61 protein-coding genes and 1 tRNA gene (1 of these 62 running past the window's edge) are annotated in these 54,783 nt (G+C 63.5%); 22 read left to right on the top strand and 40 right to left on the bottom strand.

The genetic code is table 11. From position 1 onward, the window contains the following. The first annotated feature begins 165 nt into the window (after positions 1-165). The gene (locus M2336_RS14190) at positions 166-1,620 is read left to right on the top strand and encodes a leucyl aminopeptidase (protein ID WP_264572995.1); all 1,455 of its coding nucleotides are present in this window, start codon (positions 166-168) and stop codon (positions 1,618-1,620) included. 61 nt (positions 1,621-1,681) lie between these two features. After that, entirely contained in the window at positions 1,682-2,119 is a 438-nt protein-coding gene (locus M2336_RS14185; protein ID WP_264572994.1) for a DNA polymerase III subunit chi, read from the top strand. A 25-nt stretch (positions 2,120-2,144) separates the two neighbouring features. On the opposite strand, the gene M2336_RS14180 is transcribed toward M2336_RS14185, so the two are convergent. Beyond that, positions 2,145-2,885, bottom strand: coding sequence for a hypothetical protein (locus M2336_RS14180; RefSeq protein WP_264593155.1), 741 nt, complete (start codon positions 2,883-2,885; stop codon positions 2,145-2,147). A 170-nt stretch (positions 2,886-3,055) separates the two neighbouring features. On the opposite strand from M2336_RS14180, the gene ndk reads away from it, so the two are divergent. Then, the gene (gene ndk, locus M2336_RS14175; protein WP_181559849.1) at positions 3,056-3,478 is read left to right on the top strand and encodes a nucleoside-diphosphate kinase; all 423 of its coding nucleotides are present in this window, start codon (positions 3,056-3,058) and stop codon (positions 3,476-3,478) included. A 74-nt stretch (positions 3,479-3,552) separates the two neighbouring features. Here ndk and M2336_RS14170 read toward each other — a convergent pair whose 3' ends face one another. Further along, positions 3,553-4,770, bottom strand: coding sequence for a glycosyltransferase family 4 protein (locus tag M2336_RS14170; protein ID WP_264593154.1), 1,218 nt, complete (start codon positions 4,768-4,770; stop codon positions 3,553-3,555). 186 nt (positions 4,771-4,956) lie between these two features. On the opposite strand from M2336_RS14170, the gene M2336_RS14165 reads away from it, so the two are divergent. From M2336_RS14165 to M2336_RS14155, 3 genes are all read left to right on the top strand, one after another. Further along, complete coding sequence (locus tag M2336_RS14165; RefSeq protein ID WP_264593153.1) at positions 4,957-6,282, top strand: tyrosine-type recombinase/integrase; 1,326 nt, start codon at positions 4,957-4,959, stop codon at positions 6,280-6,282. Positions 6,283-6,304: 22 nt separating this feature from the next. Next, positions 6,305-7,006: a hypothetical protein gene (locus M2336_RS14160; protein WP_264593152.1), complete on the top strand. Its 702-nt coding sequence runs from the start codon at positions 6,305-6,307 to the stop codon at positions 7,004-7,006. 566 nt (positions 7,007-7,572) lie between these two features. After that, positions 7,573-8,499, top strand: coding sequence for a hypothetical protein (locus M2336_RS14155; RefSeq protein ID WP_264593151.1), 927 nt, complete (start codon positions 7,573-7,575; stop codon positions 8,497-8,499). Positions 8,500-8,688: 189 nt separating this feature from the next. On the opposite strand, the gene M2336_RS18015 is transcribed toward M2336_RS14155, so the two are convergent. Further along, a complete protein-coding gene (locus M2336_RS18015) occupies positions 8,689-9,852 on the bottom strand; it encodes a tyrosine-type recombinase/integrase (RefSeq protein ID WP_319801644.1) in 1,164 nt (387 codons plus the stop codon). Between the two features lie 28 nt (positions 9,853-9,880). On the opposite strand from M2336_RS18015, the gene M2336_RS14140 reads away from it, so the two are divergent. Further along, entirely contained in the window at positions 9,881-10,108 is a 228-nt protein-coding gene (locus M2336_RS14140) for a hypothetical protein (RefSeq protein WP_264593150.1), read from the top strand. A 427-nt stretch (positions 10,109-10,535) separates the two neighbouring features. Beyond that, positions 10,536-11,150 carry an SOS response-associated peptidase gene (locus M2336_RS14135; protein WP_264593149.1) on the top strand — a complete coding sequence of 205 codons (615 nt, stop codon included), beginning with the start codon at positions 10,536-10,538 and terminating at the stop codon, positions 11,148-11,150. Between the two features lie 140 nt (positions 11,151-11,290). On the opposite strand, the gene M2336_RS14130 is transcribed toward M2336_RS14135, so the two are convergent. The 23 genes from M2336_RS14130 to M2336_RS14020 all read right to left on the bottom strand — a co-directional run bounded on the left by M2336_RS14130 (position 11,291) and on the right by M2336_RS14020 (position 35,038). Next, positions 11,291-11,731 carry a hypothetical protein gene (locus M2336_RS14130; RefSeq protein WP_264593148.1) on the bottom strand — a complete coding sequence of 147 codons (441 nt, stop codon included), beginning with the start codon at positions 11,729-11,731 and terminating at the stop codon, positions 11,291-11,293. 2 nt (positions 11,732-11,733) lie between these two features. Further along, positions 11,734-12,240 carry a glycoside hydrolase family protein gene (locus M2336_RS14125; RefSeq protein ID WP_264593147.1) on the bottom strand — a complete coding sequence of 169 codons (507 nt, stop codon included), beginning with the start codon at positions 12,238-12,240 and terminating at the stop codon, positions 11,734-11,736. Further along, positions 12,241-12,465, bottom strand: a complete 225-nt coding sequence (locus M2336_RS14120; RefSeq protein WP_264593146.1) for a hypothetical protein — start codon at positions 12,463-12,465, stop codon at positions 12,241-12,243. Further along, the gene (locus M2336_RS14115) at positions 12,462-16,007 is read right to left on the bottom strand and encodes a fibronectin type III domain-containing protein (RefSeq protein ID WP_264593145.1); all 3,546 of its coding nucleotides are present in this window, start codon (positions 16,005-16,007) and stop codon (positions 12,462-12,464) included. Before M2336_RS14115 ends, M2336_RS14120 begins: the two co-directional genes overlap by 4 nt. Before the next feature lie 111 nt (positions 16,008-16,118). Further along, positions 16,119-16,664 carry a hypothetical protein gene (locus M2336_RS14110; RefSeq protein WP_264593144.1) on the bottom strand — a complete coding sequence of 182 codons (546 nt, stop codon included), beginning with the start codon at positions 16,662-16,664 and terminating at the stop codon, positions 16,119-16,121. Further along, positions 16,661-19,153, bottom strand: coding sequence for a hypothetical protein (locus tag M2336_RS14105; protein ID WP_264593143.1), 2,493 nt, complete (start codon positions 19,151-19,153; stop codon positions 16,661-16,663). Before M2336_RS14105 ends, M2336_RS14110 begins: the two co-directional genes overlap by 4 nt. Further along, positions 19,150-19,515 (bottom strand): hypothetical protein, encoded by a 366-nt coding sequence (locus tag M2336_RS14100; protein ID WP_264593142.1) that lies wholly within the window; start codon positions 19,513-19,515, stop codon positions 19,150-19,152. The genes M2336_RS14105 and M2336_RS14100 overlap by 4 nt, the downstream gene beginning before the upstream one ends. Before the next feature lie 9 nt (positions 19,516-19,524). Beyond that, positions 19,525-22,842: a hypothetical protein gene (locus M2336_RS14095; RefSeq protein ID WP_264593141.1), complete on the bottom strand. Its 3,318-nt coding sequence runs from the start codon at positions 22,840-22,842 to the stop codon at positions 19,525-19,527. 12 nt (positions 22,843-22,854) lie between these two features. Further along, positions 22,855-23,553 carry a DUF6441 family protein gene (locus M2336_RS14090; protein WP_264593140.1) on the bottom strand — a complete coding sequence of 233 codons (699 nt, stop codon included), beginning with the start codon at positions 23,551-23,553 and terminating at the stop codon, positions 22,855-22,857. 189 nt (positions 23,554-23,742) lie between these two features. Next, complete coding sequence (locus M2336_RS14085; RefSeq protein WP_264593139.1) at positions 23,743-24,414, bottom strand: hypothetical protein; 672 nt, start codon at positions 24,412-24,414, stop codon at positions 23,743-23,745. A gap of 4 nt (positions 24,415-24,418) precedes the next feature. Continuing rightward, positions 24,419-25,645, bottom strand: a complete 1,227-nt coding sequence (locus M2336_RS14080; protein ID WP_264593138.1) for a hypothetical protein — start codon at positions 25,643-25,645, stop codon at positions 24,419-24,421. Between the two features lie 27 nt (positions 25,646-25,672). Beyond that, positions 25,673-26,098, bottom strand: a complete 426-nt coding sequence (locus tag M2336_RS14075) for a hypothetical protein (RefSeq protein ID WP_264593137.1) — start codon at positions 26,096-26,098, stop codon at positions 25,673-25,675. After that, the gene (locus tag M2336_RS14070; RefSeq protein WP_264593136.1) at positions 26,095-26,397 is read right to left on the bottom strand and encodes a hypothetical protein; all 303 of its coding nucleotides are present in this window, start codon (positions 26,395-26,397) and stop codon (positions 26,095-26,097) included. The genes M2336_RS14075 and M2336_RS14070 overlap by 4 nt, the downstream gene beginning before the upstream one ends. A gap of 71 nt (positions 26,398-26,468) precedes the next feature. Continuing rightward, positions 26,469-26,801, bottom strand: coding sequence for a DUF2190 family protein (locus M2336_RS14065; protein WP_264593135.1), 333 nt, complete (start codon positions 26,799-26,801; stop codon positions 26,469-26,471). 77 nt (positions 26,802-26,878) lie between these two features. Continuing rightward, on the bottom strand, positions 26,879-28,942 hold the full coding sequence (locus tag M2336_RS14060; protein WP_264593134.1) for a prohead protease/major capsid protein fusion protein: 2,064 nt from the start codon (positions 28,940-28,942) through the stop codon (positions 26,879-26,881). Positions 28,943-28,960: 18 nt separating this feature from the next. After that, positions 28,961-30,472, bottom strand: coding sequence for a phage portal protein (locus M2336_RS14055; protein WP_264593133.1), 1,512 nt, complete (start codon positions 30,470-30,472; stop codon positions 28,961-28,963). A 1-nt stretch (position 30,473) separates the two neighbouring features. After that, positions 30,474-30,677: a phage head-tail joining protein gene (locus M2336_RS14050; protein ID WP_264593132.1), complete on the bottom strand. Its 204-nt coding sequence runs from the start codon at positions 30,675-30,677 to the stop codon at positions 30,474-30,476. A gap of 9 nt (positions 30,678-30,686) precedes the next feature. Next, complete coding sequence (locus M2336_RS14045) at positions 30,687-32,648, bottom strand: phage terminase large subunit family protein (RefSeq protein ID WP_264593131.1); 1,962 nt, start codon at positions 32,646-32,648, stop codon at positions 30,687-30,689. After that, complete coding sequence (locus tag M2336_RS14040; protein WP_264593130.1) at positions 32,530-33,138, bottom strand: hypothetical protein; 609 nt, start codon at positions 33,136-33,138, stop codon at positions 32,530-32,532. Before M2336_RS14040 ends, M2336_RS14045 begins: the two co-directional genes overlap by 119 nt. A gap of 137 nt (positions 33,139-33,275) precedes the next feature. Further along, positions 33,276-33,911 carry a DUF3164 family protein gene (locus M2336_RS14035; protein ID WP_264593129.1) on the bottom strand — a complete coding sequence of 212 codons (636 nt, stop codon included), beginning with the start codon at positions 33,909-33,911 and terminating at the stop codon, positions 33,276-33,278. Beyond that, positions 33,908-34,072 carry a hypothetical protein gene (locus M2336_RS14030; RefSeq protein ID WP_181559819.1) on the bottom strand — a complete coding sequence of 55 codons (165 nt, stop codon included), beginning with the start codon at positions 34,070-34,072 and terminating at the stop codon, positions 33,908-33,910. The genes M2336_RS14035 and M2336_RS14030 overlap by 4 nt, the downstream gene beginning before the upstream one ends. Before the next feature lie 26 nt (positions 34,073-34,098). Then, positions 34,099-34,347 (bottom strand): hypothetical protein, encoded by a 249-nt coding sequence (locus M2336_RS14025; protein ID WP_264593128.1) that lies wholly within the window; start codon positions 34,345-34,347, stop codon positions 34,099-34,101. A 196-nt stretch (positions 34,348-34,543) separates the two neighbouring features. Beyond that, positions 34,544-35,038 (bottom strand): hypothetical protein, encoded by a 495-nt coding sequence (locus M2336_RS14020; RefSeq protein ID WP_264593127.1) that lies wholly within the window; start codon positions 35,036-35,038, stop codon positions 34,544-34,546. Between the two features lie 134 nt (positions 35,039-35,172). Between M2336_RS14020 and M2336_RS14015 the strand changes: the two genes are divergently transcribed. The 3 genes from M2336_RS14015 (at position 35,173) to M2336_RS14005 (ending at position 36,895) form a co-directional block, all read left to right on the top strand. Continuing rightward, entirely contained in the window at positions 35,173-35,883 is a 711-nt protein-coding gene (locus M2336_RS14015; protein WP_264593126.1) for a hypothetical protein, read from the top strand. A gap of 21 nt (positions 35,884-35,904) precedes the next feature. Then, positions 35,905-36,216, top strand: a complete 312-nt coding sequence (locus M2336_RS14010) for an addiction module antidote protein (RefSeq protein ID WP_264593125.1) — start codon at positions 35,905-35,907, stop codon at positions 36,214-36,216. A 121-nt stretch (positions 36,217-36,337) separates the two neighbouring features. Further along, entirely contained in the window at positions 36,338-36,895 is a 558-nt protein-coding gene (locus tag M2336_RS14005) for a hypothetical protein (RefSeq protein ID WP_264593124.1), read from the top strand. Positions 36,896-36,907: 12 nt separating this feature from the next. On the opposite strand, the gene M2336_RS14000 is transcribed toward M2336_RS14005, so the two are convergent. Genes M2336_RS14000 through M2336_RS13990 form a run of 3 tightly spaced genes read right to left on the bottom strand, consistent with a single transcriptional unit; the run spans position 36,908 to position 38,227 of the window. Further along, complete coding sequence (locus tag M2336_RS14000) at positions 36,908-37,225, bottom strand: hypothetical protein (protein WP_264593123.1); 318 nt, start codon at positions 37,223-37,225, stop codon at positions 36,908-36,910. After that, positions 37,222-37,899 (bottom strand): hypothetical protein, encoded by a 678-nt coding sequence (locus M2336_RS13995; protein ID WP_264593122.1) that lies wholly within the window; start codon positions 37,897-37,899, stop codon positions 37,222-37,224. The genes M2336_RS14000 and M2336_RS13995 overlap by 4 nt, the downstream gene beginning before the upstream one ends. Continuing rightward, positions 37,844-38,227, bottom strand: coding sequence for a LexA family protein (locus M2336_RS13990; protein WP_264593121.1), 384 nt, complete (start codon positions 38,225-38,227; stop codon positions 37,844-37,846). Before M2336_RS13990 ends, M2336_RS13995 begins: the two co-directional genes overlap by 56 nt. A 117-nt stretch (positions 38,228-38,344) precedes the next feature. Here M2336_RS13990 and M2336_RS13985 point away from each other — a divergent pair, with 117 nt between their 5' ends. Beyond that, positions 38,345-39,523, top strand: coding sequence for a DUF5677 domain-containing protein (locus tag M2336_RS13985; protein WP_264593120.1), 1,179 nt, complete (start codon positions 38,345-38,347; stop codon positions 39,521-39,523). A gap of 31 nt (positions 39,524-39,554) precedes the next feature. On the opposite strand, the gene M2336_RS13980 is transcribed toward M2336_RS13985, so the two are convergent. From M2336_RS13980 to M2336_RS13950, 7 genes are all read right to left on the bottom strand, one after another. Beyond that, positions 39,555-40,856 carry a Y-family DNA polymerase gene (locus M2336_RS13980; RefSeq protein WP_264593119.1) on the bottom strand — a complete coding sequence of 434 codons (1,302 nt, stop codon included), beginning with the start codon at positions 40,854-40,856 and terminating at the stop codon, positions 39,555-39,557. After that, a complete protein-coding gene (locus tag M2336_RS13975; protein ID WP_264572955.1) occupies positions 40,814-41,251 on the bottom strand; it encodes a LexA family protein in 438 nt (145 codons plus the stop codon). Before M2336_RS13975 ends, M2336_RS13980 begins: the two co-directional genes overlap by 43 nt. Before the next feature lie 104 nt (positions 41,252-41,355). After that, positions 41,356-41,616 carry a hypothetical protein gene (locus tag M2336_RS13970; RefSeq protein WP_264572954.1) on the bottom strand — a complete coding sequence of 87 codons (261 nt, stop codon included), beginning with the start codon at positions 41,614-41,616 and terminating at the stop codon, positions 41,356-41,358. A 267-nt stretch (positions 41,617-41,883) separates the two neighbouring features. After that, the gene (locus M2336_RS13965; protein ID WP_264572953.1) at positions 41,884-42,591 is read right to left on the bottom strand and encodes a hypothetical protein; all 708 of its coding nucleotides are present in this window, start codon (positions 42,589-42,591) and stop codon (positions 41,884-41,886) included. Positions 42,592-42,730: 139 nt separating this feature from the next. Next, positions 42,731-43,135 carry a hypothetical protein gene (locus tag M2336_RS13960; protein ID WP_264593118.1) on the bottom strand — a complete coding sequence of 135 codons (405 nt, stop codon included), beginning with the start codon at positions 43,133-43,135 and terminating at the stop codon, positions 42,731-42,733. Between the two features lie 26 nt (positions 43,136-43,161). Further along, positions 43,162-45,702 (bottom strand): hypothetical protein, encoded by a 2,541-nt coding sequence (locus tag M2336_RS13955; RefSeq protein WP_264593117.1) that lies wholly within the window; start codon positions 45,700-45,702, stop codon positions 43,162-43,164. A gap of 288 nt (positions 45,703-45,990) precedes the next feature. Continuing rightward, complete coding sequence (locus M2336_RS13950) at positions 45,991-46,443, bottom strand: helix-turn-helix domain-containing protein (protein WP_264593116.1); 453 nt, start codon at positions 46,441-46,443, stop codon at positions 45,991-45,993. 30 nt (positions 46,444-46,473) lie between these two features. Here M2336_RS13950 and M2336_RS18070 point away from each other — a divergent pair, with 30 nt between their 5' ends. After that, complete coding sequence (locus M2336_RS18070) at positions 46,474-46,749, top strand: DNA-binding protein (protein WP_413715937.1); 276 nt, start codon at positions 46,474-46,476, stop codon at positions 46,747-46,749. A gap of 204 nt (positions 46,750-46,953) precedes the next feature. On the opposite strand, the gene M2336_RS13945 is transcribed toward M2336_RS18070, so the two are convergent. Then, the gene (locus tag M2336_RS13945) at positions 46,954-47,262 is read right to left on the bottom strand and encodes a hypothetical protein (protein ID WP_264593115.1); all 309 of its coding nucleotides are present in this window, start codon (positions 47,260-47,262) and stop codon (positions 46,954-46,956) included. A 206-nt stretch (positions 47,263-47,468) separates the two neighbouring features. Between M2336_RS13945 and M2336_RS13940 the strand changes: the two genes are divergently transcribed. From M2336_RS13940 to M2336_RS13905, 8 genes are all read left to right on the top strand, one after another. Next, a complete protein-coding gene (locus M2336_RS13940; RefSeq protein WP_264572948.1) occupies positions 47,469-47,978 on the top strand; it encodes a hypothetical protein in 510 nt (169 codons plus the stop codon). 89 nt (positions 47,979-48,067) lie between these two features. Then, positions 48,068-48,496 carry a helix-turn-helix domain-containing protein gene (locus M2336_RS13935; RefSeq protein ID WP_264593114.1) on the top strand — a complete coding sequence of 143 codons (429 nt, stop codon included), beginning with the start codon at positions 48,068-48,070 and terminating at the stop codon, positions 48,494-48,496. After that, positions 48,493-48,732, top strand: a complete 240-nt coding sequence (locus tag M2336_RS13930; RefSeq protein WP_264574993.1) for a hypothetical protein — start codon at positions 48,493-48,495, stop codon at positions 48,730-48,732. Before M2336_RS13935 ends, M2336_RS13930 begins: the two co-directional genes overlap by 4 nt. Further along, on the top strand, positions 48,729-48,968 hold the full coding sequence (locus M2336_RS13925; protein ID WP_264593113.1) for a DUF2312 domain-containing protein: 240 nt from the start codon (positions 48,729-48,731) through the stop codon (positions 48,966-48,968). Before M2336_RS13930 ends, M2336_RS13925 begins: the two co-directional genes overlap by 4 nt. Beyond that, positions 48,965-49,300 (top strand): hypothetical protein, encoded by a 336-nt coding sequence (locus M2336_RS13920; protein WP_264572946.1) that lies wholly within the window; start codon positions 48,965-48,967, stop codon positions 49,298-49,300. Before M2336_RS13925 ends, M2336_RS13920 begins: the two co-directional genes overlap by 4 nt. Before the next feature lie 154 nt (positions 49,301-49,454). Then, positions 49,455-49,604 carry a hypothetical protein gene (locus M2336_RS13915; protein WP_181559797.1) on the top strand — a complete coding sequence of 50 codons (150 nt, stop codon included), beginning with the start codon at positions 49,455-49,457 and terminating at the stop codon, positions 49,602-49,604. A 270-nt stretch (positions 49,605-49,874) separates the two neighbouring features. Next, on the top strand, positions 49,875-50,369 hold the full coding sequence (locus tag M2336_RS13910; RefSeq protein ID WP_264593112.1) for a hypothetical protein: 495 nt from the start codon (positions 49,875-49,877) through the stop codon (positions 50,367-50,369). Then, positions 50,366-50,578, top strand: a complete 213-nt coding sequence (locus M2336_RS13905; RefSeq protein ID WP_264593111.1) for a helix-turn-helix transcriptional regulator — start codon at positions 50,366-50,368, stop codon at positions 50,576-50,578. Before M2336_RS13910 ends, M2336_RS13905 begins: the two co-directional genes overlap by 4 nt. Before the next feature lie 78 nt (positions 50,579-50,656). Here the strand turns inward: M2336_RS13905 and M2336_RS13900 are convergent. From M2336_RS13900 to moaA, 3 genes are all read right to left on the bottom strand, one after another. Continuing rightward, positions 50,657-50,731 (bottom strand) — tRNA-Asn (locus M2336_RS13900). A 66-nt stretch (positions 50,732-50,797) separates the two neighbouring features. Continuing rightward, positions 50,798-51,571 carry an NAD kinase gene (locus M2336_RS13895; RefSeq protein ID WP_264570410.1) on the bottom strand — a complete coding sequence of 258 codons (774 nt, stop codon included), beginning with the start codon at positions 51,569-51,571 and terminating at the stop codon, positions 50,798-50,800. A gap of 9 nt (positions 51,572-51,580) precedes the next feature. Next, positions 51,581-52,612, bottom strand: coding sequence for a GTP 3',8-cyclase MoaA (moaA, locus tag M2336_RS13890; protein WP_413715935.1), 1,032 nt, complete (start codon positions 52,610-52,612; stop codon positions 51,581-51,583). Between the two features lie 95 nt (positions 52,613-52,707). On the opposite strand from moaA, the gene M2336_RS13885 reads away from it, so the two are divergent. Continuing rightward, a protein-coding gene (locus tag M2336_RS13885; RefSeq protein WP_264593110.1) for a putative bifunctional diguanylate cyclase/phosphodiesterase crosses the window boundary here: on the top strand, positions 52,708-54,783 show its 5' portion. Its footprint extends 45 nt past the window's final position; 2,076 of the gene's 2,121 nt are visible here — the first part of the coding sequence; its start codon is at positions 52,708-52,710; its stop codon lies beyond the right edge, outside the window.

Below are 54,783 nucleotides of genomic sequence, written 5' to 3'. Positions count from 1 at the left end.
CTGCCCTATTGCACTGCAGCGCCCGCTCCGCAATTGCCTTCCCAAGCGTGAAATCGCGCTTAACGGTCCCTTTGCCGTGGCATACCCCCTGGCAAGGCGCTATTCCGCTTCCATATTCACACCAGGTCATCTGGCCACATAATTCCTTTCCAGGAGCTTGTATCCATGCACATCGCCATTTCCGCCAGTCGCCCTGCCGACATGGACTGCCTCGTTTTCCCGGTCGCAAAGGGCGCCGCCGTGTCGCCGGGCATCGAGGCGCAGGCTCTGGCGGCGCAGGCGGCGGCGGCATCGCGCTTTAGCGGCGAGGCAGGCGCCGTGGTGGAACTGTTCGTGGCCGAGGCGGGCAAGACTCTCCGCGTCCTGCTCGTCGGGACGGGCGAGGGCACGCCGGCCGATCTGGAGAAGGCAGGCGGCGCGGTGACGGCACGGCTGCAGACCTCCGGCGTCAAGCATGTCGCAATCGACGGCGCGGGGCTTACTGCCGACGCGCTTGCCCGGATCGCGCTGGGCGCGGAATTGCGCGCATGGCGCATCGACACCTATCGCACGAAGCTGGCGGAGAAGGCCAAGCCGACGCTCGAAACCGTAACGCTGGTTCATGAGTCCGGCGATCTGGCGGCGCTCGTAGATGATGCCAAAGCCGTCGCACAAGGTGTTGCATTCACGCGCGAACTGGTCGCCGAGCCAGGCAATATCATCTATCCCGAGAGCTTCGTAGAGCGCTGTCGGCATCTGGTCGATCTCGGCATTGAAATCAGCGTGCTGGATGAGACGGATATGGCCAATCTCGGCATGGGTGCTTTGCTCGGCGTTGCGCAGGGCTCGGTGCGCAAGCCGCGCATTCTTGCGATGCGTTGGGACGGCACCAATGGCGCGCAGGCCAAGCCGCTGGCGCTGGTCGGCAAGGGCGTCACCTTCGATACCGGCGGCATTTCGCTCAAGCCCGGTGCGGGCATGGAAGACATGAAGTGGGACATGGGCGGCGCGGGCGCCGTTGCCGGCGCGATGAAGGCGCTGGCCCTCCGCAAAGCGCCCACGCATGTCGTCGGCATCTGCGGGCTGGTCGAGAATATGCCGGACGGCGGCGCGCAGCGTCCCGGCGATATCGTCAAGACCATGTCCGGCCAGACCGTGGAAGTGCTGAACACGGACGCCGAGGGGCGTCTGGTGCTGTGCGATGCGATCTGGTGGACCCAGCAGACCTACAAGCCCGAGACGGTGATCGATCTTGCAACCCTCACCGGGGCGATGCTGATCTCGCTCGGCAGCGAGCATGGCGGCTTGTTCAGTAATGACGATGGTCTTGCCGAAGAGCTCCTCGCGGCCGGTCGCGAGAGCGGTGACAAATTGTGGCGCTTCCCGCTGTCGCCCGCTTATGACAAGCTGATCGACAGCCCCATTGCCGACATGAAGAACATCGGGCCGCGTTATGCCGGCTCGATCACTGCGGCGCAGTTCATCAAGCGCTATGTGCAGGATGGCGTCAAATGGGCGCATCTGGACATTGCCGGCATGGTCTGGGCCGACAAGCCCGGCGCGACATGGGAGAAGGGCGCTACCGGCTATGGCGTGCGCCTGCTCGATCAGTTGATCCGCGATCACTATCAGGCCGGTTGAGGTCTTGCGCATATTTCGGCCCGGCCTTCGCAGCCGGGCCCAATCGCGCTAGAGCCGCAACATGCAGGTGGATTTCTATCAGCTCAGCCGGGATCCCGTCGAGGCGACGGTACCCGCCATCGCGCGCAGGGTGCTTGATGGCGGCGGGCGGCTGCTGGTCGTTTCCGCCGAGCGAGACCAGCTCGACCGTATCTCCGAGGGTCTGTGGAGTGCAGGGCCGGAGAGCTATCTGGCCAACGATCATGCGGATGCACCCATGCCGCAGGTCCAGCCGATCCTCCTTGCGCCGAGTTGCGATGCAGCCAATGGCGCGCGCCATGTCGCGCTGGCCGATGGCTTGTGGCGGGATGAAGCGCTGGGCTTCGATCGGGTCTTCTACTTTTTCGACGATGCCACGGTGGGCGGGGCGCGGCTCGCCTGGAAGGCGCTGAGCCGATCGGACGACGTCACGACGCGCTTCTGGAAGCAGGATGGCGGGCGGTGGCGCCAAGGCCCTTGAGGCACCGCCGGCGCGCCGGATTCGCTCACCGCATATGACGCGGCTTCTTGGTGGTATCGGCGCGCGCTTCTGCGTGACGGCTCTTGAGGGACGTCGGTGCGCTGGCCTGAAGAAATTCACGGCCGCTCAGCCCGTCTCCGCCGCGTCGGTTGAGCGGCGGTTCGAGGGTTTCGATCAACAGCGCTTCCATGATTCTGAGCATATTGGCTTCGCTCCAGCACGCGCTTTGCGCGAAAGGCAGATGCTGACTGGCGTCTCGCAGGCCGAACCAGGAAAAGCGATTCCACCGGCCGGCAAGTCGGTCGGTCGTATGCGTCTTGAGTCGCGCATAGAGATCGTTGCTCGCACGCCCGACATAGACGGTCCGCGCGCCATCCTGCAGCAGATAAAGACCCACCTGACGGGCAAAGTTGAACAATGGCGCCCCTTTGGTGCGCCGGCCGAGGAGGAGGGGCGGTCCAGACCAGGGCACCAGTTCGCGTTTCCAGAACATGCCAAAGGCATTCAGGCTCTCGCCCGGTCCGAGGTCGGGCCAGCAAATGGCAGGATATTGGGAAGCCCGGTTGCAGGTTGAGCTTTTACGCGCAGCGGCTCGAGCCAGTGCCGGCTCCGCCGCCTCTGCTGGTAAGGTCAGGCAGGGCGTCGTCACCGTCGCCGCATCAGGAAAGGAGCGGTGCTGTCCCGGTGCGATGCTGTGAAAGCGCAGCGACCCGTCATCATGCCTGTCGATCCGATAAATGGATTCCTTCGGCTCCGCGCCCTGCATGTTCCCATTCCCCCTTTGCGCACCCAACCATGGCAAACCGTAACAATGTGAACTCAAAGCGCTTAATTGATCGTAACCCGTGGACGCCTGCTGCTCTTGATCGGCCGTCGCTTCGCGGGTAGAGCGCGCGCGACCTCAACTCTTTCGTTTTCTTTACCGGAGCATTTCTCATGGCGGCGACCCGCACCTTCTCGATCATCAAGCCCGATGCGACCCGTCGCAACCTGACCGGTGCTGTCACCAAGATGCTGGAGGAAGCCGGCCTGCGCGTCGTGGCATCCAAGCGCATCCACATGAGCCGTGAGCAGGCCGAGGGTTTCTACGCGGTCCATAAGGAGCGTCCGTTCTTCGGTGAGCTGGTCGAGTTCATGATTTCCGGCCCGGTCGTCGTGCAGGTTCTGGAAGGCGAGGACGCCGTGAAGCGGAATCGCGACATCATGGGCGCCACCAACCCCGCCAATGCCGAGCCCGGCACCATCCGCAAGGAGCTGGCCGAGTCGATCGAAGCCAACAGCGTTCACGGGTCGGACAGTGAAGAGAATGCCGCGATCGAGATCGCCTACTTCTTCAAGCCGGAAGAAATCGTCGGCTAATCGGATGGCCGTCTAACCGTCGGCCTTCTAAAAAAGGGCGCCAGACCATCGGGTCCGGCGCCTTTTTATTTGGTTTAACGCTGCCGGCCGGAGGCTGCTTCCGCCTTGAAATAATCGAGCAGGGTCTGGGCGGATTTGAACAGGTCGTGCCGCTCTTCCACGCGGCGCCGTGCCTCGGCGCCCAGCGCAGCCCGCTGCTCGGGCGTGGCGCGCATGATCCCGCGTAACGCCTCGGCAATGGCGTCCTCATCGCCAGGCGCGAAAATCCAGCCACAGCGCTCGTCTAGCAACTCGGGGATGCCCGCGATCGTCGTGCTCAGCACCGGTCGGCCGATGGCGAAGGCTTCCATGATCCCGATAGGCAGGCCCTCGGCATAGCTCGGCAGCAGCATGGCGCGACCGGCCAGCAATTGCTCTCGCACATAGGCACCGGTGCCCCAGCCGTGCAGGACGACATGATCCTCGACGCCATGTGCCCGGATCGCCTCCCGTAGCGCGTGCTCGTCGTCCCCGCCGCCGATCAGCTCGACCACAAGATCGGGAAATTCCCCAATCACAGCAGCGACGGCGGGTGGAATATGGATCTGGCCCTTGTTGGCGCACAGGCGGCCGATGCAGATCACCCGGCTGCTCTCGGGCGGGGCAGGCTGATAGGGGAAGTCGGAGAGGTTGATGCCGCAATGGACGATGCGGACCTTCTGGGCCGCCTCTGGGGCCTCCGCTACGATGCGATCGTGGCAGTAACGGGTGATGGCGACGATGAAAACCGCATCGCGTGCCTTCTCGCGGATGGAGAGGCGGGCCGGCTCGCCGGGCGCCAACTCATCGGGACCATGGACCGTGAAGCTGTAGGATGGCCCGCCTAGCCGCCGCGCCAGCATCGCCACGGTGGTCGCGTTGGTCGAGAAGTGGGTGTGGACGTGATCGACCCCTTGCGCATTGGCGCGGCGGGCGAAAGCCATGGCCTCCAGCAGATAGGCGACATGGGCGACAAGGTTTCGCCCCGCGTTGCGCCACACCCGCCACCAGAGCGGCAGCACCCGCAGCGTTCTGACCGGATGCAGCAGGCAGGTGAGCAGCACGTCCCACAGCAGCGCCGCCTTGCTGCCGGTGATGATATAGTGCGTGCGCGCCTGCTCGGCGATATCCTCAGGGTCGACCAGCTCGCCATCCCAGTGCCGCAGGGCAAAGCGCTCGACCGGCTGACCAAGCGCCTCGATCGCCCCGATCTCGCGACGGATGAACGTCGTGCTGATCAGCGGATACATGTTGAGAAGATAAGCAAGTTTCATGGCCGACCGCTCATGGGAGCGGAGAGGCGAGCCTGTCAACGCGGCTAACCCTTTTTGCGGCAGTGCGGGCCGGCAGGTCCGGCCGAGCAGGCCGGCGATCTGTGGAAAGTGGCTCCCCGAGTAGCAGCATCGGGTCCTGCTCTCGCTTTCCCACAGTTTCTCACAACTCTTGCCAAATCCATGTAATTGGGCAATTCCCTCTCTCCTGCTGTCTCGGGTTGTCCCGGTGCAGCACTGCCGATTTGGGGGCCTCGCTGGGGGCCAGTGGGGGCCTGTTTGCTGACAGTTTTGGCGTGCCGGAATGCCGTGCCGCGGGAGAAGCCATACAAGCTTTCGGACGCAAATGGGCTATATTTGCACGTCCTGCCGTCCGGTACGCGCAGCTGGCGTTGGAAGTACCGCATTGGCGGCGTCGAGAAGAAACTCTCGTTTGGCCAATTCCCCGAGGTGTCGCTGGCGAAGGCTCGCGAGCTGCGCGACGAAGCGCGCAGGACCTTGCGCGCCGGTGGGGATCCAGGCGCAAGGACGGCGCCGCCGGAAGCACTGCCGACCTTCGAGCAGGTTGCCCGGGATTGGCACAAGCATCAGTCTCTCGTCCGGGCGCCTCGTTATGCTGGCCAGATCCTCGACCGGCTCGAGACGGACGTCTTCCCATCGATCGGCGCCATGCCGCTGGCCGACATCACTGCAGCGACGGTTCTAAAAGTCATCCGGTCGATCGAAGCGCGCGATGCGCTGGTGATGGCCCAGCGCGTCCGGCAACATATCTCGTCGATCTTCGTCTTCGCGATTGGTGCCGGCTTGGCCGAGACGGATCCTGCAAATGTCATCCAGCCAGCGCTGAAGCCGCGCACGCGGGCGTTGCGGCCTGCCGTGCTCAGGATCGAGGACGCACGCGCCCTGATCAATGCGGTGGAGGCGACAACCGACGCTTATGTGGGGACCAAGCTCGCGTCGCGACTCCTGGCGCTGACAGCGGTGCGGCCCGGTGTGTTGCGGCTCGCCGAGCAGAGCGAATTCGAAGATCTCGACGGACCCGCGCCACTTTGGCGCATTCCGGCCGGGAAAATGAAGCTGTCCCGCGAGAGCAAGGCAGACGCGGCGTATCAGTTCGTGGTGCCGCTCGCGAGGCAGGCGGTGGATGTGGTCAAGGCGGCTGCTGTCGTCTCGGACGGCCGGCCCTATCTATTCCCGAACACCGTGAAGGCGACCAAGCCGATTTCAGACAGTACGCTGAGCAAAATCTATCGGGATGCAGGCTATCAGGGGCGACACGTCCCGCATGGATGGCGCGCGACCTTCTCAACGATCATGAACGAAATGGCCGCGCAGAACGACAACGTCCTCGACCGCGCGATCATCGACCTGATGCTGGCCCACATGCGTGGCGACGTCGAAGCCGCTTACAATCGGGCCGCCTATATGCCCCGTCGCCGCGAACTGGCGCAGATCTGGGCGGACATGCTCCTGAAGGACGCGCCGCCCGCAGGATCGCTACTGCCGCTCGACTGAATAAGCTCGCCGGAGCGCGGGCATGAGCGCCCGCGCAATCGGCGATCTCGCCGCTAGCATCGCCGGCGTTCGCCGCCTCGGCCGCCGCACGCTCCAGCCGGTGCGCCGCAACAGCCCCTATGCGGGCGAGTACGAGATCGAACGTTGGAAGCGGGAGAACATGTTCCCCCGGTCCGAGAACAATGCCCGCATGAAGCAGCTAGAGCAGCTGATGCGGTCGACCAAGCTGCCCGGCCGGCGACGCGGCATCGTCGGCGATATTGAGAAGGACGTTTATCGGTTCCTGCTTGCCCGCCGGAGCCACAAGAACGGGCGGCTCGACTATGCGATCAACACAATCGCAGCTCAGATCAAGCGCGCTCGATCGGCCGTCATCAATGCCCTGGCGCGGCTGAAGGAGCTGGGGTTCCTGGACTGGCGCCGGCGTACGGCCCCTGTCGAGGATCCCGAGCCGGGCGGGCAATATGTCCAGCAGATCTCCAACGCCTATTTCCTGACGCTGCCCCGCAAGGCGGCCGAGCTCGTGCGTCGTATCATGCGCCGGCCGACCGAGGAAGGCCGCCGCGCCGAGCAGCAGCGCCAGTTCCTTGACCAGTTCAACGCTATGACGCCTGACGAGCAGCTGGCCACGATCGCAGACGAAGGGCTTCGTTCGACGTTCCGCCGCATGCGTCGTCTTTTGGAGGGTGCGAGTCCTCCAGACGGTCAGAATCAGGCCGTGTAAGAACAAGGGATAAGGAATCGAGCTACGCTCGATGCTCCGACCCCGCTTCGCGGGGCCCCGATGAGGGGAATCCGACGCCAGATCCCGCCCATAGGCACAGTCAGCTCTCCGGCGCACCGGAGGGGCCGGGCAGGCTTTGGCCTGCCCGGGGGCTATCCAGGGGGATAGCGGGGCAAGAACTGTGCCAGGTCGGGGGCGGAGTGTGGGAAGGGAACGAGGCCGAAAATTCGAAAATTTCGATAAGTCATCATTCTAAGGCTCCAGCCCACGAAAATATTCTTGAAGCTCACCTCTCCATTGACGACTGCCGCCGACCAAATTGTACAACACCTCGCTTGGTGAGTGGGAGAGTGATAGGATACTGGATGTGTTGAACGTCGCATGTCCCTTCACCCGCTCAAATATTGCGAATTGACCCATGCCGGCCCGAAAAAAACCAAAGTCAGACACTAATAGGCCAGACCTCGGGTTTGACGAAAGCGTCACTCGTTTTATCGAGGCTGTTCAGGAAGATGCGCAAGGCAGCGCTGATTCGATAAGCCAGGACGATGAGGGGGTTCGCCGATATGTCGAGGAAAGAAAAGATAGTATCAAGCGAGGAGCAAGGAGGAGTAGAGCCAGATTCCGTCTTTGACTTTCTCTACCATGACAGCCGCCGTATCGCCTCGTTTCTATCTCAGTTCGACGACAACGGTCTGCTTACAGGCCTTACCCAAGGCGATACGGTCTCTAAGGGTGCCAAGCGGAGCAAGAGGGTCGGCTTGGGCGGTGACGTGGCTCTGCTTGGTGGGGGCAAACTTGAGTTTGAAGTTGGACCTGGTGAGGTCGGAACTCAGACACTTGAGCGGGTTTACGACCCCTTTTGGGCGAACGCGAGGTTCTTCCTCGATGTCCTCGTAGAGCGTAACATGATCCAGCGCGGACTTGCGACTGCCGAAATTGGCCAATTTGTGCTCGTCAAAGGATGGCTCACTGTTCTTGACCTGGCGATGTTCAAAGAGGCTTGGAAACTGCCTTCGCTTCAGAGAAAAATCAGGGAAGGGGCGGCGCCGAAGACGAAAGGCTCGATGACCGCGGCGCAGAGAGAGGCAGTAAAGGAACAAAAAGATAATGCGAACCTGATGCTCGAAATGATGCAAATCATGCCTCATTCCGTCCACGCCTCCCTACTAACATCTGGAGAGGATAGGACAGCGATGGTTTGGTGCACGTTGAAGGAAGATTACCTGGTAACTCCCGCTAGTGATTTGACGTTGGCACATGGGGATACGTTGCCCGGTGAATGGGCGATGGTTGGTGTCTTGAGCGCACGACCGGAGTACACGACAATAGATACTGACAATCTTCAGTTCGATGACGATTTGCCGGGCATGATGCAAAGCGTAGTCGGGAAGGCCTCCAAGACTATTGCGCCAATAGTTCGTCTGGCGCTCGGTCGTCCACGTGCAGCGCATGCCATTACACCGCTGTTGATTTTTCGCGAAGTAAGTTGATCGTCCACGAAAAGTCGCCTTCCAAGGTCATGCGTCTCGATGTTCCAAACGGTTCAGTCGGTTGCGCGGGTGGCGGGACCGCCAAGTTGGCCTGCTAGATGTTTGCGAGTTGCTACTCGTCGGCTCTCCGTGTTGCCTCCTGGGATCCCCGGTTGGCCTAAGCCCAGGCGACGAATTCTCAATTGGCAGTCAGAGCATCAACAGCTTTGCCCACCGGCAAAACAGATCGCGCCGGCGCGCCAGATGCTCGGCGCGGTTGTAGGCGGCCTCGACCTTGTTGGTTGGCACATGCGCGAGGGCCTGGTCGATGACGTCCTTTTCGGTGGGGCACTGCTCGTTGAGAATGGTCGAGAAGCTCGCGCGCCAACCGTGCGGGACATGCCGACCGGCATAGCCGGCTCGATTGTAGAGATCGCCGACCGCGCCGGCGCCGATCGGGAAGATCAGAGAATGGGTATCGTACCCGTTCTCGGCGGCAGAGCGCAGCAGCTCGGCCGCCGGCGGGCTTAGCGGAATCAGATGATCATTGGCCGCGTCCGCCTTGCGCACGCGGGTCAGCTTCATGTGCGCGGCCGGGATCCGCCAGAGCGGGGCAGGGCGGTCCAGATCCTCGATCTCGGACCAGCGCGCGAGGCGAAGCGCGCCGATGCGAACGGCTGTGAGGGCAAGGAACCGCGAGGCCAGCTTGACGCGGGGCGCCGCGTCCAGCGCGTCGACGGCGACCTGCAGCGCCTTCAGCTCCTCGATATCGACCAACGCCGGATGCCGCTGCACGCTCGGCGGCGGCGCCAGCTCCGCGCGCAGCGCTGCGGCCGGGTTCGTTGTGCAGAGCTCGCGGACAATCGCGTAGGAGAAGATCGCGTCCAGGCGTTGCCGGATCCGACGCGCGGTTTCGATCGCGCCGCGCGCCTCGATAGACTGCACGAGCTCGAGCAGCTGCACCGCCTCGATTCCGCCGACGAGGTTTCTCGCCAGAAGCGGAAAAACGTCGCGCTCCAGGCTCAAGATCACATCGCGGGCATGTTCCGCCGACCAGCGGCCGCGCCGGTCCTCGAACCATGCGCGGGCGACGGTCTCGAACTGGTCGGAATGCGCCGCGGCATCGCGATCGCGAGGATTAAGCCCGGCCGCGATCAGTGTTCGTGCGCGATCGGCGCGGTCGCGGGCCTCGACCAGCGACACGTCCGGCCAGCGCCCCAGCGAGAGCAGCTGCTCCTTCCCGCCGGCGCGGTACTTAAGCCGCCATGACTTCAGGCCACTCGGCGCCACAAACAGAAGTAGCCCGCGCTCATCGAACATTTTATAGGCGCGCGGCTGGATTCGCGCGGCCTTGACCGCAGCGTTGGTAAGCATAGATCCTCGGGTGGTTGGAGGGGTGAGAATGCTGGTTGATCAACTTCGCAAGGCAGCTCACGCGGCCGAGAGCTACTCAGACGGGCCGCAACGGATCAGTATTTTCTTTGAAGCAGACGGATTTTTGGTTCGCGGCCAAAATCTCGACAAGGATCTGCGCTACGAAGTCACAGTAACGTGGAAGCAGCTCGAGACCTCCTCAAACGCTATCCTGCTAGCAGTCGAAGAGGTCGCTCTCATCCTCGATACAAATTAGTCCGGGCGGATATTCCCTCCGCCCCGGCCGCTCATTTCGGCGCTTTGCGACGAGCCGATACCCCAATCGGTACCCCAACTATTGACCGACTCGGGGTCGAGATGTTCTCCATTCGTTCATGCCCTTGCACACCGGCCCTGATTGCATTTTCGAGGCAGCTGCGTTCCAGTACACCGTCACGATCCGTTGTCGGCATTGCGGTCATTTGAAGATCTACGATCCCCACGCTCTCTGGTGGCTGTTTCAGCGCAGGGGTTGGAACGATCATCTAAAGCAGCTCGGGCGACATTTTCGCTGCACCCAATGCCGCTCTAAGCAGATACAGGTCAGATTAACGCGCGAGGACCCGACTGGCGAACAGCCACCGCTTCCTCCGAAAAGCGAATGGCGACGCGCCGCAAATCGGTTCAGGGGGTAGGAGGGCACCATGTGCAATCTGTACAGCGTCAAAGTCGGGCTGAAGGACTATCTCGCGCGGTTTGACGCCCTGCCGGATCCTGCGGATCGCCTCGTTGTCGAGAAGGATTATGTGGCCCCGGGCAAGCCGGGTTACGTCGTGCGAGAGCAAGATGGCGAGCGCCTTCTATCGGTGATGAACTGGGGCTTCCCTTTCCAGGGAAAGCCGGTCACCAACGTGCGCAACTACACCTCACCATTCTGGAAGTCGGCGCTGGCCAATCCCGCGCGGCGCTGCCTTGTCCCGGTCAATGAATTCCAGGAGTGGAGCGTTCAGGCGGACCCGGAGACGGGCAAGAAGCGCCCCTATTGGTTCACGGTGCCCTCGCAACCCACATTTGCCTTTGCGGGCATCTGGCGGCCGACCGAAGCCGATCCGGTCTATTCCTTTCTCACCTGCGGCTATGAGGGCGACCCGGCGACGCATGTTGTGGGCACCATCCATCCGAAGGCCTGCCCTGTCATCCTCCACCCCGAGGACTATGACCGGTGGCTTCGCACCGATCTTGACGATGCACTCAGTCTCGCGGCCCCTTATCCGAGCCAGTTGATGTCGATCGGCCGTTATGCGCCGCCGGCGCCTTGAGCGGTTTGCCGTTCAGCTGCTCCGCCTGGTTCCAATCGATCGAGGCCTGCCGGGCCGCCACATAGGCGTTGACTGTCGCGGCATGGCGCAGGCGGCAGTCATGTGATTCCAGGATCGCGTTGATATCGCCCTGCGCCAGTTCACCGATGCTCTTGTCCGTCAGCTGCGCCGGCGCCGGGCAGGGGGCAGACAATGCCGCCGGCAGGGGTGGAGGCACAGGCGCCAACCGCTCCCCGGGCCCGATTGACTTCGCGGTACAGGCCGTCAGTGAGGCCAGCAGCAGGATCGGAAAGACGCGGCTCACGGATGATCTCCTTCGTGACGGTGGGCTGGATGATGGTTCTGGTCGCCTGCAGGGCGGAGCGTCCCTGCTCGTATCGCACGCTTGCGGCATTGATCAGCTCGCCGATCGCCTGCTCTGTTTCGCGCGCGCTGCGCGTCAGCATGAGGGCCGTGATCATGCGCTCGCGTTCGGCGTCGGTCTGGCCGCGGACATATCCGCGGTTATCGAGCCACCAGAGCGCGCCCAGGATCGCACTGACGCCCAGGACATGCGGCAGCGCGCGGATGAGGAAAGACATGGTCAAGCGCCTCCCAGCTCGGCTGGTACCGCACCGACCATGCAAAGCTCATACTCGCCGATGCGGCGGTCCTTGCCCTCGCGGCGATAGACCAAACCGGCGACGATCTTGCCGCCGGCATATTTGTAGAGCCGCATCGCCCGGCATGCTTCCACATAGCGCCCTTCGACAAACAGCCGCCGCACGCTCGAGCGCGCATAGGCCGAGATCCCTATGTTGGACGCGAATGTGGTGTGCGAAGCCCACTGCCAAGGCTCGCGATCGATCCCGGCCGCGCTGGCGCGCACCCCCTCACCAAAGTCCCGGTACTGGGCGAGGGTAATCTCGCGGCACTCGGCCTCGGTGTAGGGGCGCATGGGAACGTGCGTGGCGCCGCCGCAGACTGTCCAGACCCCGACGAGATCTTTATAGGGGTTGAGCTTCATGCCCTCCCAGCTGATCCCGAAGGGCACGGCGATCGCCAGCATGGCGCTGGCCACGCCAGTCGCGAGCATCTTTGCGTCTGCCATCTATCGTCCTTTCCTCAGCCAGGCATTGAGCCGCGCGATCGTGGCGCGGGCGCGGCCGAGCTGGCGCTGGGTGGTGTCCATCTCGTAGATCCGCAGCGCCATCCAGATGATCGAGAGACTGGTGGCGATGGCTGGCAGCATCTCGATAAGGCCTCCAAAGGCGGTGGCGATCGCGCCGGCGTCGAAGCTGCGCTTGATGAGGTCGTGGCGGTCGATCATGTTCATCGTGTCACCGCATCTTTTGCATCGCCATCGCAGCGATAGAGCGCGACGATATCCGCTTCATCGCCGGTGAACGGGCCGTTCGGGCAGGCGTAGCTCGTGCCGCTGTAGCGCTCGCTGTTGAACACCGCCCATTCATCCAGCGCCCCGCCGGTGAGCCCGTATTCGCCGTTGTGGTTGCGGAGCGAATAGCCCGAGGTGGCCGGCACGATCGTCTCGCCGAACGCGGCATAATTCTCGCGGGTGCCGGGAAGGCCATCGGTGACGTTGGTCACATAGAGCGCCAGCCCTCCCGGCCCGGCCTGGCAGGCGACATGGTAGCGCTTGCCGGGCGCCAGCACGGTGGTGCCGGTGAGACCGCTCCAGACCCGCAGCTTGCCGGCGCCATCGATGGCGACAAAGCGGGAGCCGTTGCTTCCGAACCCGCCGAACAGCACCTGGATCGCGCCCGGGAGCGGGTCCGGGCAGGTGAAGAAGCCCTCCACGGTAATCGGCGCGAAGACCGGGCTGTAACTGCCTCGCGCGGAGCCGCCGGTCATCTGCTGGCCGAACGCGGCACCGCCGGTGCTGGCGGCGTAGGTCGTGCTCGTCTCGGCCATGCTGAGCGGGCTGATCGGCGCGATGAAGCCGCTCGGCGGGGCATTGATCGCGCCACCCGGCGTCGGCGCCGCGATGGCGATGGGGAGGGTGCTGCCCTGCACGATGCGGCCGGTGGTGATGCCGTCTCCATCGGTCCGGTCATCGCGGATCGTGTCTGCCGCCGCATTGGCCGGGCCGCTCGGGAAGTAGACCCAGAGATCGAGCTCATGCCCGGGGCCGGGATCGTTGGCGAGCGTGATTGCGAGCGTCGTGGCGTTCACTGCGCTGACCGAGGCGACCGGGAAGCGGTTATCGGTCGCGTTGTTGGCCAGCGGGTTCACCCGGCCGCGTGGGAACACCCACAAGCGGTTCCCCGGCGTGCCGCTTAGCACGAGAGCGCTCTGGCCGACATTGCTCAGCGTAAGCGTGATCGTGGTGCCGGAGCGGGTGGCGGAGAGGGGCGCGGGGCCAAGGCCGGCACTGGCGCCATAAGAACTGCGCAGCGCGCGATAGAGATGCCGCGCCATGGTCAGCGAGCCGGCCTGCGTCTGGTGGATGCCGTCGCCGCTCATCAGCGTATCGTCCATGTGGACATAGGTGCCGCCATTGGCCGCGCACCAGTCCTGTGCGCCCTTGCGGATGCGGCTCACTTGCCACGGCGTGCCCCAGCTGCGCACCAGCCCCATGGAGGGGATGGTCCAGACGAGGCGGGCGAAGGACGGCAGGTTGTTAAGCGCGGTCAGCTGGCTGAAGAGGGTGCTCAGGGCCTGGCCATAAGCCTTGGGCGGGATGCCATAGAGGGCCTCGGTGTGGCCCTGGCCCCAGACAAAGGCCTCGAAGCCATTGCCGGCCCGGTTCATCACCTCGGTGAGCGCCGTCCAGTTGCTCTGCCCGCTATAGAAGCTGGCGATGGTGGTACCGCCGACGGCATGGCCGACAACGCCACAGTTGACGCCGGTCAGCGCAATCATGCGGTTGAGATATTCACCGACGCCGACGGAATTGGGGCCGGTGCTATTGCTCATGTCGCCCGGCGTCTGCCAGGGCATGGTGGCGGAGGCGGGATTGTAGGTGTTTCCGTCCACATATCGCGCCAGCACCGCGCTGTTGGCATCCGGCGCGATCCCAAGCGAAGCGAAGGTCGCCGTCGAATCGGTGGCCTGGCGCCCCAGCATCCGCACGGTGAGCGATTGACCCGCAAAGCCGGTCAACATGCCCATGCCGACCTTGACGGTGCCGAGCTGCCAGGCGCCATCCGCGCCCTTCAGATCGATGAAGAACCAGCCAAGCCGGGCGTCCACGCCGGTAACGTCGACATAGGTGGCGCCGTTTGCGATCGTGCCGGCGGTCCACGGCCCCTGCAGGATCGTGGTGCCATCCTCGGCGGAGCGGATACGCACCCCGACCGTGCCGGTGGTGACGGTGCCGGACAGCGGTACGCGGATCGTGCCGGTGCCCTTGCCCTGGCCACCGCCATTGGTTGTGGTGCGCTGGTAAATCCGCTTTTCGTCATAGGCAGGAAACTGCGAGAGTGTGAACCCGGCCGTATAGCTCGCGGCGGGCGCAACGGGCGTGCCGGTCGCAACATTCGACCACGTCGGCTGCTGCCCGACGCTGTTCACCGGCGCCGCGCGGAAATTATAGGCTTGCCCGTTCGTTAGTCCCGTGATGGTGGCTCCTGTGACGCCAGAAGTGCCATCCGCGAATGTCGTCCAGGTCGAAGAGGCGGCTAGCTTGTACTGGTAAACATAGTCCGTGATCGGCGAGCCGCCATTTGAAGGCGCGTCGAAGGAAAGAACGGCCAGCCCATTGCCCGGCACGACCGTGAGGCCCGAGATCGCCGCCGGCACCGTGGGGTTGACCGGCCCGACAGGGTCGCCGTCGTTGGAGCCGCTGCCGCCCGGTCCAGACGCCAACTGACGCGGTCCGACCAGCGCCCCGAGATCGTCGATCGTCAGCACATACGTCACTCCTGTTGCGCCGGAAATCAGGGCCCCGTCTCTGAGCCAGCGCCATCCGGCATGATCACCATTGAAGATTGTTCCGCCGGTGGCGGTCAGCACATCGCCGACGCGCGGCGGGGATCCAGCGCCGCTCACGGAGGGCGGACTTGTCCAGCTCGGCGCCGGCGTCGGGGTGGGCGGGATGAAGCTGGCGCCGACGTCGCCGATCGGCTCCAGGTCGACGACATTCGCCTGCCACTGGAAGCCGGCATTGGCACGCGCCCATATGGTCCCGATGTCGCCGATCAGCGGCCCGAAGTAGATCCTGTTCTGCCGTTGCGCATGCGGATCCGGATCGGTCACAAGCAGGATCGGATCGGTCGCGCCGACCGCCGCAAGGATCGGGTCGATGAGATTCTCGATTTCGTCGCGATACAGTGAGGCGAAGGACAGGCCTGTACTGCGCAGCTTCAGACCACGGCGACGAAGAAGAACCGCCCTGGTCGACCATTCGGCCTTGCCGTGATCGCGGATGCCGAACGCGGCGCCGAAGGAAAAATTGCGCTCGGGCTGCAGCCGCTGCCCGATCACCACGCGTGCAACCGTAACCGGCGTGTTGTTCGCCGGCGTCGTGATCGTGACGCGCCAGTAGCGAGCTGCGCTAGGTCCGGTCGCGGGCTTTTCCCAATAGGCGCGGCCACGTCCGCTCGGGAACATGACGCTGCCGGCGAGGAGGGGAACCGCCGGCCAAGCGTGGCTGGCGCCGGTAAACGCACCTTGTGCGTCGGTCGCGGCACTTACCTGCAGCAGCCAGCTGCTTGCCGCGCCGGAGAGGCCCAGCAGGGCAATAGTGTCAGCCGGTAGATCTTCCCGCAGGTCGACGATGAAGGACTGACTGGCGGCCCCGGCCGCCTGCCCCTTCCACACCATGCCGAGCCAGTCGTTGGCGATATTGGATGGCTGATACCCGGGTAGGCTGTTCGTCCCGCTCAGGACGGCGACCGGCAGCGGCCGCATGATCATTGCGTTGCTCATCGGTCGGTTCTCGCGATGTTTGCTTAGGGAGGCGGCAGGGCAGGTCGCTGCGATCCCGGCGTTGCGGATCGCTGCCGCCAGAGGTGCGTTTTCGGAGGCTTATTCGCTCGGCGGCCAACCGGCGAAAATGTCGATTGCCATCAAGGCTGTGAAACTCGCGCCGGGGTCACGCAGGGCAGCTTCCTTAGCTTGTCGGACGGCCATTTTGGCTTGGAAGCCCCTGTCCATTGCGTAGCCCATGTCTTCCAATTCTGTGAGACTGTGCGGCACTTGCGATCGGTCCCACATCGTCCAGTTGACGGAAGATGCCGGTTCGCCCCGCCTGATCGCGCCGTTCAGATATCGCAGGGTGCTGTCGACGCGAGACTGCGCCTGATCATCGCAGCAAATGCGGCCGAGCGGCGATGGACAGCCGGCCTCTACCTCCAGCGCAAATTGCCTCGACAGCTGCGCAAGCAAGGCATCGCGAACGTCCTCAGCCGTCCAGTTTGCGTTTTTGATCCAGGCAGACTGATCGACCGGAACCCCTCTCAATCCATCCGTGAACTGCTGGCTTTCAAAGTCGCCTGATATGCCGTGTCCCTTGCTCACGACACTGCCGGAAGCATCGGACCACACGAGCCAGAACTCTCGCTCCGGTGTCATCTTTTCACCTCTCCATAACGAAGATTGGATCCGCCCAGAACGGTGAGCGCGTTGACGAAGTCGCCGCCATTGTTCGTGTAGAGGAGCTGCCACGTGTGGGTGCCGGCAGCGAACCCGCCCAGGCTGATGCCCCAGCTGAACGGCATCCCAAATCCGGGGCCCGTTCCGCCAGCTCGCATCGGCACGACATATTGAAAGAGTGGGACATTATAGCCGAAATACGGGTCGAAGGTTTCTGCTGCGGTGCGCAGAACAACAGTGCCGTTTAGATCGTCATTGGTCTGAACGAACAACGTGACATCAAAGTCGAGGTCAGATGCGGATTCGATCTTCGTCTTGGTGAGCGTCATCAAGGTTTGCGTAGCAAAGCGAGCCACCGTCACGCCCGACACCATCTGGACCGAGCCTTTGTCGGTCACCGAATTCCCGGCAATTTTGATGGTGTTGACTTCGAGATTGCCGATTTTCGCGTTCACGACGACGGCGTTGCCGAGAAATGCGCTGTCAGCGACGACGTCGAGCGCTGAAATGGCGCCGAGGATCCGCTCCCAGTCGCCGCCCGTCCACCGGAACCATTGTTTCGACGTTGGGCGGTACCAGGTCTGTGAGACGAACTGGCCAGAGCCTGGATGGTCATCCTGCACGAAGCCGATCGCCGAAGCGCCGGCAGGTCCAGCGGCGCCGGGCGCCCCATTTTGGGCGAGAATGCGCGGCGTGCTCCAGTCAGAGGCCTCGACCGTATCGGTCGCGAGCTTCGAGCGTGCGGTCGCCGATATCATGTACAGCGGCTCGCCGCCTGGCGGCGGCTCTTGTGACCAGCCGTTATTATGACCTGTGAGAACACCGGTCGCGAACGTGTAGGTAGCGACCGTAGACGGGGGAGGAGGAGTGCTGGAGGCTCGCCTGAAGAGGAACACGACCGCTGTATTGTAACCGTCGACGCCCGGCGGCCCCTCTGGCCCGGGATCGCCCGGAAGGCCACGTACCGCACTCTCCAGAATCGCGACAGTCACGCTCGCAGCGTAGAACAGCGCATCGAGTTCCGGCCCGTTCACCGGGCTGTCGACGCCGGCATTATCCCAGTCGGGCGTGATTGCCTCGAGGAAGTCGAGCAATGCCTCCATGTCGGCCTGTGCGGTAGCGCGTTCGGATGCGGCCACGCCGAGGTCCGCAGCCTTGTCATAGGCGGCGGTGAACCGGGTGGTGAGCGAGTCATGCTCGCGCACGAGGCCTTGCTTGTCGGCGCCGGCGGTCAGCCATCCGTCCGAGGTGATGCGGCCGATACGCACGCTCGCTGCGTCCGCTGCTTCCTGGGCAGCAATCGCGGCGGCCAGTGCCGGGTCGTTCAGTGCCATTTCGCCGAGGGTGTGAACGCGATTGGTCACCGCGGCCTTCTGCGCCAGGCGCCAATAGGGCGTGCTGACCGACATCTGCTCCACCGTTGCGACCGGCGGCCAGCTGCTGCCATCGGAGGCGAGCGTGCCGATCGGCGTCCCGATCTGCACCGCCTTTACGCGCAGGCGGCCGAGCCAGTCGATTAGAGCCGTGGCGTTGACGCTCTGCGCGATGCTCAGGATGACATCGCGGGCGGTGGTCTGTGAGGTGAGGGCCAGAGACAGGTTGTAAGGGCAGGCGGAATCGAGGGCGTCGAGATCCGCAACCACGACGCGGTCCAGCTTCCCGAGGCGCTCAGCAATGCGATAGATGATCGACCCGGACCGGCGCACCCAGGCGCGCGCGCCGCCATTATCGCCCAGCGCATGGAAGGTGAGCAGGCCGGCCGGCGGTGCGCCGAGCCGGACCAGGCCGAGCGTCGCGCACGTGGCCCAGTCGCCATTGGCGATCGTCGCCGCCTTCAGTGCGGCAAAGCTGGCATAGTTGGCCGCCGGCGGTCCGAGACGGCTGAGCCGGTCGAACGCCATCTGGCCGCCCGCCATGCTGCCGCCGCTGAGCTGGTAGATATTGTCGACCGCGTCGATCAGGACGCCCTCGACGAAGCGCGGCGATCCGATCAGCCAGGGGATGACATTACCCTTGAGCTCGATGCTGCCCTGGACGCCGCCGGTGCCGGCGTAGGTATCGAGCAGGGGCTCATCCAGCCATGCGTCATCGCACCCGATCGACAAGGGCACGGCACCTTCGCCGCTGGGAGGCTGTTCGCGCACGCGGCCGTCAAAGATCAGCGTGTAACTGCTCCAGGACGCGCCGATCTCGCCCTGCCACAGGCGCACGCGCCCATCGTAGAGATCCAGCGCCGGCAGGCCCGGTAAAGCGGCAAGCTGAACGACGAGTTCGCCGGTTGGTGCGGTGAGCTTGCTACCGAATGATCCGTCGAAGATATCGTAGCGCAGCTTGGGGAGACGCGCGATCGCCGGCCGCCAGCTGGCACCATCCAGTTGGCAGACGCGTTCGTCGTCGACATTGGATAGCCGCAGAGTGGTTGGCGTCGCGCCCGACCAGGCATCGATCCTGCAGACAGTAGCCTTCATCCGAACAGCTCCACGGTGCTCATCTCTTCCTCGAGATCGATCTCGATGCGGCCGACCATCATCGTGGTGTCGACCAGCTGCTCGTCATCGGTAAGGCGGAAGCAGGGCACGCCGCCATCGAGGCTGACGTCCAGGACCGCGGCGATCTTGACGGCGAACCTCCGGCGCCCCTGCTGTCCGATCAGCGCGGCGCGGGCATTGACGATGGCCTCAGTGTCAGCGGCGCTGTCGCAATAGCCCTCGGCCGGCGCCTTCTGGCCGTCTCGAGCCGTGGGAAAACGGTCCAGCAGCGCGGTGTCGGACACGATGACGATCGCCGCCGCCCGTGATGAAGCGGCGACGTCTTCAGGAAGTGCTGCCATGGATCCTCGTCAATATCCGCGCTGGGCTTGCCACCAGGCATCGAGGTTGCCGCCGCCGCCGGCGATTTGCTTCAGCAGCTGGGTCTGTTCGGCCAGCATGGAGCTCTGCTGCTCGAGGATGTTGGCGGTCGCTTCGCTGTTTTTCGCGATCGCCTTCTCGAACGGGTTTTCGGTGCCGGTACCGGTGTTGGCGTTCTGCTTGTCGATCGCGCTGATCGCCTGCTCGGTGAGCTTGGTGATCATGTCGTACTGGGCGAAATACTCTTTGGTCGAGCCGTTGATGTCCCGCTCGATCTGCAGGAAGGTCTGGGCGGCCTCCTGGAACTTGGCGGTGTCGACGTTCTTGCCGGCGTTGATGTCAGTGATGAACGGATCCAGCGCGGCCCGCGCATTGGCCTGCTGCTCGCGCAGCGACAGGGGCGAATTGCTGCCTGCCTTCAGCGACTGCAGGAAGTCCTTCAGCGCATCGGTGGCGACGCCGGCCGCCTTGACCGCCTCGTCGCGCTGCAGTTTGTAAAGCTGCTCGAGCTGCCGCATTTCCTCGTCGGTTGCGCCGGCTTCCTTGGCGATCTTCACCAGCTGCTTGAACTTGAGGTTTACCTCGTCCAGCGCGGCGCCGACCGGGTCGGTGTAGCGCTTCAGATCCTTGAACGCCTGTTCGAAGCTCAGCGCCTTACTCAGGCCGGTCTCGATATCTCCAGCCTCTCTCAGCAGCTTCTGGGTGCCTTCGCGGACGCCCTTGATCGCGCCGTCCTGCAGGGCGTTGAGCACCGCTAGCCGCATGGCCGTCTCCGGATCCTCGCCATCGTAAAGCAGCTCGATTCCCGGTGTGCGTGACGGGTGCTTGTTCCCGACCGCATTGGTCGCGGTGCCGGCGACGCGGTAATAGCTCCCCCGCTGACCGAAGCTCACCGCATACTGGCCCACTTCCGCACCCAACTGGTCGGCGATGCGCTGGATGTTCTGCTGCAGACCCTTGGACATGCCCGTGAGGGAATCGATGACGCCGGCGTCCTTGGTCCCGGAGATGACGGGGTTCGTTGTGTTGGCGGTCACGATGGTCGAGCCCATCGGCGTCTTCTTGAACAGCCCGCCGATCACGCCGCCAAGCAGCCCGCCGGCGATCGATCCCAGCGGCCCTGCTATCGAGCCGAGGGTCTTTCCGAGCACGTCTGTCAGCGGCTTCTCAAGGCGCTTGCCAATCTCCCCGCCGATCGCTCCACCGAATGCACCGCCAAGGCTGTTGCCGCCGGCCATGCGCGCGGTCGCCGCACCCACGCTGGCATTGCCGCTGATCTCGCGAAGCGTCGCCTTGCTCTTGTCGGAAAGGCTATCCCATTTGCCCATCGCCAGCTCTGCAGCTGTCTTGGCAATCGACCCCATGCCGATCCGCTCAAACCGTTCCCAGATTGAGTCCACGCCGTTATTGAACAGATCCTCGAACTCGGTTGCGAGCCGACCAAGCTCCTCATTGGCCTTGTCGACGCGGATGCCGACATCGACCGAGATTTCGTTGGCCAGATCCTTGAGTTCTGCCTGGAGGCGGCGCTTGTCGATCGCCTGCTGCAATGGCGCGAGCTGCTGCGGCGTGGCTGTCGGAAACTGGCGGACGATGCGCAGATACTCGGCTGCTGCCTCGGCAGCATGTTCGCCATGCCGCGCGCGGATCTCCTCCAGGCGCGCGGATTCCTCCATGTGCTTGAGCTCTTCGTCCAGCTCCTTCTGCAGCCGGCGGCCTGGCGCATTGGTGATGAGATCGCGGGCCTTCTCGATCTGGTCCAGTAGCTGCTCGAAATTCGGTGGCTTCTTGAGCGCGAAATCGTTGGCCAAGTCATCGAGCTCACGCAGCGCGCGCTGGGTCTGCTGCAGCTCGCTCGGCATGTCGGTGAAACGGTCGGTGATGTTGGCGATCCGCTTCGCTGCGTCCTCGCCGCGTTCGGCCAGGCGCTGCGTTGCAGCTGCCGCGTTTCGCACCGCCGGCGTCTTCTTGTTGAGTGCCTCGATCTCACGGTCGTGCGCTTTGGCCACGGCCGTACTTGCCGCAGCGTAGTGCTCCTGCCGGATGATGCCCAGCTGGTACTGCTGATCCAGCATGTCCTGCGCAGCCTGCCGGCGTTCATCCGCCGCCTTTCGAGGATCTGTTTGCGCGTCGATCTGTCGCCGAAGCACAGGGATCTCGGTTTGACGGAGCAGCTTTTCTGCCTTCGTCTGTGCGCTCGCTAGGTCCTTGATCTGCTTATCGACATTGCCCATCGACTGGCGAAGGGCGAACTGAGCAGAGTCGGCACCGATGCCGCCGGTCAAGGCAGCGAAGTTGGACTGTTCTGTTGCCTTCAGCGATTCGAGGGTTGCGATTGCCTGCTCGCGCTGTGCCTTCGCCGCTTCGACTGCCCGAGCGGCATTGCGAACGGCCTGTTCCTCCATCGCTCTCGCACTCACCAGCTGCTTACGCTGGGCTGCCTCGAGCTCATCGATCGCGGCGACGAGGTCGCGCACGCTCATGCTCTGGAAGTCGATAGCCTGGGTCAGATCGAGAGCGCCTTTGCGCGCTTCCTCCGCTGCGTCGCCCGAGCTCAACAGCCCTTCGACCAACATCCCCACCATGGGAATGGCAACGCCAAGAGCGACGCCAAAGCCGCCACCCAAGAATCGGGTGAACTTGCCAAACTTCGTATTGGCGCTCTCCGCGCCATTCCCCATCATCTGCAGCGCGCCGATCAGCTGCGGCAACTGCTGGGAGGCCGCGCGGATCGCGCTCGTCCCGCCGGCAACCTGCACCCAAAAATCCTGCAATTGGAAGCCGACCTGCTGAAGGCCATTGCGCTGCGCACCGGAGGCTTGCGCCATATCGCGCTGCGCGTCCGCAGTCTGGCCCAGCTCTGCCTGCAGCAGCTCCAGAGCCTGGACTTCCTCGCGGGCGGCACGCGCTTGTCGCTCATATTTGCTCGCGACATTTTGCGCGGCGGCGATCTCCAGCTGCTGGGCTCGCGTCACCACGCCGCTGGCCCGGTTGAGGGTTTCCTTCGCGGCCGCTAAGGCGCGCGCCTGGGCGGCCTGCTGCTCCATGGCTACGGCCCCTGCGCGAAGGCCGGGCAGATCGAGGTCGAGGATTCCGGCGTCGGGCGTGACCTTCAGTGCGCGCTTGAAGGTGTTCTCGATCTTCCGCTCGACGGCGCGCAGGCCGGGATCGAGCGCGCGATCGAGCTTGGCGCCTGCTTCGGCGCCGGCGGCCTCCATTGCTGGGCCGAGCCCGGCAGTCAGCTTCTTGACGCTGGAGGACAGCGCCTCGCCATTCAGCTGCAGGCGCCCATTAATGTCGAACTGCATGGGGCCTCCGGATCAGCTCTCGCGCGTGCCATCGATGGCGGTGCGCAGGCGGTTCATGCGCCGCGTGAAATTGTCGCGGAGCATGCGGCCGCGTCGCTCGACGGCCGGTTCGATCGAGAATTTGTTGGCAAAGCGATGGGCTGGGATGAGGATGAATATCGGCAGGGTTTCGGTTGCGGCCCCACTGTAGGCTCCGCCCTGTCGGCGTGATGTAGCAGCGCGGGATCCCCGCCCGTTGCGGGCGCGATAGCGGTGTTCGGCCACAAGAAGCGAGGGCTTGCCCCCGCCGCGGTAGACAAAGACGAGCCGTTGGCCATTGCGCCGCTCCCATTCGCCCGGCGAGAGATCCCGGGAGCGAGTATTGACGCCGGCATGCTCGGTGGGGATCGCGAGATAGAATCCGCCCTTGGACCTGTTGACGCCAGCCTGCGACCAGAAGGTCATCGCCCCCCTGGTGCGGGACCCGCCGTTGACGAACACCTCGCCCGCCGGCGAGGCAGCGAGGCGGGATCCGCGCGGGAAGATGGCGCTCTTCCATGCCCGCCAGAGATTGCCGCCGGCAGCTTCGCGTGTAAGGCCCTCCAGGTCCCGTTCGAGGCCCCGCGTCTCGCCGCGGACCGCGGCTGTTGCCTGAGTAAGGATTGCACGCACGACCAGGTCAGCCGAACGGTCGATCTCACGCTGATCTAGCCTGAGTTCGATCGAGGGCATGGGCTCAATCCTTCGTCGCGGTCATGTCATCGAGAGCCGCGAAACAGTCCATCAGGGCCGCTGGCTGTTCCTGCCATCCGCCGGCGCAGGGGAGGGGTGCCGCGCCGCGCATGCCGAACGGCCCGAAGGCGGTCTGCATGCGGGCACGAAGCCACAGGTCCACTACGAACAGCGCCCAGCGCGGGACCGTCAGTCGGGGGTTTTCGGCGTAATGCTGTCCGTCGATGACCCATCCGCCGGGGTATCTGCGCCCGAATTCGAAGTCGCCGGGTCGTCGGCGGATTTCGAGGGCGCATCGGAGTTTTTTCGTTCGACCGCTCCATGCTGTAGGCGCCAGGCCTGTGCGCCGGCGGCCCGCAGGGTGGTGGACGGGATGCCGGCGAGCGAATCGAGCTCGACCAGTCTGTCGATGCCGCGCTTGAAGGGCGTCGCGATATTCTCCCACCCGATGCAGAAGCGCCGGAAGGCGACAATCGGGATCATCTGGCTGCGGCGCTGCTGCTGGGCGAGCAACAGCTTGTATGGCGGCCAGTGGAGCGCGAGCAGCGCCAGGGCCTCGGACAGGACTGCCTGGTCGCGGTCACTGATCGTTTCGCCACTATGGGCGGTCTGGGCGAGCAGGATGAGCTCCTCGCTGCCTTCGCCGCCCAGCTCGCGCAGACCCGTGACACAGGCGTCCTCGAGCTCCCACGGCCAGACCGTGCCGGCCAGGTGTTCGCTCGCCAGCTCGGCTTCCATGAGCTCGCGCTCGAGGACGTTGCCGGCGCGCAGCAGAAAGACGGGCGGCTTCTCCTCCTGCTTGAGCCACTCGGGGGTGTAGCGCAGGGCGGCAGAGGCCGCAGTCGATGTCACAATCGTCATGAGATCACCAGAAACAGAGGATAAAGTCGCCGTCGCGGCCGTTGCTATCCTTGCCCGGCGTCGTCATTGCGCGACGCTCTTGGAAGGTGCGCAGGGATCCGCTGGTCCCGGGCTGCGCGCCCACTGGCGTGAGCTGGGGAAGCGTTACGGCCCACCGATTGTTAGCGCTGCCCATGGCGCGGATAACGCCATTGTAGACGGCCGAGCTCTGGATTTCGGACAGGATGTCGCGCGTTGCGACCAGCGTCGCTTTCGGATCGCACTCGAGGCGACCGGTGCGCTTGCCCAGGATCGACGGGCCAAAGCCATAATTGGAGTTCGGGTCGCCGGGCGATTCCTGTTCGGCCTGCAGGTTGATCGACCAGCGGTCGATCGGCAAGCCCTTGCGGTTCATGAGGAAGGCCGGATTAGGCTGGTTGACCCCCTGCACAAGCATGGGCGCGGCATGTGCGGCCACCGAAACAACCGGCACCGCGGCATCCGTGCGCCCGGCGAACACGCCCATGAGCTTGACGGTCATGAAGCCCGGCTTGGCGGTGTCGCCACCCCATTCCTGGACAATGCCGCGGCACCCGACGAACTTGAGCAGCACGCCGTCCTCGTAAAGATAGAGAGTGCCGGAGGGATGGTCCGTAAGCCGTGCGGCCGCGTCAGCCGGAGAGGTGCCGGCGTAGGTCCAGTTCGGCGGGATCGCGGCCTGCGTGGTTGTGGTCAGCGGCGTGTCGAACGTGTCGACCAACGTCGCGACTTTGCCACTCGTGTAATCGGCGATCAGGGTCGTGCGGCCGTCACCGGGTCCGCCGGAGAGGACCAGCGGCATGCCGCGATAGAGCTGCGCGGTGCCGGTATAGCCCGTGCCCAGTGTGGCACTGGTCGCGCTGCCGGCGATCAAGGCTGCCGCCGCGATCGCGGCCTGGAACACGCCGCGCAGGCCACACGAGGCCAGCAGATCATGGTGCGGCGGCTTTACGCTCGCCGTGTATGCAGCTGCTGCGCCCTTCATCCGGAAGCGGATCGTTACCTCGGCCGGCTGCCCGACGATCAACGGCGCGCCACTGACCAGACTGCCGGTGGCTTCGTTGCTCTGCTCCTCGGTAAACGGCGTGTTGTAGCTGAAGCCATCGGCCTCGAAGGGAAAGGCGTTCGCGGCGGTCGGGCCTGCGTCAACGCCCTCGGTGGCTTCCAGCTTGAACAGCATCACGCTGTTGGCCGGACGGATCGTCTGGTCCATGTCGGTGTCTCGCTTCTGGTCGGAGGGTCAGGTTGCGGTCGGGTCGCCGCGGCGGGTCGGGAATGTGATGAGGAAGTCGATCGAGAAGGCGAGGCGGTGGGTGCTGCCGAGCGGCACGCGATTGATCCGCATGTCGCCTTCCTCGATGTCCTCGATCAGCAGCGAGGCGTCGGCCATCGCAAAGATCGCTGTCACGGTTGCGGCATAGAGAGCATTGAGGCGGGTGAGCGCGGCGCGGCCGCCGGCGTCCTCGACAAAGCCTTCGATGCTGAGCGTCATGCCTTGGCGTTGCGTCCCGGTTTCGGTGCGCTGGTCAGGCCGCTGCCCGTCATCGTAAATGTGGAGCGCATCGAACTGCATCGGATCGCCGCTCGGCATGACTTCGATCTCGGCGGCCTTGCCTTGCAGGCACGCCTCCGCAGCGGTCATGATCTGGTCGCGAATGGCGATCATGCGGCCGCCACCGATAGGACCCACGCGCCGACGCTGTCGTCCTTGCCGCGATCGATCACGGCCCAGCGTCCCGTGGAGTGGACAATCAGGTCGCCCTTGGCCGGGGTGCCGGGCAGATCGACAAACTGGATCTCGAAAGAGACATGTCGGGCCGTGGCGCCGGCGCCCGTGAACGTGTCGGCCGGCACGTCGCTATGGATGCCGGTGATCGGCTTCTCCGCGACGCCCGCGCCGGTGTAGATGATGGGATCGGCCATCGTGCGATGAATGGTCGCCAGACCGGCGGTTGGCAGGCCCATGGCGATCTCCTCGCTGGCGGAAGACGAACGGCGCCGATCGGACGATGCGCCGCCGCCTAGTCGTAATGGCGTCAGGCGATCTGGCCGGTGAGCAGCGCGAAGCCGTTGGTGTCGCCGGAGGCCGCCACCGCCAGCGCGGCGCCGACGAGTGTATTGCCCGAGGCCGTCTTGGTCAGCACCTTGTTGGTGCTGTCCCAATACAGCTTGTCACCAATTGCCCAGGCCGCGCCGGTAGCCTTGGGGAGCGTGATTGCGCCGCGGCGCTTGCCTTGAACGAGGTCACCAGACTTTGCAGTGGCGAGGGCAACGGCAAAAAGCGCGCCGACGAGGAAGGCCCCGCCGGACGCGACGTCATAAGGCGCCGGGACTTCGATCGTCTCGGCATCCTGCACGAAATTCTTCATGACGGTGTCTCCATCAATATGAGGGGAATGAAATCAGCGGCCAGTGAAGCTGGTCGCTGATCAATCGAGCCGTCCGATCAGGCGCCCGGGTTCTTGTCGAGGCCGCGCCAGTCGATGGTGGAGGCCGCGAAGTCGAGGCTGGCCTTGAACTCCATGCCATCGACGGTGAAGCCCGGCCGGGAGCTCAGCTGCACGCCCTCGGCGCCGTCGAGATACGTGTACTCGATCGTGTCGACCGCGGTGTTGCTCGCAGCGAGATACCAGGCCGTGGTGCTGACCCCATCGAGAACCGCGTCGATGACGGGTTCCACCGACGTGCGGCCACCGGCACGGAATTCATTCGTGTCCGCTGCCTTCGCCGGGACATATTGCGCGCTGGTGTACTGATAGGCCTTCTGCTCCTGCGTCGCCGGCGCGATGAGATAGGCAGGCGCCAGATTGAGCTCCTCCTTCTGCATACCCTTCTGCAGACGCATACGGGTGCGGCCGGCACCGAGCGTCGTCTCCGAGATCGCGGCGCCAGCGGCGGCGAGATTGCCATGGTCGGCATGGAACAGTGGGGTTCCGTCGTTCATGACCGGATTGGCCGTCAGCTGCGCGTAGACAGTGCGGTTCTCGAGCCGCGCGGCCGCTGCAGCGTAACCGACGGTGATCCGCTCGAGCGCGCGCAGATCGTCGTTCACGAGCAGCTGACGCGACACGCCGATAATGCGACCGTAGGTCAGCAGGCCATAGCTGGTCTTGCCATCCGAGGCGGTGCCGTACTTGAACTCGCCCGCTTCGTTGGTCCGCAGCAGTTCGGGCATGGCCGACATTTGCACGACGTCGACCTTGCGGAAGTCAGGCGCATTCGGCGCCCGGCGCGCCCAGATGCGATAGGTCGGCTGATTCTCCTCATAGGCCATGCGCAGCCGGCGACGGAGCGTCTCGCCCATCAGTGCCGAGAAATCGCTGGTGGTGTGAAGCGAGCGCTCGACAATCTCGAGGCGGGAGAGCCCGCGCGTGTTCACGCCGGACTGTGCGAGGATCTCCTCCGCCATGCGATACATGGACAGACCACGGAACTCGCGGCCGGCCTCACTCAGTTGCGCGTTGGGCGCCATCTGATGGACGAGGCTGTCGGTCATCGCACGCACCATCGTTACGCCGCTGCCCGCGCGGGCAGGCACGCGGCCGTTGGTCTGTGCGCCGGCGTCGCGCGCCACGAAGCGCTCGCCAAGCTCGGCCATGAGAGCCGCGCGAGTGAACGGCGTCGCGACATGCGCATCGACCAGGGCGGTCTGTGCGTCGGCATCGAGGCCGGCATTGCGGCACAGCGTCAGGACGGTCGCCGAGGTAAGGACGGCCGAGCGCTGCAATTCGGGAGCCGGTGCGCCGGCGTCATCCTCGTTGCTGCGCTCCTGGTTGGTGTTGCTCTGATTGCCCTGGTCGCCGCCCTCCGGCGCGTTGCGGGTCTGGTCGTTCTGATTGGCCGGCTCGTTACCGGCCTGCGAGTTGCGTGCAGGCATGGATTCGTTCTCCACGGTGGGTGCCGGCGAAATGCGGCGGAAGGTGCAGGGGGAGCCGCCCTGCGCGGTTGTCTGGCTTCGCGACTGGGCGCCGTGATCGAACGGCACCGGCACGAAGCTGATCTCGGAGGGTTCCCAGTCGATCGCCCGGTAGAGCGCGCGCTGGCCGTCGCGCTCGGTGATCTCGTAGGTGTGAACGATGTAGCCGACCGAGACGTTGCGGATGATGCCGGCGGCAATATCGGCGACGATCCCGGCAACTTCCTGCCGATCGGACAGCCGCAGCGTGGCGATGCCTAAGCCGTTCTCCATGCGGGCACTGCCCGGAACCACCACGCCGATCTGGTCGCTGAGCTGGTAACGGGCGTGCGTGTTGAGCACAGGGGCGCCGTTGTTGAGCCGCTCGAGGCGAACATTGGCCGGCTCGGTCGCGAGCTCCTCGTCGATAAACTCCCAGCGATTCCAGTCGAACCGCGCGCCCCGCGCCCCGGTGGTGAAGACCACCTCGATCGTCCGCTCGGCCTCGTTCCAGGTGTCGGTCCGGAGCTGAAGCTCCCGAGTGACCATCGGGATATCGTGGGTGCGCGTCTCCTGCGCCGGCACGGGATCCGCGCCAGTATTGCGTTGGGACATGTCGGTCCTTTCCGGGGGTCAGGCGGCCTTTTTGCCGCTGTCCTGATTGTTCTCGCTGTTGGCGCTGGCCTGGTTGGGTGCGGCCTTCCGGGGGTCGCCGTCGAAATGGACGCCGGGACCGAGCGCGTTGTCGGCTGCCGCCAGATCCTGGGAGAGCTGTTCCAGGAATTCGAGGTAGTCGTAGCCATTGGCCTCGACCAACTGACTGGGCGTGGTCTTACCCAGGCGAAGGTCGAGAAGGTCGCCCTGAGCGTCCTTGTACTTATCGACCGAGACGAACCCGGGCGGCGTCCAGCGCATGCTGAAATCCTGCGCGGGCAAAAGCCCGGCTGCCATGCTCGCCTCCCGGAACCGCACGCCGATCGGCTTGCAGGCACGATGAATCATGATGTGCCACTGTTTGCGCTCCATGCGGCGACGGAAGCCATGGCCGCCGGCGCGCCAGCTCGAATAATTCACGCGGCTGAAGTCGCCCGTCACATGCTCATACATCACGCCGGCGCCAGCGGCGATTTCGCGCAGATAGAGCGTCGCGAACTCCTCCACCCCCTGCGAACTGCCTGGCGTGCTGACAGTGACTTCTTCGCCATCGCGCAGGCGATAGAGCATCCCAGGCTCGAACTTCTCGGCGAGCTTGCCAGGTCGCACACCTTCGGTCTGTGTGCCGATCGGCCCGTCCGCGCCATCGAGGCCCGGCTTGATGAAGGCCGCCAGGCAACTCTCGATCCGCTTGCGGACCAGTTCCGCATCGAAATAGCCGCGCAGATCGTGCAGCGGCATAACCGCCGGCGCCAGCAACGGCATTCCGCGATCCTGCCCCGGCCGCAGCTTGTCATAGAGATACACGATCTCGCTCGCCGGAATCCGCTCGCTGGTCATGGCGCGGCTGCGCCAGCTCGCCATGTTCCCCGGGTGGCCCGGGTAGAGCCACCATGCACGAACGCGCCCCTCACTGTCGTATTCGATACCGCGGTCGATATAGCCGTCCGCCAGCATGGTCGTTTTCGTGACGTCGATCAGATCGGGCTCGAGCAGCTGGAGCTTGAGCGGCGTGCGGGTCGTGCTGGCGTCGAAACGCTGCCGGCGGAACCGAATGATCGCTGCGCCCGATTCCGCCATGGCTTTGCAGGCCAGCCAGAGCAGCCCGTCGAGATCGTGATCACTGTCAAAGTCGCACTCGTCCTTGAAGGCGGTCCAGAGGCCCGCGACGATCTTCTGGTTGCGCTTGGACAGCCCGGTCGGTGCGCCAACGATACCGGTCCCGACAACATTGTCCGCGAACGTGTCGAGGATCTGCACCGCATAGCCGCTATTGCGCGCGAGCTCCCGGCAACGGTTGCGCACAGTCTCCTCGGCCGCGCCGATCTCGGTGTTGGCGTCGGTCCCACCCGCCTTCCAGCTCATGGTGCGATGATCGCGCCGTGCAGCATCATAAGCCCGGGTGGCGAGCTGCAGCGCTGCGCGCGCGCGGACACGCCGCAACGCCGAGGTGGGTGAAATCCACCCAATTGAGCGATCGAGCCAGTTCACGTCAGAACCCTGCCACGCTGGTGCGGCTCGCCGGGCGGCCAGCGGACGATGAAGCGGCGATGTCCTCCTGCGCCATGCGGAGAATCCGCTGCATTTCGTCGAGCGTCCGGTACTGGATCTCGCGGCCGTCAGGATAGCGCACGCGCGTGGCGCCGGTCGCGATCGCTGATTTGAGGGCGTCGATATCGCTCTGCTGCAAGGCCATGCTCAAATCCTAAAGCCAGCTGCCGCCGTCAGAGCGGCCGCCGTTGATCCAGTCGCTGCCTTGTTGGGCCTGCGCTGGAGGGTTTTCAGTCGGTTGGGCCGGCTGTTCGGCCGGCTTTGCTTGCGGGACTGCGCCCGGCTCGCTGATCTGGCCGCGAACCCTTGCCCAGTGTCGGGCTGTCCATCGATCGATACCGACCGCATAGGCCGCTGCGCGGGCATAGACCCGCATGTCGATCGCCTCGTTGCGGGTGCCGCTGGTGATTTGCCACTCGAGCCGGCCGAAACCGGATCTGCTCTTCACCCTGACCAGCTGCTCGGCGACCAGCTGCTTGATCCAGGTCTCGTTCGTGCCCTGCGGCAGGTGGATGTAACCAGACGGGTGCGGTTGTCCGTCCACCGGAGCATCAAGGTTCAGCCAGGCATAGGTCTCGGACTTGAACACCGAGACTGCGATCGTCCAGAGCTGCACGCCGCGGCGTAGCTTCCGGCCGTTGACCGTGGCATCCACCCAGGTCGGGCCGGTGACTGGCGATGAACTGTCGAACTTGCCGGTGCCCTTGATCGCCATGACGAGGCGCGGATATTTTCGTGCCCAGGCATAGACGGTGGTGGTCGAATAACCGTCGCCAGTGTCGATCGCCCAGCGCAGCGGCCGCAAGCGGCGTCCGGAGGCGGTTTCCCACTCGCGCCCGAGCAGCGCGTTCATTTCCTCCCAGATCTCGGCCTTCGCCGGATCGCCATCGATGACGATGTGGTCGACCAGGGCGCTTTCGAGGCCAGGCCCCCAGGCCCAGATATCGCACTCGATGCGATTGCGCTGAATGTCGATGCCGGCGGTAATGGCGCCGGCCCATTCCGGGACCTGTTCCAACACCAGCTCCCTCGATCGACGGTCGTAGAGCCTTTGCCAGTCCGGGGCCTCGCCCTTTTCCTGCCATGTCTCGCCGAGCGCGGTGTTGGTCCACGTCTTCAGCGTTTCCGGGTTGCCCTTGGCATCCAGAAAGGCCTTCACCGTGTCGGCCAGCTTCACCCAAGAGGAGTAAGCCTCCCAAATATGGAAGCCTGCGATGCCGTTGAACGGTGCCGTTGCCCGCCATTCGCCCCTGCGGACCGATTCCCAACGTTCGGCGTCGGTCCAGTGGTGCTGGCAGAGCTCGCCCGTCTCAGGATCTGCAGCCGCGCATTCGTAATAGGCGGTCTCGTGCAGGTGTTTGCCTGCCTCGTCCTTCTCCCATTTGACCTGCGACCAGCTGAGCCGCTGTTTCGTGCCGCATTTGGGGCACGGGATGAAGTAATAGCGCTTGTCGGACAGCTCGAAGGCTGCCTCGATCCGACTGGCGCCGGCGACGGTCGGGGTCGATCCAGCGAGGCGCTTGCGATTCCAGAACGTCGTGGTGCGCTTGAAGGCGAGGCTGAGTGGGTCGCCTTCGGCGCCGGCCGATGCCGGGTAACGGTCAACCTCATCCGCCAGCACCACCCGGATCGGACGCGAAGCGAGCGAAGCCGGGCTGTTGGCACCGGCGATCGTGCAATGACCGCCGGCGAACTTCTTGTGCAGGATGGTGTTGCCACTATCCCGCGCCTTGCTGTCCGAAATCTTTGCCGTCAGGCACGGCGTGTCCCGGATCATCGGTGCGAGCCGGTCTTTCGACCATGCCTCGCCCATTTCCAGCGTCGGCTGCATGACCAGCATCGGCGCCGGATCCTGGTCGACGAAATAGCCGACCACGTTTCCGATGATTTCGGTCCACCCAACCTGGGCGGACTTCATCACGACGATGTCCTGGATCAGCGGATCGCTGACCGCATCCATGATCCCGCGCTGGAACTCCGCGCGGGACGTGTCCCATTTACCCGGCTCGGCGCTTGCTTCGGCGCTGAGTTGCCGGTTTGTGTCCGCCCACTGGCTGACCGTCAGTTTCGGCGGCGGCGTCAGGACCGGCCACCAGGTCGCCACCGTGGCCGCCATCGCCGCGCTCGCCACCACCATCGACGTGATGGTCGGGATCAGCGGTGGCGATTTTCGTCGACGCGAGCTCGAGGAGCGCTTCATGCACCAGCTCCGTCAGCTTGTCCTGCACGGCTGCGATCGTCGGCTTGGCATGGACGAGAGGGGCGCACTTGGCGGGCAGGCTGAGCAGTTTCGCCCGCACGCGGGCAAAGGCGGATTGAACAGCGCTCGAGACTTCATGGCGCCGCAGCAGCTGCTTCCTCATTTCCTGCGCCTTGGCCTCGGCAATGTCGGCCTGGGCGCGGAGGATGCGCGCTTCGTTGACCTCCTTCTCCTTCGGCTTGCCGGCGCCGACCTGATAACTTGTCCAGGCCTGGACCCATTCGGTCAGCGTGGCGCCATCGCCGGGCAATTCGCCTTCAGCGCGGAGGTTGGCGATCCATCGGGAGGATTTTCCCACCAATTTGGCAACTTCATTCAAAGTTGGCCGATATTCAGCCAAAATCATGAGTTTAGCGCCCTAGGATGATGAAGTAGGGAAAATCCCTGTATCTAGAAAACTCCCGCGCCTTCGCCCCCCGTATAGCCAGTGGGGCCGGAAGGACCCGCGAGGGGGGTGGGGGAGGGTCGCGCAGCCTCGACGGCTCAGCCCGCCGCCACGTCGATCGATATCGACTGCCACTGGCCATCGCCCGTCTCGCGCCGATACAAGCGGATGTACCGCTTCGAGCCGACCACGCGGAAGCTGTCGCGGATCGCCTGCATGGCCTTCTTCCAGCGCTCATCGGCGAACTCGAGACGCAGCAGCGAGAGCAGGTCGTTGCGATTGACGCGCCCCTGATTGTCCACGTCGAACGCTCGGTTGATGATCGCGCGGATCTCCGGCCCGCTGGTGGCGGACCATTCCACCAGGCACTCATCGATGATGCCCTTGGCCACCTGCAGCTCTGGCCCGAACACGATGTGCTCTGATACCTGAACGACGATCTTGAGCAGCCCGTCATAGCTGGTGAATGTCAGGTTGCCCTTCGAGCCGCCACGGCGTGCGCCATATTCCTGCTCGAGCAGGGCCACGAAGTCATCGACATCATCGAAGCTGTGCTGGCGGAAGCGCGTCACTTGGGCCGAAAGGGGCAGGGCGAAGCCGATGATCTTGCGGACCAGCTCGTCCTGCAGCTTGTCTACCGGCTTGACCACGCTCTCGGGGATCAGCCCGCCCTCGGCGTTGACCATGTAGCGCGCGCCATCGATGACGCGGACGGGATCGGCCAGCTCGCTCATCGCGTAATACCGCCAGACGGATCGTGGTCGAGCAGACCAGCAGCCACGCGGCTGCGTGCTTGCTCCAGCTCGACCAGCACAGCCTTGAGCCAGCGTCGCGTCACACCAACCTGTTCATGGCTGTCGCGCGCTTCTTTGCGCAACTTATCGATGTCGATCACGGTCTGCCTCCCGGTATGCCCTCAGGTCAGCCCCGGCGGCGCCCGTAAGCCATTTGGCGCAGATCCAGCGCGATGACTTCAGGACTGGCCGCTTCGGCGGTGATGTGGTGGAACTCGCTCGGCCCGGCCGCAATGATGCGGTCGCATTCATGGATCACGCGGGTCATGCCCGTAATGACCGGCGCTTTGTCGCGACTGGCGCTGCACAGCTTGCGCAGCGAGAGCGCCATCAACCGGATATCGGCGGCGATCTGGACGTCTCGGCGGTTGATCACATGGGTGTTCCCCGTTGGAGCCCATGGCCGGGGGGACGTACGGCCATGAGCTCCGGACACAATTGTGGCGGGGTCGTTTTGCTCGCTTTCATGACCGTTTGGCAGGCCCGCTTTTGTAACGGCTCGAACACTTCGTGAGTGAGGCGCCTAATCAGATCCGGAGAGCGCTTTCAGTTCTGGAGAGTTTGGCTGCAGGTCACTTGGCCTGGCGATCAACGTCGGGAATCTTCTGGTCGCCTCCACGCAAGCGCCTGATGGTGACGATCTGACCGTTGCTGGCGATGTCATAGCTAACGGCGTCATAGGACCAGCAACAATGAGATGGGGTGGCTTTTCCCCAACTTGCCATCGAATTGAAGTACTCGATGAAAAGCAGTCTACCGTTGGACGCAAACCCTGGCGTCATCCTAAAGATCACGCCCTCGGCGGTCAGCTTGCGACCGAAAAGGTCGATCCAGTCTTTTTTGCTTCTGGCAATCTGTTTGCCATCCTCAAACACCTGCAAATTGTCGTCAAGCAAGGCGCCGTACTTAGCCAAATCTTTGCTCTCGATCGCTGAGACAAGCTGACCTGCTAGCGCCGCTTGTTGGGGGAGTGCAGGTGGCGGCGGCAGCTGCGAGAGGACTGGTGTTGCCGAGAGCAGTAGGGTGGCAACGGCAACGGCTCGTCCAAGCGACATTTTAAGCCTCACACAATTTCTCCATTTCACGTGATCGTACCACAGGAATGTCGTTAACCCAACCCACTCTGATCCAACTAAGATATTGAAGTATTTGGATATTGACCTTAGGCTTGTCTCGTGCCGACTTCAACAAGGAGAGTGTTATGCCAAGCGAAATCGTCGTAACGGCCCGACCGTTTGCTGTTTTCCTGCAGACCGACTTCTATGATTTTCAGGGTGGCGGGTCTCCTGCTGGTCCGGGGCTCGTGTGGGCTGAATTGGTCATGAATGACATCATGATGAAAGACAACGTCCGAATAGATGATGACGTGAACACACCTGAAATTGTCGTTACTGCGCAAAAAATAAAGAATGCGCTTATCGGCATTGGCGGCGCGTCTGGCGTAAATGCTTATTCCAATACTAGTCTAGATGTACCATGCTCAGGAAATTACTCATTCAACGAGATCATGGCAAATGTCAAAAATCTTAATTTTAGAATGGTCTCATCGAATTTCGGGCCGGGCCGAGCTGGCGAGAACCATGTGGGATCAGACGGCAATAATGTGCCCGTACTAATCAACGCGCAAATGGCGAAGCTGTACACCGATTTGCCAAACGGCGCGCTTTATCTTGTCGCACACGAAGTTGCTCATTCTTTGAACAGTATGCAGCAATATAATAACCAGCTCTGGCAGCAATATGTGGCGCAGAACCCAGGCCAAACTCAGGAGCAGCTTGTGGCGTCATATCCGCAGAGTCCAGAATTTGCTGCCAATGAAGCCCGCGCTAACTCGATTGCCAAAAGAATCGCAGAATATACGGGTTTTGGTGCGATGTCGCCTGACCCGACGCACGGCTATGAGACGTGCTAACGGCTTAAACGGGTAATAGTCATGGGTGGAGGACGAAGACGCTGCCGCTTCGACGCGGCCGAGCATCTCACCGAGGCCGAGGACCAGGCCGAGCTCATAGCCGACGCGCTTGCCACTGGCGACGCCAAGGTCATCGCCGGCGCCATCGGCATCATTGCCCGTGCGCGCGGCATGACCGAGCTGGCGAACGAAACCGGCATCAAGCGCCAGCAGCTCTATCGCACCTTCAGTGCCGAGGGTAACCCGACGCTGGAAACGATGCTGAGGGTGCTACCAGCATTGGGCCTGCGGATCCGCATCGAGGCGGATTCCGATGCACCGCGAACTGCGTAAGCGCTTGAGTGCAATGCGAGACTCATCCTTTGGTCTTGACCAACGGTGAGCGTCGGATCAGCATTCACAATGCATCAAATGGTGGCAACGTAATATGGCAATTGGGCTTAGCGGCACTGGCATGACTGGGTTCGGTTCATTGGCCAGTTTGGTTCTAGGTGCATGCTTGCTCACGTCCTGCGGCAAACAACCAGCTGCGGAGGATCTCGAGCCGCGTTCCTCAGAAGGCACAACCTTCACGTTTCTGAACCTGACTGCTGGCGACACAACTCTGGACGAGGCGCGCAGAGACAATCTGGTTGAAAACTGCGTGCTATCGCCGAACGGCGGCGATACCTCGACCATCTGCAAGATCACTGCAGCGCCTCCTAACCAGTTCAGCACGGATATTAGCCCGCTCGTCCGAACTGAGATCAATGCCGCCTTCTCCAATGGAAAGTTCAGCGGGATATCCACTGATTTCTTCTCGGTCGATGCGGACAGCGTGAGCTTACGGCTCAAGGATTTGTACGGTGCGCCATGCAAGGTCCTCCCGTATGAGGATCCTGCACTGTTTGATTTCGCGGTTCAGGAATGGTGCTTCACGAACGGACGCCTCATTTTCAGCCGAAAAATGGGAGAAACGGCTGCAGAACGGAAGCGGGCCCAGGTCAAGTTCGAGCTGGCAGACCCGTCCTAAGCGCTCAGCAGGTCATTGCCGCAGCGCGTGCGGGCACGCCCTGTCCGCATAGGGTGGCGCTGGCGGCCGATTGAGCCAATCGATCACCGAATTGCTCAGGAAGCTGCGACTGGGCGCAGGGTGGCGCGAGGCGCAATGCCGGCATAGCGGGAAGCTGCCCGGGTGATAGAGCAGGGGCTTGATGATCGCCCGGCCGCACGTCGTCACCACGCGATGGGCATTGTCCCTGTGGACCACATACCAGTGCGCCTCCCCATCGCCGAAGCACACCGCCCATTGCGGCTCGCCCAGATCGAGATCCGGGCCGAGGTGCCCGCGTCGCTCGGTCACAGGATCGCCGCCTGCACACGCATCAACGCTTCCTCGTTGATCTCTCGCCGGGTCTGCCGAAACATGTCGATCCAGATCTGCAAGCCTGTCACGACCAGCGCCCGCGCACGCCGCGCCGCCATATGGTGCCGGGCGGCCGCAGCCGCGATGCCGAGGTCCTCATGCACCACGCTGAGCATCAGTGGCCCATGCACGCGCGGATCGGCGCGCCACTGGCTATAGGCAGCCTCCATCCAGACGCGCCCGAGCGCCTCATGAAACACCTCGCCATGTGGGCTGCTGTCGATCCGGGTCTCGAGGCTGGCGGTCCGCACCGCGACATCGCACATGATCAGCGCGGAGGCCGCCGCGATCTCGGCGCCGGCCGCGAGCAGCTCGGCATCGATGGCGCCGCTCATGTACAGCCGCGCAAGCGCGCCCTGGCGCACGCGGCTGGCATGTTCATGGGTTTCCGGCGTGCCGTTGCGCTTGTGCGCCCAGCGCGCCTGCGCCGCGATATTGGCTTTGCGCAGCCGGCGCTCCTCAGCAGCGCGTTCCGGATGCCGCGCGGCCCAAGCCACTTTGATTGCCGCCGCGCGCGCGTCGAGCGATTTTTCCAGCTTGCTGAGCGTCTTTCGCTCAGTGCTGGGCGTGAGGCGCAGTGCCGCCCGATTCCTGATTTTGCGTTTTGCCATGGCGGGCCGGAACATGGTCCAGCACGGCAGGCGGGAGCAGGCCCGCATTTGTCACGATATAGCCGGCCGCGAGCAGCCGGCGCAGCGCCTCTTCCTCGCCGGAGAGGGGGCGGATGCCGCGCGGTACGCCCGGAAAGTACCGGATGCGCCCTTCACGCGCGAGCTGGCGCACATGCCCTTGAGCCCGCGATCGGTTCGAGTTGAGCGCAGCCGCCAGCTCAGACAGACTGGGGCCGATCCCGCGCGCGGCAAAGAACTGCTCGATGAAATCGAGCGCCTGAAGCTTGCGGCTCGCCATGAGCGGTGAGAGCCGGGGAATCTCGTGCATCGTGGAACCTCACCTCCACCAAGAGGCATAAGAGAAGCGCACCCGAATGGCGAGCAAGTTAAGGTTTGAAGCGTCGCGAATTAAATTCGATTATCGCCGTTCGCCTGAGGCACCACTATGCTTTTCACATCTTCTTGGAACTGGAGCCATCAACGTGCGCCTATTTATGATCGGATCCGCGATTTTCGGTCAGCTGACGTGGCCGCTATGAGCCAGAACAGTTCTTCCTCTGACATCTTACCCGGCGCAATGGATGATATGCATCGTGAGTTCGTGCGCGCATTTCGCGAGATTCGCGATGCTGGCTACTCGGTATCGGAAGTTTCCCTAACTCGCGCAATCGAGAAGTCGTCAAGGAGCGCCGGTCGGCTGATGTATCGTACGCTAATGGAGACGGCGCCGAATATGCTCAAAGAGCGGCGGGCACATATTGCGGCCTTCGAGGTGGGCAATTTTCGCCGCTGGCGCAAAGCGTTCGATTTGATTGAGACGATCTGGGTGTCCTGCGAAGAGTTAGGCAGGAATATTAATGATCACTATCGTCCGATTGCTGCATCGGAGCAGGACTTTCTTTTCGAGGCGATCGTTCACCTTCATGCGAAGTCGCTGCTCGTGGGCGCGGAAATTATCGCGCTATTGAAAGCAGGTTTTCCAGACGGTGCGCTTGCCAGATGGCGGACGCTCTATGAGGCCAACGTAATCGCGTCATTACTACGGCAGCATGGTGCTGGTTTGGCGCTGAGGTATCTGGCGCATGAGCGCGTGCAGGCCTGGAACCTCGCTAAGGATAACCCCCATGACAATGAGGAGTGGCGAACCCTCAAAGCGCAAGCCGAACATGCGATCCAAGAGTATGGCAGCGAGATACAGCGGATGAACGGTTGGGCATGCGAGATCACTAGGAGCAAACAACCCACGTTCGCTCAGATAGCTGCCCAAGCTGCGGCAGGAGAAGACCGTTCGATGTACCGCTACGCGTCTGCGCATATTCATGCCAATCATCGGGCGATCAGCGAACTCTTGGGTATGTCCGAAGCCCAAGGTCCGGTCCTGCTTGTTGGGCCAAGCAATTCTGGCATGGTCGATCCACTTATTCTGACCTCATTTTCTTTGGTGGAGGTGACAACCTATCTGCTCTTGCTGAAGCCAAATGTAGATAGCCTCGCGCTGGCTGACACGCTCCTCCGGATGGCAAAGCGAATGGATCGTCTGGTCAGGAGTATTGAGCGGAGGTCATTTGAGGCAGCGCAAAAGCGCCGATCGCGGTCTAACGTTCCTAAAGTTGATACGCCCTAATTATGCCTCGCGCTTCAGCTCACATGTCCACCTACCTCGCCACCGGGATCTGCCGAATATCCGTCGTCCATGATGGGCTCTTCTGCCCCCGCTTTGTATCGAAGCTCCGCCCACCAAAACCCTGCGCCGCCAGCCGGATCGTCCCCCGGCCGAAACGGTCGTTGAGCCCGTCCATGGCCGCCAGCAGGCCGCGCGCGCGCGGGTCGGCCTGGACGAACAGATCGCCCTGGCCTGTCCCTTCCGGCACCAGCTCCTCCAGCAGCACCCCGCACTTGGTATAGACCGCGCCCGGCTGATGCATCGCCTCCACCATCTTGCCGGCGAGGGCGGCGATGATGCGTGGATCGTTGCTCGGTGGCGAAAGGCGCGTCTGCCGGCTCGCCGAGGGCGCATTGGCGCGGAACCGAGATCCATGCGCAAAGGCGATCAGCCGCGTCGCCATCAGGCTCTGCTCCCGCAGCTTTTCCGCCGCGCGCACCGCGCGCCGCACCATGGCCTCGCGCAGCTCGCTCAGATCAGTGACCGGCGCGCCGAACTGGCGCGTCACGGCGGTCGCCTTGCGCGCCTCCGGCTCGGGCTTGAAGTCGTCGCAGGCGATGCCGTTCAGCTCCAGCACCAGGCGCTCGAGCACAACCGTGCCGATCGAGCGCGCCACCGCCGGGGGCAGGGCGACCAGATCGGCCACGGTGCGCACGCCCAACGGCTGCAGCCGCGCCGCCAGCGCCCGCGCAATGCCCCACACCTCCGTCACCGGCCATTGCGCAAACAGCCGCGCGCGCAGCTCGGTATCGTGCAGATCGATGACGCCGCCCCATACCTTCTCCGTGGCCTTGGCGAGTGCATTGGCCACCTTGGAGAGCGTGCGCGTCGGCCCCAGGCCGATCCGCGTCGGCAGGCCTACCGTCCGGAGGATCGCGGCGCGCAGCGCGTGCGCGGCCGCCACATCGCCGCGGCCGTCCGCCAGCGTTGGCAGCCGGTAGAAGCTTTCGTCGATCGAATAGATCTCCACCAGATCGCTATGCTCGCCGATCACCGCGTTGAACCGGCGGTTCATGTCGGCGTAGAGCTCATAATTGGAGGATCTCAGCTCGATGCCGTGCCGCTTGATCACGTCGCGGATCTTGAACACCGGATCGCCCATCTTGATGTGCAGCGCCTTGGCCTCGGCACTGCGGGCAATCGCGCAGCCATCATTGTTGGAGAGGACGATCACCGGCACCCGGTGCAGGCGCGGGTCGAACACGCGCTCGCTGGAGACATACATATTCTCCACATCGACGATCGCCCAGCTCACCGCTGATAATCGCGCACGCCGGCGCGCACGACGCCCCATATCTCCGTCGATTCATCGGCGAGGTGATTGGCATAGCTCTGCCGGCTGTTCCGCGCTTCCAGATAGGGCACGCCGCCGCGATAGACGAGCTGGCGGCACACGAAGCCGCCGGCAACGATCGCGATGACGATGTGGCCGTTGCGCGGCGTCACGTCGCGATCCACCACGACAACGTCGCGGTCGGAGATGCCGGCGTCGATCATGCTGGAGCCGTCGATGCGAAAGACGAAGCTCCCGGCCCGATTGAGCCGCAGCAGCTCGGCCAGATTGATAGCGTCCTCCTCCCAATCCTGGGCGGGGCTTGGAAAGCCGGCTCCCGCCACGCCGATCGGCTTAAACCGGATGCCCGGCGCCATATCGGCGAGCGGGACCGGCTGCGCGATTGGCAGCAGCATGATCAGATTCCCTGGCTCGTCAGCTCACATAACGCCAAAGAGAACAGATTGGGAACATCCCAAACGTGCAACTCGTCGCTTTCTGCTCGATGCGGGTCGGCAGCCTAACTGCCAGTGGGAGGCGTGACGTACGTTCCCGTGGCCAGGCCGACGATAACATAGCCGACGTTCAGCCATGACAGCCAGCACACCAGAAGCGCGCCCAACCCATGGCCGACGGCGAAGTTCATGCCCATCGATATGAAGACGCCAACGAAATAGGCAATCGAGCTCATCTCCGCGATCTGCTGTGCAGAGTTGGCGGTTGCGCTTTTGATCGCACGCAGCTCCGTCAGAATCTCGGAATTCCCCATGCTGCCGTGCATCTGCCCCTGCGCTGGAACTCCAGCTAGGCCAGTGACGCGGCCGGCATAACCGCAACCGCCGCATCCTTCGCAAACTGCGCCGAAGGATCTCGAGCCGTTACCGTTGCAGAGTCTGCAAAAGGTGACGGGTTCGAGGATGTGCACGGACCCAGCACCGCCGCAGCCCTCGCAAATGGCCCCAAATGATCTGGATCCGTTGCCGCTACAAAGCATGCAAGATACAGCTGTCGTCATGATTCCCCCACATTTTGCCAATCAAGCGCCTGCCTAGTTTCGCGGCCGCAGTGTCAGTGCGTCCAGATCCTTGCGCTCATAGGTGTTGAGATAGACCGGCTTTTCAGCGGGCTGCAGCACGCCGCCGGAAAACTTGAATTCCTCAAACTGGCCGCCATGCGTCTCGCCTTTTTCATCACGGCGGAGTGCATAGCGATAGCAGAATTCGTGCCCCATTACGCCGGCCCAACGCTCGCGGAGGTCCTTGCGCCAGCTTTCGAGGCCCTCAGGCTCGGCGCTGATATCGGTCGATTGAATCTTCGCCACATTGTCGACCGTAATGTAGTAATTGGCCCGCTCGACGGACCACTCATCCGAGGTCACGCAAATGGCGTCGCCTTTGAGTATCTGCCGATCCCTCATGACATGCTTCTCGGCGCTGTCCCATTTATAGACGGCGATCGTGTTCACTTGGGTAGGGCTGACGACAGTTTCGGCATATTGCACGTTGTCGCAGCTGTCCCCGTCGCCAGGACGATAGCAGTACACAACGCCATTCTTGAATTTGTCGAACATCGTTTGGGCCGAGACATACAGCCTGCCATCCGGCGTTGTGGCCGGCGTCGCGGCTGCAGCTTCCTGGCTGCTTCCCGCGGAATTGCCCGCAGCGTTACTGTCGGGCGCTCTCTGCTCTGAGCATCCAGCCAAAATGATGAGCGCAGCAGCAACTATAGGTGCGCGAACACGATTCTTCTTTCCCACGATGACCCCCCACAAGGTTTACGCAATGTTCACCGAGTGTGGAGAAGTGGCAAGGGTGAAAACGACGGCGCGATCATTGGCGCATCTATCGGTGTCTAGCGCAGTGATGGTCTAAGCCGGCTCGGCGCAGGCACCTAGGTCAAATGCGGTGCCCCTGCAGACAGATCTGCTGCTCGTCACAGCGCAGGTGCTGCATCATCATCTGCCTTATTCTGATGATCTTCGAGCATGGCGCTCCAGCGTCGAAATCGAGGCTGACTTTCGTCTGCGGCGCGTACCCGGTCAGCTGGCCGAGATAGTCATCAGTGACCGCCTCGTAGCCCCGGTCAGTGACATCGATGCCGTTCCAGAGAACGCGTCCGGAGCGGGTGACTTTGATGATATTCGCAGGCAATGGCTCGACAGAAAAGCCCTCGCTGTCTCTGATGCTCTGGTCGTGCCATGAGTAGAACCCAGGCCAGGGAGCTGCGCAGTTTTGAGCTTGCTTTGAACTGCAAGACGCCAGCGCGAACAGGCTGAGCAAACAGAAGCTGCGCAGCGCCACCGAGGGAGCCCTAAGGTCGGGAGAAATCACAGATAACTATCGTCGCGCAAGGGATGCGTTGTTAGCGTCATCACGCGTAGCTCAATCCCGCTCTGCTTAAGTGTTTCGATTGCGGCCCGTATCTTAGCGTTTTGGCCTTCGCCCGTTTCCATGATCGCGATTACGGCTATATCCGTGTTGAGCTTCTGAGAGATGGTCACGAGATCGTCGATATCTTTCGGTCGCAGGCCGGCCCACGAAGACTTCACTTCGCAAACCATGGATTTGCCATCTACGATGGCAAGCAAATCTACTTCGGCCTCGGGCGGGCCGTCTGGATCGTTGAACCAAAACCAGCTTGGTCCCGCATAGCTGAAGCCCGACCTTGCCCTGTCACACAGAGCACCAATGAGCCAGATCAGCGATAACGCGCTGTGATCGCGAAGCGCTTCGATCATGAAATCATTCGGCCGGAAATGCCAGTCTATCTGGATCGGAGCGTCACTTTCATGATGGCATACGGGGCAAGAGAGCAATGCCCCAAGGCTGGAAAGGTCAATCCAAGTCCTGTTGTGGCATTGCGTGCAAGTCCATTGATGCCCTTGGAAAATCATTTGGCGTCGCCGCATCTCGATCAGGCAGTCATCGAGAGAATCCCGCTCTGCCTCGTCCCAGTCGACGCGAGGATCGCTGGCTTTCGGCTTTCGATGCGTCTCCCAGTAGGCTTCCAAATAGGCATCCCACTGCGACACAAGATCAGCGTATTTAATGTACAGTTGGGGGTTTCTCAGCCCTTGCGCAGCCTTGACGATAAGAGTGCCCAACGCCTGCCTCTCATTCTCATCGGCTAGATCGAAAAAGGGGACCTTCGGCTGGAGTTTTCGAAGGCGAGCGACGGTCGGGGCTACTTTATCGACGGGGAGACTTGGCGTTCCTCCGAAACTGGAAAGAACCTTCCGCATGAACGGATGAAGCAGGAATCTCCGCGCGTGGCCGAGATCGCTCGCCATCCCCAACAATCCATCGAGATAGCGGGCTTCATTAGATGGCTCCATGAGCAACGACCGGCTTCGGGGTGCAATCTCGCCCGTTTGGCCCGGCGTCCCGACCCATCGACCATCGCCGCATAATGCATACTGGATCACATCGTAGCTGGACGGTATGTCTAACGCGACAACCGACCGCTCGACACTTTCGAACTGGGTTAGGTGACCTCCTTTCGCGGTTCGCGCTGGATACCACAAGTCACGGGCGCTCCTCGAGAACTTGGTCGAGAATGCCCCCGCTGTTCGCCAGCTCTTCGGTAACGCCCAGTAGTTTGTATTCGTGAAGCGTGGTTTGAAAGTGTCGCTTTCGATCAGATAATCGGTAGCCCAGACGCCGGTAGTGAATTGTTGTCGCGGCGGGGCGTCGGCCAGATGCGCGGGCGTGCTGGCGGGTGGCCGGAGGGTTGGCAACTGCCACTGGATCTCTGTCCAGTCAGGGCCGAGGGCGAAGCCGCTACCGAGGCGATGACCGGACGAGGCATGTTTTAGGTCACGCGCGGTCGGCAACATGGCGCCCAAATCTGCAATCTGCTCAGCCTGAGCAATGTTCCAACATCGGGCATCGCGCAGTCGCTTTTGGACCTGCTCTAGGGCCGTCTGATCCAGTGAGCACGACCGCAGGGTGAGGCTGGTTTGACCGCCCGAGCCGTTATTCACATGATTGTTGTTATTCAGGAATTTGACGAGGACCTCAAAAAAGGCCTGATCATTGAGCAACTCAGGGTCAACGCGTAGGCAGCATAAATCGTGATCAAGCCAGTTAGGGATCAGGTTTCGAACGTTCCAAAAGAGTATCCGGTCCTGATAGCTGTCCCCAATGACAAGGTTGAACGATCCTCCCCAGCGATGCCTGGGAAATTCTAGCTTGGATGAGTACAGGATAGAGGCAATTGCGAGGCTGTCGGCTCTTTTCTCCGCGACAGCCGCAAAGGCTTCCAGCTCATTCGCGATGGTGATGAGATCCTTCGGTACTCCGGCCCGCTCGCGTGGAACGATTGTCAGCAGATTGGCTGCGCCTAGCGCATCCGGCGGGAAAATTCCTGTCGAGTAGGAGGCGTGATAGGTCCCGAAGTTGTCGGTCAAAAACCGAGAGGAATTACCCCAGTCGTCGACTATCGACACCGGTCCTGTAGGCGTGGAACGGCGATACCGAGCCATCTGGAATATCGTTGACAGGGACGATAGGGCCTTGGCGCCGTAGCTAGGCTTAAAGCCGAACACATCGAGCCTAGGCTCATTTCCGTGATGTTGATGCTGTTTGTATACTGACGGATTGATCCGTTCGTGAATCTCCAGAATGCCAGTTTCTGCCAATGCGACATAAGAATATACCACGTCTGGGTCGTAGGCCTCTAGCCAAGGCCAGAAATCAGCGCGAACTTTGCCCTGCTCACAGGGAACGATAAGGCTGAACCGGCCACCCCAACGTCGATAACTGTCTGCAAATATGCCGTCGAGCGCGAGATGCGCGTGCTCACCGTCCTCAACTAGAAATGCCACCCGCATTGGCCGAGACTTACTCAGCGCTTTTCGAACGGTCATGAGCCCCCTCTCATGTTTGTCTGAGTTGCCAGTCTGACGGACGGACTGGCGAATGGGAAGTCGGATCCGATTTAGCGACAAAGGTTGCGCCGCTGCTGCGGTGGCGGCTTTCGCCCGCGCCGTCTAATCGCAGATTGTGTTCGCGCAACTGACCCGTCGGCTATCATTGGAATAAATGGCAAGCGACATGAAGGCGACAGCGCGCGCGATGTTCGCCCTCAGTCTGCTGATTTGATCATTCATGCGATTTGGCCCCCCGGCACACCGCCGATTCATGGTGCAGGATGATTACTGGTGTCGGTAATCCTGCCGCTGATCGTGCATGGTCGCCTGCTGCTGGTCGCTCTCAGGCGGAGGCGGCGTGTCCAGATTTTCGGGTGGGAATTGATCGGCCAACACGCGCACCTGGGCGAGGGCGATCGATTTGAGGAAGTCTGGTAGCGTTTTGAAGAGCTGGACGAGCTGGGCGGTCTGCGAATCGAGTGGATCGGTTTCTATGCGCTGGCCAGTGATGATCCAAAACCAGTCGGCGCCCGCTGCCCCGATACGCAAAAGATACTCGACTGGCGGTGATGTTCCACCTTCGTAGCGGTTCTGGGTATTGAGGCTCACGCCGCCGATTTTGGCCAAATCGCTTTGCGTAAGGCCAAGGTCGCTGCGGGCTTGGCGAAGCCGCAGCGAAATATCACCAGTATTGGTGTTCATATCTTGACCAATCACCATAATTGGTGCATTCAACACTCACAAACTTCAACAAAGGTGACATGGCACATGTCAGGCCCCGGAGTCTCGCGTTCTGAAAGCTTCACACAGCGCATTTATGCGGTGCGAAAGCAGTTTGCGGCGTCGGGTATCTCCGTGACCAAATGGGCCATGGACCGCGGGTTTAACCCTACCCAGGTCCACAATGTCCTGTCTGGCAAGCGGCGCTGCGTTCGTGGTGAATCCCATCGCATTGCGGTGGCCCTCGGAGTAAAAGAGGACGTTCCTCCGCCCGGCGAGCCGCTGCGTGCTGCGCCTGAGCGGATTGAAGGCGTCCGGGGATGATCTTTCGCGGCATCCCCCCCAGCGAAGCCGCGATGGCCGAACGAGGTCGGGACGTTTCCGTCCCGACCTCCGGAGGCAAAGCTACGCCATTCGCGCGTGCCCGTATCGGGCAGACCGCCGCGGCTTTTGCCATGTCCCATTCTAGGGCGCTGGAGGTTGGTCGCCATGGCTGCTGACCATCACGACCAGAAGCGCACCGCCCTGTCAGTTGGCCTTTTCCATTGGCCAGTTCCGGGGATCAGCCGCGAAGGCCATACGACCGCGGGCATCGAGGTTATGGCCGTTCGCGGCACACCAGGCGATGAACTTCTTCGGGTTGAGATCAACGCGGATCAGTCGACCGCCGCTACGCGCGACTTGGCGCTCGAGCTGTTCTGCAAGTTCCTGCCACTGGTCGAACGTGGCGGGAAGGAGCTCCGGATCAGCGACGATCTCGAGAATTCGGGGATAATCCGCGCGCTTGTACCATGCGACGCCGGTATCGATGACCTGCTTGCCCCGCACACTGGACATGATTTTGCCTCTACGGTCGTTCCTGGAAATCCGACTGTAGCCGATGCAGGGGCGGCCTCAAGCCGTCCCTGCGGAGGGCTGATTGCGCACGGTCGCTCTCCCGGCCGTCCGTCGCGCGACCGGCGCCAGTCCGCCACGGGGCGCCCTTGTGCCCCGGCTCCCACACCAAAGGGACTGGCGCCGGCTTGCGCACTGCAGGCGCCGGCATGACGAAGGTCCGTCGCCCGCTCAGCATCGATGCCGCCTTGGCGCGCATCGCCGGCCAGGTGCCCGGTGGCTGGAAGGCCATGGGCGAGGCCGTGGGCTATGAGGAGCGCACCGTCCGCAAATGGGGCGATGAGGATCAGGATGGCGAGGTCAATGTGCCCGCTGCCATCAAGCTCGATCTGCTGTACCAGAAACACGGCGGCGAGGGCCGCCCGATCTACGACGTTTACGGTCTGATGCTCGGCGCCGCTGTCGCGGAGGCCTACACCGACCAATTCGAGATCCTCCGCCGCGTCATCAACGTGGTGAAGGAGACAGGGGAGGCGAAGGCTGCGTTGGTGCGCCTGTCTCTCCCCGGTGCGACTGAAGCCGATCGGCGTGCCGCGCAGCGGGAAGTGATCGAGGCTCTTGATGAGCTGAAGAACATTCTCCCGCTGCTCGAGCACGTCGAGAGGGCCAAGCAGGCGCCGGACGCCATCGGCGCCGTCCAGTCGCGCGCACCGCCCTAAGCGCCGCCCACCGTCCACTGCATCCCTGTTCACCGTCCGTCCCGCAGCATCGCTTCCGGGAGCGGCTTTCTGCTGTCTGGAGCCTGCACATGACCATGAGCCCCGGCACATATCTCGCCCGCCGCCGCGCCGCTGCCGGCCTCGAAGTCGAGGACGTCGCGCTTCGCATCGAGACGACGCCCTATCCGATGAACCTGCACGATCGCGTGGCCTGGCTGCGCAATATCGAGCAGGATGTTTCACCGCTGACCATCAGCACGGCCGTCGCGCTGCAGCAGCTCTTCCCGTTTGATGGGGAAGTGCTGGTCCAGCTCTGCGTGTGCGCGGACAATCCGGCGAAGCCGCCGCCCGCTATCTGCCGGGTCTGCGCCTGCACCCAGCACGATGCTTGCCGCGACGGCGACATGACATGCGGGTGGGCGGAGGACGATCTCTGCACCAGCTGCGCGGACGAGCCGCGCTTCGCCACCGCGCATCAGTGCGCGCCGGCCGATGCGGCCGGGACGGCCGCAGCATGAGGCGCGCGCTCTCGTTGCGCGCGCAAGCGCCGCGCCCGCGCCCCGCGCGCGTCCACCCCATCGCGTGCCACTGCCCACGTTGCGAACCGCATCGCACGGCCGAGGCCATCCGCGCCCTCAACCACTGGGCGCGCCTCACCCTCATCGGCCTGAGCCTCGGCCTCGGCGCAGCCTGGCTGCTCGATCTCGCAATCGGCGGCCCGGGCGTCCTCTCGATCTTTGGAGTTCCATCATGAGCGACAATATTGCCGCCGATCAGCTGCGCCTGCTCATCGAGCGCATCGAGCGTCTCGAGGAAGAAAAGAAGGGCATCGGGGACGACATCAAGGATGCTTATGGCGAGGCCAAGGCGACCGGCTACGATGTCAAAATCATGCGTCAGCTTATCCGCCTGCGGAAGCTGCCCCCGCGAGATCGCCAGGAGATGGAGGCGATCCTCCAGACCTATCTCGCCGCGCTGGGGATGGAATGATGATCCGGGGGGACATCATCGCCGAAGTCCTGCCGCCCGAGGGCGCGGGACCGTTTCCGCAGGCGGCCGATCCGCTCGTCATCGATGATCGCGGTTTCGGTTGGGTGCCGCACGCCTTCCGGCCCGGCTTCTGCTCCTACACGCTGATCACGCGCGGCATGGGCATCGCCTGGTGGCCGCTGTCTGAGATCGGTGGCGCCATCATCGCGGTCTATGGCGGCAATCCCGCGCAGCCGACCGACGAGACTGTCGTGTTCAGCATCTCCCGCGACGGGCTCTCGGGCCTGATCGCGGACCTGCAGTCCATCGCTGACCAGCTGGAGCAGCTGTGAGCGGCCGCTCGCACCTGTGCCGCTGCGCAGAGTGCCTGGCGCTTGATCGTGCTTTCCCAGGGCAGGGGCAGCAACTGCTGCTGCCTACGACCACCAGGCCGAGGCGAGGGCGCCAGCCGCCTAAGCCCGGTCTTTCCAGAGAGGACAACCGGGCATGATCTGGTTCGTCATTGCCGTGGCGGTCACCGCCGCCGGCATCGCCTGGCTCAGCCGCATTCCGCCGCCCGTCTGCGATGAATGCGGCGAGGAGATCGGCGAGAACGACGATTGCGAGTCCTGCGTCAGCTTCCGGACTTACCCGTGAGGACACGCCCGTGATCGGAGATCGCGCAGCGGCGACCGCGACTGCGGCCGTCGCTGCCCGCCTGCTGCTGCTGCCGCTGATGCGGTGCTGCTCGACGATTTGAGGAGAAGATGATGGTTGCCCTTCATATGGCGGGCGCGCGTCCGGCTGCATGCCGACCCGCGCCGCCCCGGCGCGCGGCATGGAGCCGCGAACCTTGCCCGCGTTGCGCGGTGCGCGGCGATGTCGGCTGCGCACATCAGGCGCCATTCGCCGAGGAGGCGCCGCGCCATGTCCGCTAGATATGCAGCGCGAACCGAAGTGCCGATCTCCAAGACGCGCGTGGAGATCGAGGAGCTGGTCGAGCGCCACGGCGCGGCTCAGTATATGAGCGGCTACGACGCTACGCGGGCGTTCATCGGGTTCACGATGGCGGATCGGCAGGTGCGCTTTCACCTGCAGCTGCCTGACGCGGCCGAGAAGGCCTTCACGACCTATCGCGATGGCCATGGCTACGAGCGCCTTCGCACGGCCGATGCGGCGCATAAGCAATGGGAGCAGGCGTGCCGCTCCCGATGGCGCGCGTTGCTGCTCGTCATCAAGGCCAAGCTCGAAGCGGTCGAGGTCGGCATCAGCACATTCGAGAGCGAGTTCCTGGCGAACATCGTGATGCCCGACGGCCATCTCGTTGGCGAGTTGGTGCGGCCGCGAATCGCGCAGGCTTACGAAACGGGAGACATGCCGGCCTTGCTTCCACCGCCGGCAAAAGAGGGAGGAGCATCATGACGACTTACAGCCACAGCGGCGAGGCGCTCTGGCGCCTCCCGCGCGTCCGCGAGATGACCGGCCTCGGCCGCGCGACAATTTATCGCCGCATGATTGCCGGCACATTTCCGCAACGCAGAGATCTCGGAGGGAATCGCGTCGGCTGGCGCCGTTCGGAGGTCGAGGCCTGGATCGTGTCGCGTGAATCGAAAGACAGCGCTTCGAACTGAAACGGGGGCCACGCCGGGGGCCTCAAATAACGATGATGGGGGTAATATGTTGAATTTCACCGGAACTTTGCGGTGTAGTGGCTCCCCGAGTAGGATTCGAACCTACGGCCATTCGATTAACAGTCGAATGCTCTACCGCTGAGCTATCGGGGAGCAGCCGGGCTTTCGTCCGGCGAGGCCGCGCCTATAGCAGCGGGTTTGAAAGAAACGCAAGAGCACTCATGAGATAAATTGTTCAGCCGCGATCCGATCATCCAGCGTGTGCTCAGGATCGAACAAAAGCGTGAGCGGCATGGCGAAATCCACGGCGATCTCGACCTGCGAGACATCGCGCACTTCGCGCTGGTCCGCCACGGCGGAGACGGGGCGCTTGACGGGGTCGACCACGCGCAGCCGAATCTTGCTGCGCTCCGGCAGAATCGCGCCCCGCCAACGGCGCGGACGGAAGGGGCTGATCGGCGTGAGCGCGACGAGGCCGCAGTCGAGCGGCAGAATGGGCCCGTGTGCGGAGAGATTATAGGCCGTGGAGCCGGCCGGCGTGGCCACAAGCGCGCCGTCGCAGACCAGTTCCTGGATCACGACTCGCCCATTGACGGAAACTTCGAGCCAGGCGGTCTGGCGTGTTTCGCGCAGCAGGGAGATTTCGTTGATCGCGGGCATCGCGAAGGTTTCACCGCTCACTGTCACGGCGTGCATCCGCAAGGGGTTCACCTTGAAGGCCTTGGCCTTGTCGAGCCGCTGGTCCAGCCCGTCCTGCCGCCATTCGTTCATCAGGAAGCCCACGGTGCCCAGGTTCATGCCGAACACGGGCACCCGGCGATGGCTCTCCAGCAGCGCATGGAGTGTCTGCAGCATGAAGCCGTCGCCGCCCAGCGCAATGATGATATCGGCCTCGTTGAGGCTGACGAACGGAATGACGGCCTGCAGCCGCCGCGCGGCTTCCTGCGCAGCGTCCGTGGGCGAGGCCAGCAGGGCAAGTTTGCGATCGGCCATGAGGTGGCGTTATCCGCCCGTCACGCTCATGTGGCGGCGCGTTGCGGGCTGCGCCCCTGCGGCGACGCTGAAGTCGTGCGCCAGCGGCTTGGCAGCCAATGCCCGGTCGAGCAGGGCATCGATGCCCGCGACACCCTGTTCGCGGAATGCGGCCTTGAGATCGATATGATCTTCATGCCCCAGGCACATGTAGATGCGTCCCTGGCAGGTGAGGCGCATCCGGTTGCAATCGGCGCAGAAATTCTGGGAGAGCGGCGTGATGAGGCCCAGCCGGGTCTTGAGGCCGGAGAGGGCAAAATAGCGCGCCGGCCCGCCGGTGCGGTCATCCAGCGGGATGAGAGCGTGCCGCTCGCGAATCGGAGCGATTGCCTCGATCAGCGGCAGGAAGCGATCCGAGCGATCCTCTGCCACTTCGCCGAGCGGCATCGTCTCGATCAGGGTGAGGTCGAAGCCCTGCTGCGCGCAATAATCGAGCAGCGGCAGCATCTGGCCTTCGTTGGTATCCCGCAGCGCCACAGTGTTGAGCTTGACCTTGAGGCCCGCCTGCCGCGCGGCCTCAAGACCGCCGAGCACCTTGGCGATATCGCCGCCGCGCGTCACATGCGCGAAAATGTCCGGATCGAGCGCATCGAGGCTGACGTTGATGCGCCGGATGCCGGCATCGAACAGCATATCGGCATAGGTCGCGAGTTGCGTGCCGTTGGTCGTCAGCGTCAGTTCGTCCAGCCGGCCGGCCTTCACATGGCGCCCCAGCGCACGAGCGAGATCGCCGAAGTCGCGGCGCACCAGCGGCTCGCCGCCTGACAGGCGAATCCTGCGGACGCCCCGGGCAATGAAGCGCTCGGCGATGACCGCAATTTCTTCAAGCGTCAGGATTTCCCGCCGGGGGAGGAACTGCATCGTCTCGCTCATGCAGTAGCGGCAGCGCAGATCGCAGCGATCCGTCACCGAAATCCGCAGATAGTCGATGCGGCGACCGTGACTGTCGCGCATGGCCGGAGCTGCGTCGGGGAGGCTGTCGATTGCGTTCGCCATACGCATTAGCTAGGCGATGCGGGGGGAAGGCGCAACCATCGCGCGTCGGTTGCGCTCGATCCCGTCCGCTAATCCACAAGCCTGAACGGATCGCGACCATTGTGAGAGAGCCTGCCGCAACCCGGCCCCATGAAGAGGGCGACCAGTCCTCCGGCCCGTCCGGGGACATGGGCGGGCTGCCGCTGTTCATTCTCTCGGCCGCGCACCGTGACGCGCTTTCCGCCTGCGCTGCGCGGGCCGGGTGGAAGCCGATCGCGGCGCGGCGGCTGGACCGGGCCGAGAGCCGCTATCTCGGGAGCCTGGCACGCATCGCGGTCATCGATCTGCGGGGTGTGGCGCCGGATGATGCGCTCGAGATGGTGAAGGCCCTTGCGGCCGCCGTCGAAGCCTCCGGGGGCGCCTTGCTGCTGCTCGTTGAAGACGTCGGCGCGCCGCACGTCCCCGGGTTGATCGCCGCCGGCGCCACCCATCTGCTTGATGGCGAGATCGACGAGACCCGCTTCACCATCGCGCTGCGCACCGCCGACAAGCTGGCCGAGCGCTTGATCGGCAGTCTTGCCGCAGCGGGCAACCGCCATGCCGTCGCACGCAGCGATGGCCTGTTCTGGCGCTGGAATGGAGCGGAGCGGACGCTCGCGATCAGCCCGGCGCTGGGCGATCTGCTGCGGATCATGGTGCCGGATGCCGACCATGCCCGGCTTGGCATTGCCGATCTGGTCCGTGCGCTGGATCGGGCGGATCGGGCAGGAGCCGTGGCCGCGATCCGTCGCGCCGTTGACGACCTGATGCCCTCCGCCTTTGCCCATGCCGTCCCGTCCCAGCCGGATCGACGGCTGGTCCAGCATCTCTATCCGGACGCGCAGGGCTTTAGCGGTGAGGTCGAGGAACTCGATGTGCATCATCGCGCCAACCGGCGGGATCGGGACCCGATGACGGGCCTTGCCAGCCGTCAAGGCGCGATCCGCTGGCTCGACCATCATTTGGCGCAAGGGCGGCTGCCGGCGGTTCTGCTGATCGGGCTTGGCGATTTCGACCGGGTGAACAGCGCTTATGGGCGGTTGGTCGGCGATGCGATGCTCTCTCGGGTGGCGATCCGCCTTCAGCGCCTTGTCGATGCCATGGCGCCGCGCGACTCGCTGGTGGCGCGGATCACCGGCACAGAGTTTGTCATCGCCGTGCTGGGCGGGCCTGAAACCGCGCTGCCATCCGTCGAGAGGGCAACGCTGCTTGCGCAGCAAATCGTCGCGGAAATCAGTCGGCCCTTCAACGCGGGCGACTATCTCATTCGCCTGACGGCGCGCTGCGGCCTTGCGCCCGGTCAATCCGGCGATGCGGCCGAGACGATCCTGCGCCGCGCAAGCAATGCGCTCGCGGACGCCCGGCGCGGCAGTGCGCAGGGCGGCATCCGCATCCGGGTGGCGGACGAAGCCAGCCGCATCGTGGATGATGATCGCTTGCAGAACGACCTGCGCCACGCCCTCGATTCCGGGCAGATCCAGCTCCTGTTCCAGCCGCAATATGCCATGGAGGATGACAGCATTGTCGGGGTCGAGGCGCTCGCGCGCTGGCAGCACCCACATTATGGCGAGATCGGCGCCGGCGCGCTGTTTGCCATCGCCGAGCGATCCGATTTCATGCTGCCGCTCTCCGATCATATTCATGCGCGGGCATTGGCGGAGGCGGCGGCATGGCCCGAGGAGCTGCGCGATCTGCGGTTAGCGATCAACGTGACGGCGGCCGACATTTCCGAGCCGGATTTCCTGCAGAACTTCCTGCAGACCGTTGATGCATCGGGCTTCGCGCGCGAGCGTTTGACCGTCGAACTGACTGAAAGCGGCCTGGTCGAGCATCTCGCCGGCGCCTCGCTGCTGCTCACGCAATTGCGTGAGGCGGGGCTCAAGGTCGCGGTTGACGATTTTGGAACCGGCTATTCCAGCCTTGCCTATCTCAAGGCGCTGCCGCTCGATTATCTCAAGATCGACCGGAGCATCGCGCGCGATATCGAGGGCACGGCGCGTGATCGTGTGATCGTCCGCGCGATCATCGATATGGGGCGCTCGCTAGGGCTGGGCGTGATCGCCGAGGGTGTGGAAACCGAGCAGCAACTCGCGCTTCTCGCGCGGGCGGGCTGCACATGTTATCAGGGTTTTCTGCGTTCGCCGGCCATTGCCAGCGAC

The organism is Sphingobium sp. B1D7B (assembly GCF_025961965.1).
Lineage (GTDB): Bacteria > Pseudomonadota > Alphaproteobacteria > Sphingomonadales > Sphingomonadaceae > Sphingobium.
Note: the sequence above shows the minus strand (reverse complement) of the source record. Positions and strands in the feature narration are given on the sequence as shown.

Bases quoted from the DNA above. Each gene is read 5' to 3' on its own strand.
- M2336_RS14190 (WP_264572995.1), top strand. From the start codon at position 166: ATGCACATCGCCATTTCCGCCAGTCGCCCTGCCGACATGGACTGCCTC.
- M2336_RS14185 (WP_264572994.1), top strand. From the start codon at position 1,682: ATGCAGGTGGATTTCTATCAGCTCAGCCGGGATCCCGTCGAGGCGACG.
- M2336_RS14180 (WP_264593155.1), bottom strand. From the start codon at position 2,885: ATGCAGGGCGCGGAGCCGAAGGAATCCATTTATCGGATCGACAGGCAT.
- ndk (WP_181559849.1), top strand. From the start codon at position 3,056: ATGGCGGCGACCCGCACCTTCTCGATCATCAAGCCCGATGCGACCCGT.
- M2336_RS14170 (WP_264593154.1), bottom strand. From the start codon at position 4,770: ATGAAACTTGCTTATCTTCTCAACATGTATCCGCTGATCAGCACGACG.
- M2336_RS14160 (WP_264593152.1), top strand. From the start codon at position 6,305: ATGAGCGCCCGCGCAATCGGCGATCTCGCCGCTAGCATCGCCGGCGTT.
- M2336_RS14155 (WP_264593151.1), top strand. From the start codon at position 7,573: ATGTCGAGGAAAGAAAAGATAGTATCAAGCGAGGAGCAAGGAGGAGTA.
- M2336_RS18015 (WP_319801644.1), bottom strand. From the start codon at position 9,852: ATGCTTACCAACGCTGCGGTCAAGGCCGCGCGAATCCAGCCGCGCGCC.
- M2336_RS14140 (WP_264593150.1), top strand. From the start codon at position 9,881: ATGCTGGTTGATCAACTTCGCAAGGCAGCTCACGCGGCCGAGAGCTAC.
- M2336_RS14135 (WP_264593149.1), top strand. From the start codon at position 10,536: ATGTGCAATCTGTACAGCGTCAAAGTCGGGCTGAAGGACTATCTCGCG.
- M2336_RS14130 (WP_264593148.1), bottom strand. From the start codon at position 11,731: ATGTCTTTCCTCATCCGCGCGCTGCCGCATGTCCTGGGCGTCAGTGCG.
- M2336_RS14125 (WP_264593147.1), bottom strand. From the start codon at position 12,240: ATGGCAGACGCAAAGATGCTCGCGACTGGCGTGGCCAGCGCCATGCTG.
- M2336_RS14120 (WP_264593146.1), bottom strand. From the start codon at position 12,465: ATGAACATGATCGACCGCCACGACCTCATCAAGCGCAGCTTCGACGCC.
- M2336_RS14115 (WP_264593145.1), bottom strand. From the start codon at position 16,007: ATGATCATGCGGCCGCTGCCGGTCGCCGTCCTGAGCGGGACGAACAGC.
- M2336_RS14110 (WP_264593144.1), bottom strand. From the start codon at position 16,664: ATGACACCGGAGCGAGAGTTCTGGCTCGTGTGGTCCGATGCTTCCGGC.
- M2336_RS14105 (WP_264593143.1), bottom strand. From the start codon at position 19,153: ATGAAGGCTACTGTCTGCAGGATCGATGCCTGGTCGGGCGCGACGCCA.
- M2336_RS14100 (WP_264593142.1), bottom strand. From the start codon at position 19,515: ATGGCAGCACTTCCTGAAGACGTCGCCGCTTCATCACGGGCGGCGGCG.
- M2336_RS14095 (WP_264593141.1), bottom strand. From the start codon at position 22,842: ATGCAGTTCGACATTAATGGGCGCCTGCAGCTGAATGGCGAGGCGCTG.
- M2336_RS14090 (WP_264593140.1), bottom strand. From the start codon at position 23,553: ATGCCCTCGATCGAACTCAGGCTAGATCAGCGTGAGATCGACCGTTCG.
- M2336_RS14085 (WP_264593139.1), bottom strand. From the start codon at position 24,414: ATGACGATTGTGACATCGACTGCGGCCTCTGCCGCCCTGCGCTACACC.
- M2336_RS14080 (WP_264593138.1), bottom strand. From the start codon at position 25,645: ATGGACCAGACGATCCGTCCGGCCAACAGCGTGATGCTGTTCAAGCTG.
- M2336_RS14075 (WP_264593137.1), bottom strand. From the start codon at position 26,098: ATGATCGCCATTCGCGACCAGATCATGACCGCTGCGGAGGCGTGCCTG.
- M2336_RS14070 (WP_264593136.1), bottom strand. From the start codon at position 26,397: ATGGGCCTGCCAACCGCCGGTCTGGCGACCATTCATCGCACGATGGCC.
- M2336_RS14065 (WP_264593135.1), bottom strand. From the start codon at position 26,801: ATGAAGAATTTCGTGCAGGATGCCGAGACGATCGAAGTCCCGGCGCCT.
- M2336_RS14060 (WP_264593134.1), bottom strand. From the start codon at position 28,942: ATGTCCCAACGCAATACTGGCGCGGATCCCGTGCCGGCGCAGGAGACG.
- M2336_RS14050 (WP_264593132.1), bottom strand. From the start codon at position 30,677: ATGGCCTTGCAGCAGAGCGATATCGACGCCCTCAAATCAGCGATCGCG.
- M2336_RS14045 (WP_264593131.1), bottom strand. From the start codon at position 32,648: ATGGCGGCCACGGTGGCGACCTGGTGGCCGGTCCTGACGCCGCCGCCG.
- M2336_RS14040 (WP_264593130.1), bottom strand. From the start codon at position 33,138: ATGATTTTGGCTGAATATCGGCCAACTTTGAATGAAGTTGCCAAATTG.
- M2336_RS14035 (WP_264593129.1), bottom strand. From the start codon at position 33,911: ATGAGCGAGCTGGCCGATCCCGTCCGCGTCATCGATGGCGCGCGCTAC.
- M2336_RS14015 (WP_264593126.1), top strand. From the start codon at position 35,173: ATGCCAAGCGAAATCGTCGTAACGGCCCGACCGTTTGCTGTTTTCCTG.
- M2336_RS14010 (WP_264593125.1), top strand. From the start codon at position 35,905: ATGGGTGGAGGACGAAGACGCTGCCGCTTCGACGCGGCCGAGCATCTC.
- M2336_RS14005 (WP_264593124.1), top strand. From the start codon at position 36,338: ATGACTGGGTTCGGTTCATTGGCCAGTTTGGTTCTAGGTGCATGCTTG.
- M2336_RS13995 (WP_264593122.1), bottom strand. From the start codon at position 37,899: ATGGCAAAACGCAAAATCAGGAATCGGGCGGCACTGCGCCTCACGCCC.
- M2336_RS13990 (WP_264593121.1), bottom strand. From the start codon at position 38,227: ATGCACGAGATTCCCCGGCTCTCACCGCTCATGGCGAGCCGCAAGCTT.
- M2336_RS13985 (WP_264593120.1), top strand. From the start codon at position 38,345: ATGCTTTTCACATCTTCTTGGAACTGGAGCCATCAACGTGCGCCTATT.
- M2336_RS13980 (WP_264593119.1), bottom strand. From the start codon at position 40,856: ATGGGGCGTCGTGCGCGCCGGCGTGCGCGATTATCAGCGGTGAGCTGG.
- M2336_RS13975 (WP_264572955.1), bottom strand. From the start codon at position 41,251: ATGCTGCTGCCAATCGCGCAGCCGGTCCCGCTCGCCGATATGGCGCCG.
- M2336_RS13970 (WP_264572954.1), bottom strand. From the start codon at position 41,616: ATGCACGGCAGCATGGGGAATTCCGAGATTCTGACGGAGCTGCGTGCG.
- M2336_RS13955 (WP_264593117.1), bottom strand. From the start codon at position 45,702: ATGACCGTTCGAAAAGCGCTGAGTAAGTCTCGGCCAATGCGGGTGGCA.
- M2336_RS18070 (WP_413715937.1), top strand. From the start codon at position 46,474: ATGTCAGGCCCCGGAGTCTCGCGTTCTGAAAGCTTCACACAGCGCATT.
- M2336_RS13945 (WP_264593115.1), bottom strand. From the start codon at position 47,262: ATGTCCAGTGTGCGGGGCAAGCAGGTCATCGATACCGGCGTCGCATGG.
- M2336_RS13940 (WP_264572948.1), top strand. From the start codon at position 47,469: ATGACGAAGGTCCGTCGCCCGCTCAGCATCGATGCCGCCTTGGCGCGC.
- M2336_RS13935 (WP_264593114.1), top strand. From the start codon at position 48,068: ATGACCATGAGCCCCGGCACATATCTCGCCCGCCGCCGCGCCGCTGCC.
- M2336_RS13930 (WP_264574993.1), top strand. From the start codon at position 48,493: ATGAGGCGCGCGCTCTCGTTGCGCGCGCAAGCGCCGCGCCCGCGCCCC.
- M2336_RS13925 (WP_264593113.1), top strand. From the start codon at position 48,729: ATGAGCGACAATATTGCCGCCGATCAGCTGCGCCTGCTCATCGAGCGC.
- M2336_RS13920 (WP_264572946.1), top strand. From the start codon at position 48,965: ATGATGATCCGGGGGGACATCATCGCCGAAGTCCTGCCGCCCGAGGGC.
- M2336_RS13915 (WP_181559797.1), top strand. From the start codon at position 49,455: ATGATCTGGTTCGTCATTGCCGTGGCGGTCACCGCCGCCGGCATCGCC.
- M2336_RS13910 (WP_264593112.1), top strand. From the start codon at position 49,875: ATGTCCGCTAGATATGCAGCGCGAACCGAAGTGCCGATCTCCAAGACG.
- M2336_RS13905 (WP_264593111.1), top strand. From the start codon at position 50,366: ATGACGACTTACAGCCACAGCGGCGAGGCGCTCTGGCGCCTCCCGCGC.
- M2336_RS13895 (WP_264570410.1), bottom strand. From the start codon at position 51,571: ATGGCCGATCGCAAACTTGCCCTGCTGGCCTCGCCCACGGACGCTGCG.
- moaA (WP_413715935.1), bottom strand. From the start codon at position 52,612: ATGCGTATGGCGAACGCAATCGACAGCCTCCCCGACGCAGCTCCGGCC.